Origin of the sequence: Pontibacter populi, from assembly GCF_019336435.1 — a bacterium.
Classification (GTDB): domain Bacteria; phylum Bacteroidota; class Bacteroidia; order Cytophagales; family Hymenobacteraceae; genus Pontibacter; species Pontibacter humidus.
The window spans coordinates 230,687-288,357 of record NZ_JAHWXQ010000002.1; the positions used below are offsets into that span (position 1 = coordinate 230,687).

At 44.6% G+C, this 57,671-nt stretch carries 50 protein-coding genes and 1 tRNA gene (2 of these 51 running past the window's edge); 25 read left to right on the forward strand and 26 right to left on the reverse strand.

The window, feature by feature from the left end; all coding sequences use genetic code 11:
• A protein-coding gene (locus KYK27_RS07600; protein WP_199109441.1) for an FAD-dependent oxidoreductase crosses the window boundary here: on the reverse strand, nucleotides 1-603 show its start. Its footprint begins 939 nt before the window's first position; the window shows 603 of its 1,542 coding nt (coding positions 1-603); its start codon is at nucleotides 601-603; its stop codon lies off the left edge, out of view.
• Between the two features lie 225 nt (nucleotides 604-828).
• On the opposite strand from KYK27_RS07600, the gene KYK27_RS07605 reads away from it, so the two are divergent.
• On the forward strand, nucleotides 829-1,185 hold the full coding sequence (locus KYK27_RS07605) for a tRNA-binding protein (RefSeq protein WP_199109442.1): 357 nt from the start codon (nucleotides 829-831) through the stop codon (nucleotides 1,183-1,185).
• On the opposite strand, the gene KYK27_RS07610 is transcribed toward KYK27_RS07605, so the two are convergent.
• The gene (locus KYK27_RS07610; RefSeq protein ID WP_317195900.1) at nucleotides 1,182-1,658 is read right to left on the reverse strand and encodes a DUF4296 domain-containing protein; all 477 of its coding nucleotides are present in this window, start codon (nucleotides 1,656-1,658) and stop codon (nucleotides 1,182-1,184) included. The genes KYK27_RS07605 and KYK27_RS07610 overlap by 4 nt on opposite strands.
• Before the next feature lie 59 nt (nucleotides 1,659-1,717).
• On the opposite strand from KYK27_RS07610, the gene KYK27_RS07615 reads away from it, so the two are divergent.
• The 6 genes from KYK27_RS07615 (at nucleotide 1,718) to KYK27_RS07640 (ending at nucleotide 6,321) form a co-directional block, all read left to right on the forward strand.
• Complete coding sequence (locus KYK27_RS07615; RefSeq protein WP_199109443.1) at nucleotides 1,718-2,599, forward strand: DUF58 domain-containing protein; 882 nt, start codon at nucleotides 1,718-1,720, stop codon at nucleotides 2,597-2,599.
• Nucleotides 2,592-3,539, forward strand: coding sequence for a hypothetical protein (locus KYK27_RS07620; protein WP_199109444.1), 948 nt, complete (start codon nucleotides 2,592-2,594; stop codon nucleotides 3,537-3,539). Before KYK27_RS07615 ends, KYK27_RS07620 begins: the two co-directional genes overlap by 8 nt.
• The gene (locus KYK27_RS07625; protein ID WP_199109445.1) at nucleotides 3,487-4,539 is read left to right on the forward strand and encodes a vWA domain-containing protein; all 1,053 of its coding nucleotides are present in this window, start codon (nucleotides 3,487-3,489) and stop codon (nucleotides 4,537-4,539) included. The genes KYK27_RS07620 and KYK27_RS07625 overlap by 53 nt, the downstream gene beginning before the upstream one ends.
• Nucleotides 4,540-4,761: 222 nt before the next feature.
• The gene (locus KYK27_RS07630; protein WP_199109446.1) at nucleotides 4,762-5,448 is read left to right on the forward strand and encodes a YggS family pyridoxal phosphate-dependent enzyme; all 687 of its coding nucleotides are present in this window, start codon (nucleotides 4,762-4,764) and stop codon (nucleotides 5,446-5,448) included.
• A gap of 21 nt (nucleotides 5,449-5,469) precedes the next feature.
• A complete protein-coding gene (locus KYK27_RS07635) occupies nucleotides 5,470-5,922 on the forward strand; it encodes a DUF2750 domain-containing protein (protein WP_199109447.1) in 453 nt (150 codons plus the stop codon).
• A gap of 21 nt (nucleotides 5,923-5,943) precedes the next feature.
• On the forward strand, nucleotides 5,944-6,321 hold the full coding sequence (locus tag KYK27_RS07640) for a DUF423 domain-containing protein (protein WP_199109448.1): 378 nt from the start codon (nucleotides 5,944-5,946) through the stop codon (nucleotides 6,319-6,321).
• Between the two features lie 112 nt (nucleotides 6,322-6,433).
• On the opposite strand, the gene KYK27_RS07645 is transcribed toward KYK27_RS07640, so the two are convergent.
• From KYK27_RS07645 to KYK27_RS07655, 3 genes are all read right to left on the reverse strand, one after another.
• Complete coding sequence (locus tag KYK27_RS07645) at nucleotides 6,434-6,877, reverse strand: DUF1573 domain-containing protein (RefSeq protein WP_162426153.1); 444 nt, start codon at nucleotides 6,875-6,877, stop codon at nucleotides 6,434-6,436.
• Nucleotides 6,878-6,960: 83 nt separating this feature from the next.
• Entirely contained in the window at nucleotides 6,961-8,367 is a 1,407-nt protein-coding gene (locus tag KYK27_RS07650; RefSeq protein ID WP_199109449.1) for an ATP-dependent RecD-like DNA helicase, read from the reverse strand.
• Between the two features lie 201 nt (nucleotides 8,368-8,568).
• Nucleotides 8,569-9,033, reverse strand: coding sequence for a PaaI family thioesterase (locus tag KYK27_RS07655; protein ID WP_199109450.1), 465 nt, complete (start codon nucleotides 9,031-9,033; stop codon nucleotides 8,569-8,571).
• A gap of 39 nt (nucleotides 9,034-9,072) precedes the next feature.
• Here KYK27_RS07655 and KYK27_RS07660 point away from each other — a divergent pair, with 39 nt between their 5' ends.
• The 3 genes from KYK27_RS07660 (at nucleotide 9,073) to coaD (ending at nucleotide 11,100) form a co-directional block, all read left to right on the forward strand.
• Nucleotides 9,073-9,558, forward strand: a complete 486-nt coding sequence (locus tag KYK27_RS07660) for an NUDIX domain-containing protein (RefSeq protein ID WP_199109451.1) — start codon at nucleotides 9,073-9,075, stop codon at nucleotides 9,556-9,558.
• Nucleotides 9,559-9,624: 66 nt separating this feature from the next.
• Nucleotides 9,625-10,512 carry a DUF3822 family protein gene (locus tag KYK27_RS07665; protein WP_199109452.1) on the forward strand — a complete coding sequence of 296 codons (888 nt, stop codon included), beginning with the start codon at nucleotides 9,625-9,627 and terminating at the stop codon, nucleotides 10,510-10,512.
• A 108-nt stretch (nucleotides 10,513-10,620) separates the two neighbouring features.
• A complete protein-coding gene (gene coaD / locus KYK27_RS07670; RefSeq protein WP_199109453.1) occupies nucleotides 10,621-11,100 on the forward strand; it encodes a pantetheine-phosphate adenylyltransferase in 480 nt (159 codons plus the stop codon).
• Here the strand turns inward: coaD and KYK27_RS07675 are convergent.
• Nucleotides 11,054-11,734: an NUDIX hydrolase gene (locus KYK27_RS07675; protein WP_199109454.1), complete on the reverse strand. Its 681-nt coding sequence runs from the start codon at nucleotides 11,732-11,734 to the stop codon at nucleotides 11,054-11,056. The genes coaD and KYK27_RS07675 overlap by 47 nt on opposite strands.
• Before the next feature lie 107 nt (nucleotides 11,735-11,841).
• Here KYK27_RS07675 and pyrE point away from each other — a divergent pair, with 107 nt between their 5' ends.
• Nucleotides 11,842-12,480 carry an orotate phosphoribosyltransferase gene (pyrE, locus tag KYK27_RS07680; RefSeq protein WP_199109455.1) on the forward strand — a complete coding sequence of 213 codons (639 nt, stop codon included), beginning with the start codon at nucleotides 11,842-11,844 and terminating at the stop codon, nucleotides 12,478-12,480.
• A 979-nt stretch (nucleotides 12,481-13,459) separates the two neighbouring features.
• Nucleotides 13,460-13,957 carry a metallophosphoesterase family protein gene (locus tag KYK27_RS07685; protein WP_199109456.1) on the forward strand — a complete coding sequence of 166 codons (498 nt, stop codon included), beginning with the start codon at nucleotides 13,460-13,462 and terminating at the stop codon, nucleotides 13,955-13,957.
• Nucleotides 13,958-14,065: 108 nt separating this feature from the next.
• On the opposite strand, the gene KYK27_RS07690 is transcribed toward KYK27_RS07685, so the two are convergent.
• Nucleotides 14,066-14,305, reverse strand: a complete 240-nt coding sequence (locus KYK27_RS07690) for a hypothetical protein (RefSeq protein WP_317195901.1) — start codon at nucleotides 14,303-14,305, stop codon at nucleotides 14,066-14,068.
• 37 nt (nucleotides 14,306-14,342) lie between these two features.
• On the opposite strand from KYK27_RS07690, the gene KYK27_RS07695 reads away from it, so the two are divergent.
• The 3 genes from KYK27_RS07695 to KYK27_RS07705 all read left to right on the forward strand — a co-directional run bounded on the left by KYK27_RS07695 (nucleotide 14,343) and on the right by KYK27_RS07705 (nucleotide 16,883).
• Nucleotides 14,343-15,365 (forward strand): threonine aldolase family protein, encoded by a 1,023-nt coding sequence (locus KYK27_RS07695; RefSeq protein ID WP_199109457.1) that lies wholly within the window; start codon nucleotides 14,343-14,345, stop codon nucleotides 15,363-15,365.
• Nucleotides 15,366-15,571: 206 nt separating this feature from the next.
• On the forward strand, nucleotides 15,572-16,204 hold the full coding sequence (locus KYK27_RS07700) for a DNA-3-methyladenine glycosylase family protein (RefSeq protein WP_199109458.1): 633 nt from the start codon (nucleotides 15,572-15,574) through the stop codon (nucleotides 16,202-16,204).
• Nucleotides 16,205-16,493: 289 nt separating this feature from the next.
• The gene (locus KYK27_RS07705; RefSeq protein ID WP_199109459.1) at nucleotides 16,494-16,883 is read left to right on the forward strand and encodes a DUF2255 family protein; all 390 of its coding nucleotides are present in this window, start codon (nucleotides 16,494-16,496) and stop codon (nucleotides 16,881-16,883) included.
• A gap of 47 nt (nucleotides 16,884-16,930) precedes the next feature.
• Here KYK27_RS07705 and KYK27_RS07710 read toward each other — a convergent pair whose 3' ends face one another.
• Together KYK27_RS07710 and KYK27_RS07715 are read right to left on the reverse strand one after the other, a co-directional pair.
• Nucleotides 16,931-17,842 carry a DUF58 domain-containing protein gene (locus KYK27_RS07710; protein ID WP_199109460.1) on the reverse strand — a complete coding sequence of 304 codons (912 nt, stop codon included), beginning with the start codon at nucleotides 17,840-17,842 and terminating at the stop codon, nucleotides 16,931-16,933.
• Nucleotides 17,843-17,852: 10 nt separating this feature from the next.
• On the reverse strand, nucleotides 17,853-18,263 hold the full coding sequence (locus KYK27_RS07715; protein ID WP_199109461.1) for a septal ring lytic transglycosylase RlpA family protein: 411 nt from the start codon (nucleotides 18,261-18,263) through the stop codon (nucleotides 17,853-17,855).
• Nucleotides 18,264-18,395: 132 nt separating this feature from the next.
• On the opposite strand from KYK27_RS07715, the gene KYK27_RS07720 reads away from it, so the two are divergent.
• Together KYK27_RS07720 and ychF are read left to right on the forward strand one after the other, a co-directional pair.
• Nucleotides 18,396-18,752, forward strand: coding sequence for a DUF3276 family protein (locus KYK27_RS07720; protein ID WP_199109462.1), 357 nt, complete (start codon nucleotides 18,396-18,398; stop codon nucleotides 18,750-18,752).
• A gap of 671 nt (nucleotides 18,753-19,423) precedes the next feature.
• The gene (gene ychF / locus KYK27_RS07725) at nucleotides 19,424-20,521 is read left to right on the forward strand and encodes a redox-regulated ATPase YchF (protein WP_199109463.1); all 1,098 of its coding nucleotides are present in this window, start codon (nucleotides 19,424-19,426) and stop codon (nucleotides 20,519-20,521) included.
• A gap of 477 nt (nucleotides 20,522-20,998) precedes the next feature.
• Here ychF and KYK27_RS07730 read toward each other — a convergent pair whose 3' ends face one another.
• From KYK27_RS07730 to KYK27_RS07755, 6 genes are all read right to left on the reverse strand, one after another.
• Nucleotides 20,999-21,628 carry a class I SAM-dependent methyltransferase gene (locus KYK27_RS07730; RefSeq protein WP_199109464.1) on the reverse strand — a complete coding sequence of 210 codons (630 nt, stop codon included), beginning with the start codon at nucleotides 21,626-21,628 and terminating at the stop codon, nucleotides 20,999-21,001.
• Nucleotides 21,629-21,720: 92 nt separating this feature from the next.
• Nucleotides 21,721-22,230 carry a hypothetical protein gene (locus tag KYK27_RS07735; protein ID WP_199109465.1) on the reverse strand — a complete coding sequence of 170 codons (510 nt, stop codon included), beginning with the start codon at nucleotides 22,228-22,230 and terminating at the stop codon, nucleotides 21,721-21,723.
• A 79-nt stretch (nucleotides 22,231-22,309) separates the two neighbouring features.
• Nucleotides 22,310-23,617, reverse strand: coding sequence for a DUF5103 domain-containing protein (locus KYK27_RS07740; RefSeq protein WP_199109466.1), 1,308 nt, complete (start codon nucleotides 23,615-23,617; stop codon nucleotides 22,310-22,312).
• A gap of 89 nt (nucleotides 23,618-23,706) precedes the next feature.
• Nucleotides 23,707-24,141 carry an OsmC family protein gene (locus tag KYK27_RS07745; protein WP_199109467.1) on the reverse strand — a complete coding sequence of 145 codons (435 nt, stop codon included), beginning with the start codon at nucleotides 24,139-24,141 and terminating at the stop codon, nucleotides 23,707-23,709.
• Between the two features lie 66 nt (nucleotides 24,142-24,207).
• Nucleotides 24,208-25,563 (reverse strand): sensor histidine kinase, encoded by a 1,356-nt coding sequence (locus KYK27_RS07750; RefSeq protein WP_199109468.1) that lies wholly within the window; start codon nucleotides 25,561-25,563, stop codon nucleotides 24,208-24,210.
• Nucleotides 25,553-26,938, reverse strand: coding sequence for a sigma-54-dependent transcriptional regulator (locus tag KYK27_RS07755; protein WP_199109469.1), 1,386 nt, complete (start codon nucleotides 26,936-26,938; stop codon nucleotides 25,553-25,555). Before KYK27_RS07755 ends, KYK27_RS07750 begins: the two co-directional genes overlap by 11 nt.
• A 263-nt stretch (nucleotides 26,939-27,201) precedes the next feature.
• Here KYK27_RS07755 and KYK27_RS07760 point away from each other — a divergent pair, with 263 nt between their 5' ends.
• Both KYK27_RS07760 and KYK27_RS07765 read left to right on the forward strand, forming a co-directional pair.
• On the forward strand, nucleotides 27,202-29,604 hold the full coding sequence (locus KYK27_RS07760; RefSeq protein WP_199109470.1) for an ABC transporter permease: 2,403 nt from the start codon (nucleotides 27,202-27,204) through the stop codon (nucleotides 29,602-29,604).
• Between the two features lie 147 nt (nucleotides 29,605-29,751).
• Nucleotides 29,752-29,823, forward strand: a tRNA-Glu gene (locus KYK27_RS07765).
• Here the strand turns inward: KYK27_RS07765 and KYK27_RS18575 are convergent.
• The 11 genes from KYK27_RS18575 to KYK27_RS07825 form a co-directional block, all read right to left on the reverse strand.
• Nucleotides 29,786-31,567, reverse strand: coding sequence for a recombinase family protein (locus tag KYK27_RS18575; protein ID WP_370583648.1), 1,782 nt, complete (start codon nucleotides 31,565-31,567; stop codon nucleotides 29,786-29,788). The genes KYK27_RS07765 and KYK27_RS18575 overlap by 38 nt on opposite strands.
• Before the next feature lie 11 nt (nucleotides 31,568-31,578).
• The gene (locus tag KYK27_RS07780) at nucleotides 31,579-31,989 is read right to left on the reverse strand and encodes a hypothetical protein (protein ID WP_199109472.1); all 411 of its coding nucleotides are present in this window, start codon (nucleotides 31,987-31,989) and stop codon (nucleotides 31,579-31,581) included.
• A gap of 128 nt (nucleotides 31,990-32,117) precedes the next feature.
• Nucleotides 32,118-33,059, reverse strand: a complete 942-nt coding sequence (locus KYK27_RS07785) for a hypothetical protein (protein ID WP_199109473.1) — start codon at nucleotides 33,057-33,059, stop codon at nucleotides 32,118-32,120.
• 1,810 nt (nucleotides 33,060-34,869) lie between these two features.
• Nucleotides 34,870-35,418, reverse strand: a complete 549-nt coding sequence (locus KYK27_RS07790) for a hypothetical protein (protein WP_199109474.1) — start codon at nucleotides 35,416-35,418, stop codon at nucleotides 34,870-34,872.
• 77 nt (nucleotides 35,419-35,495) lie between these two features.
• The gene (locus KYK27_RS07795) at nucleotides 35,496-36,929 is read right to left on the reverse strand and encodes a hypothetical protein (RefSeq protein WP_199109475.1); all 1,434 of its coding nucleotides are present in this window, start codon (nucleotides 36,927-36,929) and stop codon (nucleotides 35,496-35,498) included.
• A 49-nt stretch (nucleotides 36,930-36,978) separates the two neighbouring features.
• Nucleotides 36,979-39,843 carry a type I restriction endonuclease subunit R gene (locus KYK27_RS07800; RefSeq protein ID WP_199109476.1) on the reverse strand — a complete coding sequence of 955 codons (2,865 nt, stop codon included), beginning with the start codon at nucleotides 39,841-39,843 and terminating at the stop codon, nucleotides 36,979-36,981.
• Nucleotides 39,843-41,048 carry a PD-(D/E)XK nuclease family protein gene (locus KYK27_RS07805; RefSeq protein ID WP_199109477.1) on the reverse strand — a complete coding sequence of 402 codons (1,206 nt, stop codon included), beginning with the start codon at nucleotides 41,046-41,048 and terminating at the stop codon, nucleotides 39,843-39,845. The genes KYK27_RS07800 and KYK27_RS07805 overlap by 1 nt, the downstream gene beginning before the upstream one ends.
• A 10-nt stretch (nucleotides 41,049-41,058) precedes the next feature.
• Nucleotides 41,059-42,321, reverse strand: coding sequence for a restriction endonuclease subunit S (locus tag KYK27_RS07810; protein ID WP_199109478.1), 1,263 nt, complete (start codon nucleotides 42,319-42,321; stop codon nucleotides 41,059-41,061).
• A gap of 2 nt (nucleotides 42,322-42,323) precedes the next feature.
• Nucleotides 42,324-43,901, reverse strand: coding sequence for a type I restriction-modification system subunit M (locus tag KYK27_RS07815; protein ID WP_199109479.1), 1,578 nt, complete (start codon nucleotides 43,899-43,901; stop codon nucleotides 42,324-42,326).
• Between the two features lie 761 nt (nucleotides 43,902-44,662).
• On the reverse strand, nucleotides 44,663-46,126 hold the full coding sequence (locus KYK27_RS07820) for an FAD-binding protein (protein ID WP_199109480.1): 1,464 nt from the start codon (nucleotides 46,124-46,126) through the stop codon (nucleotides 44,663-44,665).
• 47 nt (nucleotides 46,127-46,173) lie between these two features.
• The gene (locus tag KYK27_RS07825) at nucleotides 46,174-47,931 is read right to left on the reverse strand and encodes a WYL domain-containing protein (protein WP_199109481.1); all 1,758 of its coding nucleotides are present in this window, start codon (nucleotides 47,929-47,931) and stop codon (nucleotides 46,174-46,176) included.
• A 96-nt stretch (nucleotides 47,932-48,027) separates the two neighbouring features.
• Here KYK27_RS07825 and KYK27_RS07830 point away from each other — a divergent pair, with 96 nt between their 5' ends.
• The 6 genes from KYK27_RS07830 to KYK27_RS07855 form a co-directional block, all read left to right on the forward strand.
• The gene (locus KYK27_RS07830; protein ID WP_199109482.1) at nucleotides 48,028-48,789 is read left to right on the forward strand and encodes a DNA polymerase beta superfamily protein; all 762 of its coding nucleotides are present in this window, start codon (nucleotides 48,028-48,030) and stop codon (nucleotides 48,787-48,789) included.
• Nucleotides 48,780-49,844: a DNA polymerase beta superfamily protein gene (locus tag KYK27_RS07835; RefSeq protein WP_199109483.1), complete on the forward strand. Its 1,065-nt coding sequence runs from the start codon at nucleotides 48,780-48,782 to the stop codon at nucleotides 49,842-49,844. The genes KYK27_RS07830 and KYK27_RS07835 overlap by 10 nt, the downstream gene beginning before the upstream one ends.
• 60 nt (nucleotides 49,845-49,904) lie before the next feature.
• Nucleotides 49,905-51,320, forward strand: a complete 1,416-nt coding sequence (locus KYK27_RS07840; protein WP_199109484.1) for an RtcB family protein — start codon at nucleotides 49,905-49,907, stop codon at nucleotides 51,318-51,320.
• 147 nt (nucleotides 51,321-51,467) lie between these two features.
• A complete protein-coding gene (locus tag KYK27_RS07845) occupies nucleotides 51,468-54,458 on the forward strand; it encodes a DEAD/DEAH box helicase (RefSeq protein WP_199109485.1) in 2,991 nt (996 codons plus the stop codon).
• A 97-nt stretch (nucleotides 54,459-54,555) separates the two neighbouring features.
• On the forward strand, nucleotides 54,556-56,073 hold the full coding sequence (locus KYK27_RS07850) for a TROVE domain-containing protein (RefSeq protein WP_199109486.1): 1,518 nt from the start codon (nucleotides 54,556-54,558) through the stop codon (nucleotides 56,071-56,073).
• A 748-nt stretch (nucleotides 56,074-56,821) separates the two neighbouring features.
• Nucleotides 56,822-57,671 carry the 5' portion of a 3' terminal RNA ribose 2'-O-methyltransferase Hen1 gene (locus KYK27_RS07855; RefSeq protein WP_199109487.1) on the forward strand. The gene runs 527 nt beyond the window's last position, so 850 of the gene's 1,377 nt are visible here — the first part of the coding sequence; it begins with the start codon at nucleotides 56,822-56,824; its stop codon lies off the right edge, out of view.

A 57,671-nucleotide genomic window follows, 5' to 3' on the forward strand; every position in this document is an offset into this window, starting at 1 on the left:
TATTCGTACATCTTTATCCAGCAGCACATTACTCAGGCTAGATAAGTATTTCAGTACGTGAAAACGGCCCTGGTTCGGGAAATGCAGGCATGGCAGAGCAGTAAGCGTGTCGACAGGGCAGGTTTTACGTAATACTACATCTCTCCAGCCAATCTGCTGAAGCGCTTCCAGTTCCTTTAGTAGTTGCTCTTCATCTTTCTGGTCGTTGGCAAACATGTAGCCGTCCAGCCGTTTAAAATCGCAGTCTATTTTCTCGTCTTTAATAATGGCTTCTATTTTATCGATGGCGGCCTTGTGGCTCTGCACGGCCAGGCGTGTGCCATCCACTCCAAACAAGCGGATCAGTTCCGGGAAACCATCGTCGAGAGCACTGGCCAGGTGAGCGGTGGTGCGGCTGGTTTCACCGCCACAGATCGTGTCTTTTGCTTCGAGCACTACAACATTTTTACCCTCTTTAGCGAGCAGGTATGCCGTTGTTAAACCGGCAATACCGGCACCAACTATACAAACATCACAGGTTATATTTTCTTGCAGCGGATGTGTGGCTGGCATGGTGATGCCGTCAATCCAAACAGATTTGCTTGCTCCGGATTCTTTCTTCATAGTTATATAGTGTGAGCGCGTGATTGTTGAGCAGCCGAACTGCCTGATTCTTACATTAGTAAAGTTGCATAGGAGTACGAAGTGCCGGTGCTTATGTTGCTTCTGGGGCTGCCAGGGTACATCAGCTGCGCTTTTCTTAACTACCAAAGCGCGTAACTATAGTTCAGCTTTCTGCTTTATAGTATATTTGAAAAATCAGAAACTATAACCAACCTGAACCTGAGCATGTACGCACCCGAAGAAGCAAAAGAAACTATAACCTGGCAGCAGTTTGAACAAACCGATATACGGGTAGGAACTATAGTGGAAGTGCATGAATTTCCGGAAGCGCGTAAGCCGGCCTATAAACTTACCGTTGACCTGGGCCCCTTAGGAATAAAAAAATCGAGCGCACAGATCACCAAACACTATTTACCCGAACAACTGATCGGGCAGCAGGTACTCTGTGTTGTAAACCTGGGCAAAAAACAGATTGGTAAATACTTATCGGAGGTGCTTGTAACCGGTTTTCAGGATGAGAACGGCGATATTGTATTGGCGCAGCCAGCCTCTAGGGTACCAAACGGAAGCAAGCTTATTTAATATAGTTGCTCGCCATTTTTCATTTCAGCTGATCTTCGGATAGTGTTCTTTAACTTTCCGGGTGTTTCATCTATTACTTCTTCCTGGTCCAGTTGCAACGAGTCTTTACCGCCGGCTCCTTTAGACTTCTTAGCGACATATTTCGCTTCCCGGGCTGTAAGGGTATCAAGTATTACCTCATATAACCTGTCCATTTCCTGCAGGTTAGAGGCATAATAATTGTAGGTTTTCTGGAAAGCCGGTTGTTCTACCCCATACTTATCCAGTATCTTTTTGTGCTCTCTGTTATACACCATTGTGGCCGTATCCGGGTAGTTTATGTTTGCCTCTATCAGGGCTTCCATGATATGCACATCGGCCAGTATCTGTACCATTTTACCTTCCGGTACCATGCCAGCGGGCTTTGCGGTGTCTTCCTGCTGCTGGCAACCCAGTAGTGCAAGGCAAAAAAGTATATAGAAAAGTCGTTTCACGGGTGTAAATTACGGGAATATGTCCTAATTTTAAAATCTCACACCAGGACAACAAGAGTATGAAAGAGCTTGTTCAAAAGCTACGAAAGTACGAGATCCGGATTAGAAAGGCAATCACTACCCAGATGCAAGGCGATTTCCACTCTGTGTTTAAAGGCTCAGGGCTGGAATTTGACGATGTGCGCGCGTACCAGTACGGCGACGATATACGTTCTATTGACTGGAATGTAAGTGCAAAAGGCCATGGTACCTTTGTAAAAACATACCGTGAGGAAAAAGAACAGTCGGTATTTTTGATGCTGGATGTGAGTGCTTCGCAAACGATAGGCACAGGCAAACAACAGAAGCTCGATGTTGGGAAAGAAATTTGCGGCGTACTGGCTATCTCGGCGGCCCGGCAGCAGAGCCAGATCGGCATTATCTGCATTTCAGATCATAAAGAGAAATATATAAAACCGGCCAAAGGCATTCAGCAGGCCTATACCATTATAAAAGCGCTGCACGAGCTGCAACCAAAATCTGCGAAAACTAACCTGGCCGCTGGCATAAAACTTACTCTGGATATTATCAAGCGTCGCAGCATTATCCTGCTTATCTCAGACTTTATAGATGTGAACTATGAGAAGGAACTACAGATGCTGGCCCGCCACCACGACCTTATAGTTATACATTTGGTGGATGTGCGGGAACGTAAGATGCCGGGTATGGGTATTGTGCCTGTGCTGGATAAAGAGACCGGCAAGACGGTTTGGCTGAACACATCGGGCGAGGAATTTCATAAAAAATATTTTGCGCAGTACAAAGAGAACCAGGAAAACGTGATTCGCATTTGTAACAAATACCAGGCAAATTACCTGGCCATACAAGCCAACGAAGATTACGTACCGCAGCTGGTAAACCTTTTCAGGCTCCGCAATAAAACCACTAAAAAAAGTGCGTAAGTTACTGTTAGTTATAGTTTCAGTTGTGTTACCTATGCTGGTATCTGGTCAGCAGGTACTGCGCCCCGTCGGCACTTTCAGTAACGACACCATTCGGATTGGTGCGCCACTGAAATTCACCCTGGTGCACAGGCATCCTGAAAACTTAGAGGTTATTTTGCCAGGCACCAACTATAACTTCTCCCCTTTTGAGCTGGTTCGCAAAGATTTTCACCCGACTGCTACTAAAAATGGCATCAGCACCGACAGTGCAGTGTATACACTGAGGACGTTTGATACCAGGCCACTACAGGCACTGACGTTGCCGGTGTTTGTGTTGCAGGGTAAAGATACCATTCGGGCAAACAGTGACAGCAGCCGGGTGGTGTTGCACCAAATGGTTGATAAAGTTATTGAACCGCTGCAGTTCAGAACTGAAACGGAGTTGGTTCCTGTTGAGGAGCGCTTTAACTGGCCCATTCTGTTGCTTTGGATCTCTTTTGTTACCCTTATTTCAAGCCTTATCTGGCTGATCTTCGGGCAAACTATAAAAACCAAGTACAAACTATACCGCCTGCGCAAGTACCATTTATACTTTACTTCGCGCTACAATGCACACATCGACCGTTTTGTAAAAACGGGTGTTTCGCAAAGCATGGAGAAGGCTGTATCGCTCTGGAAAAATTATCTAACCAAACTTGAACGCAGCGCCATCAACTCTTTTACAACAAAAGAGATTGTAGAATTTTATAACGACAACGAAGAAGTAAACACGGCTCTGCGCCATTGCGACAAAGCTATTTATGGCAACCTGATCACAGAAGCCGACGCAGAAACCAAGGAAGCTTTACTGATGCTGCGCCGGTTTGCCAAAAGCCGATACAAGGCCAACCGTGAGATCATAAAAAATGCTAGAAATAACAGACAACATGCTGGATTGGCTGAGCCTGAACTGGTTTAGCTGGGACACGCTCCGCTCTTACGACTGGGTTTTTCCGCTGGTGCTTTATGCACTGCCGCTGGTACCGCTGTTGTTCCTGCTCAAATGGCTGTTCACATTAAACTCGCGCAATAAGCTGAACGTGGCCATGTTCGATGGCAAACTACAGTGGCAGTGGACCAGCTTGCTGCGCTTTATCCCTGATATCCTGTTTATCCTTTTCATCATGCTGGTGCTGGTGGCGCTTGCCAGACCGCAGCGCATAAACGAACAAGTAGAGCAAACCGCAGAAGGCATTGATATTATTCTTGCCCTAGATGTATCGGGTTCTATGGAACTACAGGATATTAAGCCCAATCGGCTGGATGCCGCCAAAGAAGTAGCACTCGAGTTTATAAACGGCCGCGTACAGGACAGGATCGGGTTGGTAGTATTTGCCGGTGATGCCTACTCACTTTCACCGCTCACCACTGATTACCAGCTACTGAGCGAAAGCATAAACTCCATTGGCTTTAAGATGATCGAGAACGACGGAACTGCTATCGGAAGTGCCCTGGCTGTAGCTACAAACCGCATGCGCGACTCACAGGCAAAGAGTAAAGTAGTAATATTGATCAGTGATGGAGAAAACACGGCCGGCAGCCTGGACCCGCAAATGGCGGCACAACTGGCCAATAAATTCAACATAAAACTTTATAGTATCGGGATAGGTAAAGACGGACAGGTACCTTACACTGTGGATGATAACGGAAAAACACTTTTTGTAGAAACCAACCTCGACGAAAACAGCCTGCGCGATGTAGCTGAAATTGGAGGCGGCCGTTTTTTCAGAGCCGATAGTAAAGATGCCTTGCAACAGGTATTCAGGAGTATCAATGCCCTGGAGAAAACGGAAGTAAGCGAAAAGCGCTTCCGGGATACCAAAGATTATTACCAGATATACTTAAAATGGGCATTGCTCCTGCTGCTTACCTGGATGCTGCTGAAAAACACCTTTATTACCAACGTACTGGAAGACTGAGTTAAAGTTTGGGAGTTAGAGAGTTGAGGAGTTTAAGAGTTAGAAAGTTTAGAAGTTGTGGATGCGTAATAGCTTTCTGGTTTTAGCCCCCTTTTCTGTCATCCTGAAAGGATCTTGGTTGAAAGGGAATTTAACAGTAACTATAAACTATAGTTGATTGATGTTCTGGATTTAGAAATCAACAATTAAACCATCAACAAGCCAACAATTCAAAACAAAACTATGAGCCATATTGCAGATAACATACGGTATTTTGATGAGCAGCTTAAGAACACGCCGGCACGTCTGGTAGCTGTGACCAAAACTCATTCCGTTGAAACTATAAAAGAAGCCTACGATGCCGGCCACCGCATTTTTGGTGAGAATAAAGTGCAGGAGCTCGTAGATAAATACGCGCTATTGCCCCACGACATTGAATGGCACCTGATCGGGCATCTGCAAACCAACAAAGTAAAGTACATCTCCGATTTTATTGATACCATACAGTCCGTTGATAGCCTGAAACTGCTGGCTGAGATTAACAAGCGGGCAGAGCAGCGCAACCGTACCACCCCTATTAACTGTATGCTGCAGCTCTCCATTGCCGACGAAGAAACCAAGTTTGGCATGACCTACGACGAAGCCGTGGCGTTGCTGCAATCAGATGATTACCGGAATATGCACTATATTCGTATTACCGGGGTTATGGGCATCGCTACAAATACGGACGATCAGGATAAGTTAAGAAACGAGTTCCGGCAGCTTCGCTCCTACTTTGAACAGCTAAAAGAAACCTTCTTCTTCGCTAACCCTGACTTTAAAGACATATCAATGGGCATGACTTCAGACTGGCAACTGGCTCTGGAAGAAGGAAGCACCATGATACGCGTAGGAAGTGGTATCTTTGGCTCACGCAACTATAATAAATAAGAAACTCTAACACACAACATAATGCAAGATCAAAACGCAAACCAGGAAGCCAATTATCGCAAATTCATACAGCAGGTAGCTGATACCGAGCAGGTATGGGGTTTATCGGAAGGTGATATCTGGGCTACATCCAGCTCGAATGAGTTTGAAGACACCGAAGTTATCCTTTTCTGGTCGGATGCGGAAGCAGCCAAAGCCTGTGCTGCCGACGAATGGGCAAACTATAAAGCAGAAGCGTTGCCTGTATCTGAATTTCTGGAGAACTGGTGTGTAGGCATGTACGATGATGAACTTCTTGTAGGAGCAAACTGGACTGCTGATATGCAAGGCAAGGAAGTTGATCCGCTGGTGATTGCCCTGGACGTAGTACAGGAGTTAAAAAGCCGTGAGAAAGAAATAAAGCTGGAGCAATACGATAGCTTAAGCGAGTTTGAAGAGCAGGTAATAGATGCCCTTGAAGGCGACGAAGAATAAGTTATAGTTCAGATTACAGACATGACACAAAAAACTATACTCCTTATTGCCAGCGCATTTGGAGCCTTAACTGTAATGATTGGAGCCTTTGGCGCACATGCGTTGGGCCCTATGTTACAAGCCACTAACCGCACCGATACATTTGAAACAGCAGTGAAATACCAGATGTACCACACACTGGCACTTTTAGCTGTTGGTCTCTTGTTATTTAAGGTTGAAAGTCCGGCTTTACAGGTGGCTGCCTGGTGCTTCTTTATTGGTATACTCATTTTTTCCGGCTCGCTCTATACCCTATGCCTGACCGGGATAACCTGGCTTGGTGCTATTACACCTATTGGTGGCACAGCACTTATAGTTGGCTGGGGAGCGTTATTCTATGCCATCCTGAAGTCTTTGTAAGCGAAAGCGGCAAGCAGTCAGATTTGAAACTATAGTTTCTAAATACGGGAACTATAAAACAACAAAAGCCCACCTTTTCAGGTGGGCTTTTGTATTAGAGAAAGAAGGAGTCTTAGTTTTTGGCGCTGCCAGTCTGCTTCTCTTTGATGTTTGTTACGATGTACACGCTGGTAGGCTCGCCTACGTTAGAATGTACTGTAATCGCTTTTTTCTGGTTGCCCAGTTTACCGGCACTGTTAAATTTAGCAACTACAGTTCCTGATTTACCTGGCAGGATCGGCTCTTTTGTCCAGGTTGGCGTAGTGCAACCACAGGTTACATCGATACGATCGATTACTAACGGCTGAGTACCTGTGTTTTTAAACTTGAAAGTATGCTCTACCACATCGCCCTGCGTAATGTCGCCGAAGTTATATTCCGCTTCTTCGAACGTGATAACAGGACCCGCTTTGGCCTGTGCCTGCGGTGCAGTAGGTTGTTTTTTAGGCTGCTGTTGAGCCACAGCGCCACCTGCAGTTATAGCTGCAATTGCGAACGATAGGAGAATTTTTTTCATGATGATATAAAGGATTATTTGGCTTCGTACGGGGTACGGTCATTATTTGTTTTTACAACGAAGCAATATAGCTTTTTAGTTCGTTAAGTGGCTAATAATTGTGCGTTAAAATTGAGCAGGTATAGTTCTTCTGATGAACGGGTTAACGCCGTGTACAGCCAACGGGCAAATTCCTGATTTACCATATCATCCTTCAGGTAGCCCTGCTCCACAAACACCGCCTGCCACTGTCCACCCTGCGCTTTATGGCAGGTTAGCGCGTAAGCAAACTTTACCTGCAAGGCATTCAAATAAGGGTTCTTCTTCAGCTCTTTAGAGCGTTCGCGCTTATTCGGGATATCCATGTAATCCTGCAAAACGGCGTCATACAGCATTTTATTCTGGTCTGTTGGTAATGCCGGAGAATCGCTGTGCAGGGTATCCAACATGATCTTCGTTTCCAGTTCTTCTGCATCCGGGTAATCTACAAAACGCACGCGCACATCTGCAAACCGGAAACCATACAGGTCTTCATACTTTATGATCTTGGTAACTTCCACAAAGTCGCCGTTCGCCATAAAGCCAATTTCCGAATCCTTAGGAAGCCAGAAGTAGTTGTTCCGCACGATCATCAGGTAATCTCCTACGCCTATTTCATCTTCTGAGAAAAAGATGCTGCGACGGATATGCTGGTTATACATGTTGGCCACTTTATTGGAGCGGCAAATAACAATGGCATTCTCTACACCAAACTTATCATAAGCGTAACGCAGACCGTCTTCCAGCTTTTCGCCGGTCATTTTAAAAATGTCTTTCCAGCCTTTGGTAAATAACTTTATGTCGGGTTGCTCAAGGCCCAGTTGTGAGCGCAATTGGGTAGCATTCATTAATATACCCGAAGCTTCAGCCTGGCGCATTACCTGTTTCAATTCAATCTGCTGTACCTGGCACCGGAAATTATGCTTCATGTATTCTGCGTCCAGCGAGGGGCTAAGTGCTTGGCCAACCGGCGGCAGCTGGGCGGTGTCACCAATCAGGAGCAGTTTGTTGTTCTTTTTATCAAACACATAGTTCATCAGGTCCTGCAGTAAGCCATTTTCGCCAAAGCCACTTTCATCTGAGATCATCGAAGCCTCGTCAACTATAAACACCGTGTTCTCCAGCTTGTTAGGCATGCGTGTAAAAGCAAGCCCTTCGGAGTATGGATTGGCAGTCTGGCGGTAGATCTTTTTATGGATGGTAAATGCCTGTTTGCCACTATAGGTGCTCATTACTTTGGCAGCCCGCCCGGTCGGGGCAAGCAGCACATACTTGTAACCGAACTTGTTCAGGATCTTCACCAGCGATGTAACTACCGTGGTTTTACCTGTACCGGCATACCCTTTCAGCAGGAAAACCTGCCGCTCTTCTGACTTGGAAAGTATAAACTCATCCAGTTTGGCAAACAGCTTCGCCTGATCCTCGGTGGGCTCAAACGGAAAATTCTGACGCAGTACTTCTACCGGACGCATTTTATATAATTATGAATTACGAATTATTAATTATGAATGACCCAGCTCCACTTCCGCTGGCGCGATTTTGCAACTCAACTGGGCCAGAGGCCCAACTATAGTTCGGCACGAGAGATGACGCTCGCGCCATAGTTAGACAATTTACAACAACGAACACTACAGCTATAGTTTAACTTTCTAACCTTTTAACTTCCCAACTTTCTAACTTTTACGCTCTCTAAGTTTAAGGTCTTCCGGAGTTATAGTTGCCATGCTGGTAGTGGCCTTTGCGATCAATAGCGGCTCGGCTTCATCTTTTACCACATATACTTCGGCTTCGCAGAAATTGAGCTTGCGCCCCTGCTTTATCACGTAGCCTTTTGCCAGCAATTTATCACCCACTCCGGGATGAAAATAAGACACTTTGATTTCGGCGGTAACTACATGATGATCTTTGGGTACGAGGCTAACAGCAGCGAATCCGGCAACTATATCGGCAAGTGTGGCAATAACACCACCGTGCGTAAAACCTTTGTGCTGTTTGTGGCGCTGCTCCAGTTTTAGCTCACCTTCTATTCTTCCTGCTTCTATTTTCGTAACTTCGAAGCCCATCAGTTTCATGAACTCCTGGCGTTCCAGCTTTTCGCGGATGTCGGCTTCGAAATCGGGGTTAAACGTTTGAATCATATTTACAAAAATACCACCAATACCACGCCTAAACAAACTATGTCAGTTTTAAACCCAAATGCTGCTGCCTATGCCGATAAAGTTCGCGTGCGGGTGTGCGGTATCTGCATACAGGATGATAAAATGCTGTTGGTTCGCCACCAGTCAACTATAAAGAACAAAGCTTTCTGGGCGCCGCCGGGTGGTGGGTTGCAGTTTGGCGAAAGCATTGCCGATTGCCTGAAACGTGAAGTGCAGGAAGAAACCGGCCTGGAAGTGGAAGTGATCCGTTTCCTGTTTGTGAATGAATTTCTGCAGCCGCCTCTGCAAGCCGTAGAGCTGTTTTTTGAAGTAAAACCTGTTGGTGGAACTATAACTAAAGGCATTGACCCGGAAGCTGCGCCTGATAGGCAGCTGATAGAGGAAGTAACCTGGAAAACAAAGCACGAAGTGCGGGAAATACCCTTGCCTGATAAACACAGCATTCTGCACCACTTATACTCTTTCAACGACCTGATGAGTCTGCCCCATCATTTCGTGAAGTAGAAATGCTATATTTTTTTTATACTTGCATAGCGCTATAAACAGGCACTCACTCACCAGTATTATACTTTGAACACGACCAGCACCAACTTCCGGCTATCGAACAAAATTCAGGACGAAGCATTTGCGCTTTCTGCTGCCAGCAACTGTAATTTATACTTATCTGTCTCCCAGAAAAGTATACGATTAGCCGTGGCTGATGTGGAGCGCAATAAATTTGTGGTACTGGAAGATTACGAGCTGATCACAGTTTTCACGCCGGCACAGGTAGCTGAACAGTTACAACTGATTGCCCAAGAAAACCCATTATTGCAGGAACAGAACTGGAAAACGATACGTGTAGCTGTAAGCAACCAGCATTTTACACTTGTACCCGAAACACTTTTCGACCCGGCGCACCAACAGGATTACCTGCGCCTGCACAGCAACCTGAATCCGCAACTGGACGATGTGCTCTCCTACCACCACAGCAGCCTGGAGGCAGTTAACATATTTGCTGTAGAGCGCGTGCTTCGTGCTACTATACAGGAGATTTTCCCGGAGCGCGAAATTCAGTTCGTACACCAGACAAGCTCGCTTATCAAAAGTATACTGCACCAAACCGGCCGAAGTGCTGCACGTAGCATGTCTGTGTTTGTAGAGCGAAGTTTTGTAACGATACTGGTAGTAGATGCCCACGGACTTCAGTTCTGCAACATTTTCCAGTACCATAGCCCCGAAGATTTTATTTATTACATCATCTTTGTGATGCAGGAACAGAAAATGAACCCGGAGCAGGAAACCATTACCGTATGGGGCGACATTACGCACGATGCTACGCTGTTCACAATCATGCAGAAGTATATCCGCCAGGTTAAATTCGGAAAGAAACCACAAGACATCGGCTACTCCTACAAATTCGACGACCTGTTCGAGCACCGTTACTTCGAGCTCTATAGTTTACATCTTTGTGAATAGGGACACTCTAGTATTGTCATTTCGACGTAAGGAGAAATCTGAATCTACTTTAGGTAGTAAACTATAAATCTTTTAAAGAGTAAATCCACTAAATCACATCTCAACCACATGAAACGCATCGCTTTATTCCCCGGTTCTTTTGATCCATTCACAAACGGACACCTGGATGTGGTGATGCGCGGTACACGGTTGTTTGATGAGATCATCATAGCCATCGGGAATAACAGCAGCAAGCAGCGTTATATACCCGTTGAGCACATGGTGGAGATTATTGAAGGCTTGTTTAAAGATGAACCCAAAGTATCAGTAGCGGCTTTCAAAGGACTAACAGCAGAATATGCCCGCGAAGTTGGTGCACAGTTTCTACTGCGCGGTTTACGCAATACCACTGACTTTGAGTACGAAAACACCATTGCGCAGGCAAATCGCCACGTAAACACCGACCTGGAAACAGTTTTCCTGATCACGTCGCCACCTCTGGCCGCGATCAGTTCCTCTATTATCCGCGAAATTCACCGGTTTGGCGGCGATGTAGCCGATTTTATACCTTTCCCGACTTCAGCGATTGCAGGTAGTGGCGCACAATAAAGGCAATTGACGTATAGGCTTTTGGTAACACTTCAAGCGCTTCTTCCGGAGTCATCCAGCGTACTTCTTCAATAAACTCCTCGGCTTGCGGCTTCATCAGGCTGTCATCCGAGCAGCTCATCACGTACCACGATGTTTTCTTGAGTATTTTCTTGCCCTTAAAAGCATATGAATGCCAGGTTTTAGGCAGCTTTTCAAGCAATTCGACGGATATATTGCACTCTTCTTCTACTTCGCGTAGAGCGCCTTCCTTAGCACCTTCTTTCTTATTGAGCTTTCCTTTTGGCAGATCCCAAACACCCAACCGGTAGATCATCAGTAGCTTTCCATCTTTTATAACCAATCCGCCGGCAGCTTTTACTATTTTAAACTGATCCTTCAGGTGCTCGATCAGGCGTTTCTTTTTATTGGTAACAAGTGTTAGCGAATTCAGTTTTTTAAGCTTTTTCACCTCCATCAGGCGCACCAGGCGGTCTATCAGTATCAGGTCGGCATCTTTAATCAGTACGTCCCCTACCAGGTCTTTTGATGTAAAATGGTCATCGGCATCCAGTACCAGGTCGTAATGGTGCCTGTATACTTTTTCGTTCGACCTTTTAAGTATAAGCGGAATATCGTTAATGAAAACGTTCATGCGGTAGGTGCTCTTAATTCGTGTGAAAGTTACACAAATGAATAAATAAATCAATTTAAAGAAACTACAGGGCCATAAAAAGGCAAATATTTCTGTAATTTCGGCTCATGGATACTACGACGACAGCACACCAGGTTGCTTCTTTCCTGCTGGAAACAGAAGCCGTTAAGTTAAGCCCAGAAAAGCCCTTTAAGTGGAGCTCTGGCTGGAACTCGCCCATCTACTGCGACAACCGTGTTACCCTTTCTTTTCCGCATATACGCAGCTTTATCAAACAACAGCTAGCGGAACAGATCAAAAATAACTTCCCGGAAGCAGAAGCCATTGCCGGCGTAGCCACTGCAGGTATAGCACAGGGCGCTCTGGTAGCCGACCTTTTAGAGATGCCTTTCCTGTATGTACGCCCTGAGCCTAAGAAACATGGCATGGGCAACCAGATAGAAGGCAAACTGATTCCGGGCCAAAAAGTGGTGCTAGTAGAGGACCTGATCTCGACAGGTGGCAGCTCTTTAAAATCTGCAGAAGCTGTGCGTGCCGCTGGCGGCGAAGTGGTTGGTATGGTGGCCATCTTTACCTACGGTTTTGCCCTGGCTGATGAGAACTTCCGAGAAGCTGGCATCACGTTACATTGCCTGAGCAACTATAGCGCTTTAACGGAAGCGGCCGTAGCCAATGGTTACATCCAGGAATCAGCGATGGAAGCGCTGGCTGAATGGCGTAAATCTCCTGAAACGTGGGGGAATTAAAGATTAATGAATAATTAGTAATGAATAAGGAAGGAGATGGAGTTTAGGTTCTGTCTCCTTTTTGTTTTGTCTGAAGTGGGGTTTACAGGATTAAAGGATTTTCAGGATTGGGCTTTTATAGTTACTGCTTCTCCGCTGGCGCGGGTTTGTAACCCGTGTCTAACTATGGTGTTGAGTCTCCTGACTCAACTGACCCGACAGGGACAGGTAAAAGTAGTGGTCCTGGCTATAGTCTTATAGTTGGCGAGATCCAACCACCCCCAGCCCCTCCTTTTCTAAGGCGGGGAGCTTTTCACTACTATACTTTCCGTTCTGGTTTTATAGTTCACGTCCTAACCCACCCCTACCCCTCCCAAGAGGGGAATTTCGGCTATTGCTATAGTCAGTGCTTATCGTTTTATAGTTGAAGTCTTAACACCCCTGTAGTCCCCTCAAGGGGATAATTCTGATAGTGCTTTAGTTTAAGTTGTGGTTTTATAGTTACAGTTTTACCCCTTCCCCACCTTCCCCTAAAAACAGGGGAAGGAGTTTAGCTATAGTTTTAAATCAAGTGAGGGCAGGTTTACCTGTCCCTTTAGAATTACCACCACGATCAATCTCGAAGCGAGAAGTTCAAACTATAAACGCTGGTAACTATGGGAAAGATCACAGTCTTTGGGTTGAGCGCCTTTGATTTATTGCGGTGCCGTGAGGCAGCCCGAGCAGAGCGAGGGTAGCAAGAAAGCAGCAGCGCGATGCCCGAAGACGGGGCCTCCCGGCCGTGAGGGCACCAAAGCTAACTATAACACTGTAGGTACCTAGAGCTCCCAAGAGTAGAAGCAGCTATGAAAGAAAGGGCTTGGTTCAAGTAGTAGGGCAGTCAACTATAAGCTGAGATAGATTTCTCGTTAACACTCAAAATGACATAAGAGAAACCACAAACTTGCACTATACTTTCCCAAAATCATCCGTAAACCCTAACTTCACAAAAAGTATAATCATGAAAATAGGCCTTCTCTCCGATACCCACTCTTACCTCGACGATCAGATAATCCGGCTACTTACGGGCTGTGATGAGATATGGCATGCAGGTGACTTTGGAAGTATAGAAGTATCAGACAGGCTGAACGAGATTGCGCCGTTGCGGGGCGTGTATGGCAATATTGATGATGCTATTATAAGACAAGTACACCCGAAGGTAAATCGGTTTATAGTGGAAGGACTGGATGTGATGATGACGCATATAGGTGGTTATCCGGGAAAGTATCACCCTGATGTCAGGAACGAGATTAAAGCAAATCCGCCGCAACTATACATTACTGGCCACTCGCATATATTGAAAGTAATGCCGGACAAAAGCCTGAACAACTTACTTCACCTTAATCCAGGCGCGGCTGGCAAACATGGCTTCCATACAATGCGCACTATGATGCGTTTTGATGTGAACAACGGCAAAGTGGAGAATCTGCAGGTGATAGAGCTTGGCAAAAGAGCATAAAAAAAAGCGTGCCTGCGGTGCAAGCACACTTTGAAGTCTTTCGTAAACCCGCCACCCGAAGCTTTCACAGCGTTGGCAGGCAGATGGTTTTACTTTGCCGTAAAAAGACTACTCAGCAGAAGCTTCTTCTTTCTTATTTTTTGGAGCTTCACCGAACTGAGCACGTAGCTCGTCCATGTCAACATTCTTGATAACTGGTGTTAACAACAGCTGCTTAATTCTGGCAACCTTGTTGTTTGCTCTTGCCTTATTTTTACGGTCTTTTCTTTTAAGTCTAGTAACTCCCATCGTTGCAAAATTTAAATTTGAAGGGCAAAAGTAAGTTATTATTTTTACAAAGTAAAGCATTTACTACATCAAATTCAGTATTACCTATACAAACCTTATGATAGAGATAACAGATCTTCGTTCCGATACCGTTACAAAACCGACTCCCGAAATGCTGCAGGCCATGTTTGCTGCCCAGGTTGGCGACGACGTGTACGAGGAAGACCCAACTATAAATGCCCTGGAAGCCAAAGCTGCTGCCCTATTTGGCATGGAAGCCGGCTTATTCTGCCCTTCAGGCACCATGACCAACCAGATCGCTATAAAAGTGCACACCGGTCCGCTAACCGAGGTAATCTGTGACACGACGGCGCACATTTACCAGTACGAAGGTGGTGGTATTGCCTCAAACTCCTATGCATCAGTAGCGCTGGTGAACGGTGAACGTGGCAAAATGACACCTGAACAGGTTGAAGGAAACATACGGCCCGATAACCTGCATCACCCGATCACGAAGCTGGTTGCCCTGGAGAACACCTGTAACAAAGGTGGTGGATCTTACTACACTATAAAAGAGATTGCGGCCATCTCGGAAGTTTGCAAGCGCAACAACCTGGCCCTTCACCTGGATGGCGCACGTGTATTTAATGCCCTGGTAGCCTCCGGTGAAGATTCAAAAGACTACGGTTTGTACTTCGACAGCATTTCGGTTTGTCTGAGTAAAGGCTTGGGGGCTCCCGTTGGTTCTGTTTTACTGGGCAGTAAAGCTTTTATTAAGCAAAGTCGCCGTGTGCGCAAAGTGTTTGGCGGGGGCATGCGCCAAGCGGGTTACCTGGCAGCAGCGTGTATCTACGCACTGGATAACAACATTGACCGCCTGAAGGAAGACCACCGCAAAGCCAAACAAATGGAAGAAGTGCTGTTGCAGATGAACTATGTAGAAAGCGTGTTACCTGTAGAAACCAACATTGTCATCTTTAAGCTTAACCAGAAGTACAATGATGCTGCTTTTATAAATACATTGGCTGAGCAGAATATCCGCGCTTCCGCTTTCGGCCCTCAGATGATCCGCTTTGTGACGCACCTGGATGTGACCGATGAAATGCAGGAGCATACCCTGAAAGTGCTGAAGACGCTGTAAAATCAAACTACCCCTACCCCTCAGAGCTGCGCTCGCTACCTTCGAAATCTCTTCTCGGTAGTCCAAGGAGGGGAGCCTGACATTACTTCTCTTAACTTTCTTATGTCATCTCGAACAAAGAGAGAAATCTATTTCGATTACAAAAGCTTCTTAGATAGATCTCTCCTTTCGTCGAGATAACATTTTCTTTTCCTAACTATAAAACTATGAATCATCCCACCCCTGCCTATCCTTCTTCAGTGGTAATGGCTATCCTTAGTAAAGACCTGGTACTGGCAACTATCATAGAACAAGGCCGGCCCCTCGCATCTTCAAAATCTGAAGACTTATACTTTAAATTGCTAAGTGCTATTGTTTCGCAGCAGCTTTCAACCAAGGCAGCAGCCACTATATTCAAGCGTTTCACAGAGTTTTTCCCGGAAAATTACCCACACCCCGAGCTTGTACTTGCTGCCACCGATGAAATGCTGCGTAGTGTAGGTTTGTCTTTCCAAAAGATTGGCTATGTACGTAATGTGGCGGCTTTTGCTGCGGAAGGGAAGTTAGAACATGCCACCATAGACGCTCTCGAAGATGAATCGCTGATAATGCACCTGACCCAGATAAAGGGCGTAGGCCGCTGGACCGTTGAAATGCTGCTGATGTTTGCTCTGGAGCGCCCGGATGTTTTTCCGGTAGATGATCTGGGAATACAGAATGCCATGAAGCGACACTATAGTCTGGAAGAAACCGGTAAACCATTGCGCCAGCGCATGCAACAGATAGCTGAGAACTGGCGACCTTACCGCACTATCGCCAGCAAGTACCTGTGGCAATCGCTGAACAATATGCCGAAGTAAGTTGAGCGCATTAAAACTATAGTTTGAAATCAATCCGTTGATAGCAGAGTTGGAATTGATACTGAAAAATGCCGACACTTATTTGAGTAAACCTGAAGCTGAGGATAATAAGCTACATTTTATTAGACCAAAATAGAAAAACTACAGGCAACATGGTATTACTAAAAGCAGGGCTAACGAAATACTATGTGCCGAATAAACAAATGGCAAACTCAATAAGTTTTTTAACTTCAAGAATATTAAAACCCTACCTTCAGCAATACCTGAACCGTTACCAATATATTAACCCATGAACATACAAACCAACAGTTTCCCTACAGATTTCTATCAACATCTGGATAACCATACACTTACCGGCATTAAGGCAGGAAAAGACAGAACAACTTTTCTGAATATCTGGATGGTAAACGTGGACGGGCGGATTTTTGCCAGAAGCTGGGGAAAAAGCAACCGGAGCTGGTTTACAACTTTACTTGACGAAAAAACAGGGCAAATTAAGTACGGGGATAAAGTACTGAACATTAGAGCGAAACCCTGCAAAGATGCCTTAATGAACACAAAAATTGACCATGCGTACAGGACACGTTATACAACACCTGAAAACCTGTCTTATGCCATTGGCATAACACAACCGGAGTATGCTGACTATACGATGGAATTTCAGCTCGATCAGCTATAGCTTAACTATAGATTGGCGCTTGACCAGTAACGCGAAAACTGTTTTAGTTAACGCACCTTCGCCCGTTTTACCAGGTAACTATACAATACCTTATCGAATGGCTCACTGATATCAACGGGTACGAAATCAATTTTATACTGGCCGCACTTTAGCGCAAGTTCGCGTTTATAGTTCTCTACAGCAGCTTTATAGTTGTCGCGCACCTGCGATGGCTGCAACTTCAACTCCTGCCCAGTCTCCACATCAACAAAAATGTAAGGCCGCTCGGCAAAGTCAAACTCATCTTCGGTTTTGCGGTCCATCACATGGAAGATCAGGACTTCATGTTTCTGGTGCTTCAGATGCTGTAGCGCAGAAAAGGTTGTATCCATATCTTCGTTGCGGCCCAGCATATCACTGAAAATAATTACCAGCGAACGTTTCGGAATCTGCTGTGCGATCTGGTGAATGACTCCCGGAACTTCGGTGCCGGAACGTGCAGGCGTGGCATCTAATTGCTGTTGCAGAAGCAGTAAAAGTGTGTGCAAATGTGATGCTGTGGAGCGAACCGGTGTCTGCAACTGGATGGTATCGGCGAAAGTAACCAAGCCTACCGCATCGCGCTGTTTGCGCAAAAGTGTGGCAATGGCTGCTGCACAAAGTATACTGAATTTTATCTTTCCGTGCGCATCAACTGGGTAGTACATCGACGGCGAAACATCCAGCAATAGATGGCAGCGCAGGTTGGTTTCTTCTTCGTAGCGCTTTACAAAAAGCTTATCGGTGCGGGCAAAAACTTTCCAGTCGATATGGCGGGTGCTTTCCCCGCTGTTGTAGAGACGATGTTCCGAAAACTCGACTGAAAAACCGTGATAAGGAGATTGATGCAGCCCGGTAATAAAGCCTTCCACCAACTGCTTTGCCAGAAACTCCATGTTCTCGAACTTCTGAACATCGGCAAGAGTGATGGGCTGCTTCATGGGCTACATGCTATTTTGAGTTGTCGGTTTTAGCTTCTGAAACGACAAAGGGAACGGCTTGTTGCTTTTCTTCCGGAATTACTTCTTTTATAGTTACTACACCAACCCCGGCACGAATCATATCAATTTCTCTGGCCGCGGCTCTGGAGAGATCAATAATGCGGCTACCTTTCGGCATGCGGTCATTAATCTTAACTATAACAGATTTACCGTTTGCCTGGTTTGTGACTTCTACCAAAGTATTAAAAGGAAGCGAAGAATGTGCGGCAGTCAACTGCGTTTTGTCGTAGCGTTCGCCGCTGGCGGTGCGCTGCCCCTGCATACGGTCGGCGTAGTAAGAAGCCTTACCGTTAGCTATATAGGTTGTGTTACCCGATGAAAAAGAGAGAAGGAATACTAGTAAAAGTGAACATAAATTCATGATTTACTATTTTGGTCCGGGGCCAAATATAAGACAAAAATTTAACTTCAATTTTAAATTCAAATATTTTTATATATCAGAACAATATGTTACTTTTAGGTTCATTAAGTTGAACGTAACGTCTTATAAACGGTGGAAGAGAACAACGAAAAAGCAGAAATTTATTCCCAAAGAGTAAGAGCCGGGAAGAGAACGTATTTCTTTGATGTGAAATCAACTCGCTCAAACGACTTCTATGTGACCATCACAGAGAGCAAAAGAAAGTTCAAAGATGAGACTTTCTCCTACGAGAAACACAAGATCTTCCTTTATAAAGAAGACTTTGTGAAATTTATGGAAGCCCTGCAGGGAACAATTGAACACGTTAAATCTGAGCTGCTTACCGAGGAAGCGCTTGCTGCTCTGGAGGCATCTGAAACGATAGAATCAACGGAGCCTGTAGCAGTAACTGCTGACGCAACTTTTGACGAAGAACTGAAGTGGGAGTAACCCTCTCTACTGCTTTATAACATACTGAAAGAGCCTGTAGTTAACGCTACAGGCTCTTTTGTTTTTAATATGAATCAGGATTTACAGGATTAATGGATTTTCAGGATGGGGATTTGATATAGGTGAGGTCATAATTCTATAGTTGCTCTTTTTCGCTGGCACGGGTTTGCAACCCGTGTCTTAGAATGGTGTTGAGTTTGTAATTCAACTGGCCCGGCAGGGACAGGCAAAAGTAGGTGTGCTGCCTATAGTTCTATAGTTGGGCGTAGTCCCCCCTTTATCCCCTCCTTGTCTAAGGCGGGGAGCTTTCTGCCGCTACTTCTCCATATGTCATCCTGAAAGGATCTTGGTAGATGGTAAGTAATACCTTTGCTATGGATTATTTTATAGTTTTATAGTTGCGGTTTTAACCCAACCCTGCCCCTCCCGAGAGGGGAATTTCGGCTATAGTTATTGTTTGAGTTGCAGTTCTATAGCTACCGTTTTAACACCCCTATATTTCCTCCAAGGAGAATTCTGCTTTTACCTATTTCTAAACTATAGTTCTATCGTTACAATTATACCCCTTCCCAACCTTACCCTGAAAACAGGGGAAGGAGCTTTAATATCAACTATAAATCAATCCACAAAAAATCGTATCTTTGCAGCCTGAAATTAAGAACTAAAGATACATGGGATTAAGATGCGGCATCGTGGGCTTGCCAAACGTAGGTAAGTCAACTTTATTTAACGCTATTTCTAACGCCAAGGCAGAATCTGCCAACTACCCTTTCTGTACCATTGAGCCAAACGTGGGCGTAATTACTGTGCCAGATGAGCGTCTGCAGATACTGGAGGAATTAGTGCACCCGGAGCGTGTGTTACCAACTGTAATTGAGTTTGTAGACATCGCCGGATTGGTAAAAGGAGCTAGCAAAGGCGAAGGTCTGGGTAACAAATTCCTGGCAAACATACGTGAAGTAGATGCGATTATACACGTAGTGCGCTGCTTCGAAGACCCGAACATTGTGCACGTTGCAGGTAAAGTAGACCCGATCTCAGACAAAGAAATTATAGATACAGAGCTTCAGTTGAAAGACCTGGAATCTGTTGACAAGAAATTGCTGAAAGTACAGCGCTCTGCAAAAGCTGGTGATGCCAAAGCAAAGAAAGAGTATGCCAGCTTAGAGAAATATAAGACCCACCTGGAGGCTGGTCTGAACGCCAGAAGCCTTGATGTAACTGAGGAAGATAAAGAAGCTGTAGAAGACCTGAATCTACTTACAGCCAAACCGGTGATCTATGCCGCTAACGTAGACGAGGAATCTGTAAACACAGGTAACCAGTTCTCAAAAGCGCTGGAAGAGCACGTGAAAGCTGAAAATGCTGAAGTTGTTCTGATCTCAGCTTCTATTGAAGCGCAGATCGCAGAGCTTACTGACGAAGAAGAAAAGGAAATGTTCCTGGCAGAATATAACCTGAAAGAGTCTGGGTTAAGCAAGCTGATAAAAGCATCTTATAGTTTACTGAACCTGATCACTTACTTTACAGCAGGTGTGAAAGAGGTACGCGCCTGGACAATTGGTAAAGGCTGGAAAGCGCCTGCAGCGGCTGGTGTAATTCACACTGATTTTGAGAAAGGCTTTATCCGCGCCGAGGTTATCAAACTGAAAGATTACCAGGAGTATAAATCAGAAGCCAAGATTAAAGAAGCTGGTAAAATGGCTGTAGAAGGTAAAGAATACGTGGTACAGGACGGCGATATTATGCACTTCCGTTTCAACGTGTAAATTATACTTTTGAGAGATAGAAAAGGGCAGCTTTATAGGTGCCCTTTTTTGTTTGTCTGAACCAGGTTTTTTTAGGGTGTGACTTTTACTATAGTTTAAGCTTCAGTATTTTTGCTAGCGCGGGTTTGCAACCCGTGTCTAACTATGTTGTTGAGTTTGTAACTCAACTGGCCCGATAGGGACAAGCATAGTAGTAGCGTTGACTATTTCCTATAGTTGACGTAATTCAACCACCCCTAACCCCTCGTTGTCTAAGGCTGGGAGCTTTAATAGCTACTTCTTCACCTGTCATCCTGAAAGGATCTTGGTAGAAGTGAGATAAGACCTTTGCTATAGTCATCTTATAGTTTTATAGTTTCCGTAATAACACCCCTGTAATCCCCTCAAGGGGACAATTGCGCCATTACCTATTTCTAATCTATAGTTCTATAGTTACAGCCAGCATGCAGACTAATCGAACTTGTTCTGTAACAATAACTATACTTTCTGCAAAAGCACAGTTAAAATTCTGGGAGGCTGCGAGCGATCGTTATTGTCGAAGAATTCGTTGATATCTGCAACTATAAAACCGTGTTGTTTGGCGGCTTGTGTGAAATCTGAAATATGGTGGGTGTAACATTCCAGCACCTGGCGGCCTTCATCTGAATCGAAGCGGGCTTTGGAACCGGTATATTGCTTAAATGGGTGCAGCTCGCCAATGTAAACATAACCACCTGTAGATAAAACATCTGCAACCTGCTCAAAAATATGGTCCAGGTGCTCAATATGCTCCAGTACAAGACTGAAAGTTACCAGATCATATTTTCCATCAACAAACGACCAGCTCCGTGTTATATAAGCTTGTTTAAACTCCACCTTCTCAGAAGTAATTTTCTCTTTTGCTTTAGCCAGCATCTCTTCCGAAAAATCCACAGCGGTAACTTGGGTAGCATTTTCCTGGAGCCAGACGGTATTCTTACCAGTTCCGCAGCCAATTTCCAGAACCCGCTCAAAATCTATAGTTGCAAGTGTTTCCCGAATTGCCTGTGCTTCCAGATCACGGGTGCGGTTTTGGTTAGTATCGTATTGTGCTGCCCAACTGTTGTAGGCTTTTTTAATGTTGGACATTGGAATACTTTATTTTACATAACGTGCTTGTGCAGCTGATGGCGAAGCGTAGCTGAGCATAAAAGCTGCACCTTGTTGGTGTTTGTTTTTCTTTAGTCCGCCTGGTGTATCCAAACGTACTTGCCTTCTTTCCAGGCTACTGTAGCGCCACCTTCTTCTTCCGTTCCTATATAAAAGGCTGGGTAGTCAAGCTTAACGTCGCGGCTTCCGTCAATGTCACCTTCTTCCATAAAAGTAACTTCGTTGGTCATGCTGTCTGTAACAAGGTTCCAATTCTTTACCCAATCGAAGTCATCACCACCATTTCCGAAATCATTTCCAGCACCTATGATATATTCTTCGTTAGTGTTTCCGTGCTTTATTCTGATGCCTTTTTTGTTATTGATGATTATTGCAATGGCTGTATCTATATGACCGTCACCGTTGAAATCAGCTGTTAGGTATTGTGGATTTAGCCAGTTTGCTTCTTTATCTGGAGCTTTTAATTCTGAACTGTCTACAGCTACAATTTTCTCTGCAGTTTCTGTTTCTAACTTACTTTCCTGCTGTTCACAGGAAATAAGACCAGCCAAGGCAATAAAGTAGAGGCTCTTTTTTATCATTTCTATAAATTCAAATACACACCAACTATAGTATAGCAGTAAACATACGCTTATCTGAATTATGTATGTAGTATAACTCCTACCTCCTCCTGTTAAACAAGATCTCTTCATACCCGATCAGTAAATCGGCGCGTGAGCCTGGTGGGCGGTAATAGATCAGGATGTCGTAGGAGTTTTCTGTCTGGAAGTGACTGCCTTCGTAGTAACTATAATCTATCGTTTGGTTTTGCTGTAGTACATATTGATAGTTGTAGTATCCCTGTTTTAGTAGTAACCTGCCGTTGTAAACCTGCTTTTCAGCGTTGTAGCGCATGCGGGCATCGGAGGAAATTTTCCAGTCGGTTAGCGCACCCAGAATATAAACCTGCCCTGTTTGCTCTTCAGACGCTTTCAGTTCAAAATCAACCCAAGTATAGTCGCTGTTCACGTCGCCGTTGCCGTACTCGCGGTTATTAAAAAGCATCTTGCCATTAATGTCCGGTTCCTGGCTGTACACTTCTCCGGAGCGGTTCTTATCTATCTGCAGAAACACTTCTATCGGGTTTGCTTCTGCGTTTACACTGCTTACGCGTATGCCATTGTAGCGCACACTGCGGGTATCAAATGGCCGGTACTCAGCCAGGCCCAGAAAATTATCTTTCGGCTCGAAGAACACATATTCCAGGCGTTTCAGGTGGTCGCGCACAAAGGTTGGTGAAGGAATGAACTTGGCATTGTCCCAGCGATGGTTCTGGCGCAGCACAGCCTTTACTTCCATAGCCGGGTTTATAAGTTCATAGTCCTGGTAAAATACATTGAATTCAACCGGCTGCCTTGTCTGCCTGCCTGATGGCCCGGCCGGTAAACCTAATTTTGAGGTTACTGCAGTAAGGTTCTCATACACCATCATGCGGCGGGTAAGTAGCAAGTTTCCACCTTCTTCCCTTACCTCCAGCACATAATTACCACTCATTTTCACGCGCGGCACCCGGAAACGGTAATGCACATATGGCACGCGCGTATTTACCGAATTCTGCACATCCGTTATAAAGAACTCATTAAAGTCGTTGAGGTATTGGGTCTCGGTAAGGTTAGAGGGTGTCCAGTTATAGTTGCAATGAATAAGTTTTGCTACCAAACGCTGCGGCCCTGCTTTCAGCCTGTCGAATTCCAGCAAGATCGGCCTTCCCTGCTGCAACGATGTTACTGCCGGTTCCAACACTTCGTCGGGTACACCGGTTGCCTGGTAAAACTGTACCGACTTTATAGTTTCGTTGTAAATATAATCTTCGTACCGGATCGGGGTCTGCTGGTTAGAAGTACCACTTTGCCCCTGCTCCTCTATAGGTACGCAGCCAGTTAACAGTGAAAATACGAGTGAAAGAACAAATACAAATCTTCTGGACATAGGCTGAAAAGCAACTATAGTTTTGAGTATAGCCGCCCTGGTTACACGTTACGAATATACCGAAATCAGGAAGAGTAGCAAACTATAGCTTAGCCGTTCACCAGTTCCGTCTGTATTACAATTCCGGCCTGCAGTGTTTTTTGTACCGGGCATTTAGAAGAGATAATTTCCAACCGGAGGCGTTGTTCCTGGGTAAGATCCCCAACCAGTTTCAGTTTCTTTGTTATCTGGGATATTTTGGCTGATTTATCATCGCATTGTTCACAGTCGGCAGCATATACACGTTCATGACTAAGGACCACTTCTGCGCGCTGCAGAGGCCATTGTTTGCGTTGCGCGTACATGTGCAAGGTAATAACAGTGCAGGCTCCCAGTGCGCTCATAATATAGTCGTACGGCGTAGGTCCGGTATCAATTCCTTCAGCAATTCCGCTTTCATCGATCGAAAACTGCTGGTCTCCCATCTGGATATTGGCAACAAGCCCATTGGGCTGCTCGGCGCTTATAGTTACTGTTCTGCTCATACTGTATAGTTGCTTACTACACCTATACGCACCCGGCTGTACTTATGGTCAGGCTATAGTTTGAACTCAGAAACTTAAAGTGAAAGCTGTACCCTCGCCAAGTTTAGAATCCACAGATATATTGCCCTGATGCAGACGCATAATCTGTCGGGAAAGACTAAGCCCGATACCAGAACCGGTTTTTTTGGTAGTATAGAACGGGATAAAGATCTTTTGCATGGCTTCTTCTGTCAGGCCCTGCCCATTATCGCAAACCATGATCCGGGCACGGCTACGGTCGTCGAGGGTGGCCTGTAATTTTATAGTTGCATCTGATTTTTCGTGCAGCGCCTCAACAGCATTTTTCACCAGGTTTATCAGCACTTGCTCCACCATGCCGCGGTCAGCAGAGAGCAAAATATCTTCGGATGGTACTTCTACTTTTAACTGTACCTGTTGTCTGGATAGTTGTTCCCGCATCAGCATCTTTATTTCGTGCAGGAGCTCTCCTACTTTAAATACTGTTTTTTGCGGAACAGAAATGGTGGTCAGGTTGCGGAAGTCGTTCACAAAACGGATCAAACTATCAGAACGGCGACTTATAGTTTGCAGGCATTTCCCTACATCGTCCAGCTCTTCGCGCAGTATGGTTATCTCATCGGCTTCGGTATCAGTGTAACTGCTGATCTCTTCGGATGCACTTGCCGAAAGCGAAGCAATTGGCGTTACGGAGTTCATGATCTCATGTGTGAGTACTTTAATCAGGTTGTGCCATGCTTCCATCTCCTTCTCTTCCAACTCACGCTGAATGTTCTGGATAGATGCCAACCTTATCCGGTCGCCGAGCAGCGAAAGCTCCATTACATGCACTGTCAGGTTTGCCTGTTCTCCACCCTTCCGGATCGGGACCAGCACCTTGTCGCCATGTTCAAGTTGCTGCAGGCCAAGAGCGAGTTCCGGACTAACCTTTTCAAACTCGCTTATGTTGTTAGCCTGTGTTAAATGTACCAGCTTTTTGGCAGCATTATTCAGCATCATAATGTCTCCGTTAGGTTTGTAGGTTATGATGCCGATACCGATGTGTTGCACTATAACTTCGAAGTAATGAAGATGGGCTTCTTTCTCGGCTCGAACTACCCGGAACTTCTGCATCACATCGTTTAACCCATGAGCAAGCTGGCTTTGTACTTTTCCTTCGCCGGTCACATGAAATTGCTCTGTAAAATCGTCGTATTTTATAGAGTTCAGGAAACGTAAAAATTGCCTATTTGTGCGTTCGTGATAATAAATAAGAAGTAAGATCTGAGCAACTATAAAAGTGAGCAGCCCGATAAAAGTCCCTCTGTACTCCTGGTCAACCCCAACTATAGCCAGGGCGTAAATTGAAGCTGTAAGCAACAGAATACGCAGCAGCAGCTGAAGCCTGTAGTTCTTAAAGCTCATACTTCTCCAGTCTTCGGTACAATGCCCCGCGCGACAGGCCTAATTCTTTTGCAGCCTTTGAGACATTACCGTCATGTTTCTCCAGCGCTCGCTGCACAGCTTCCCGTTCCAGATCGTCCAGGCGGCGGGCATCGTTTGAGGGTAAAGCTATAGTTGCTGGAGTTTCTGATTCAGCTAAAAAGAAGAAATCATCGGCCTGCAGCTCCCGGTTATCACTCATAATAGAGGCACGCTCCAGTACATGCTGTAACTCGCGCACATTACCCGGCCAACTATAGAGGCGAAGTCTGGCGAGGCCGCTATCGGAAAGTCGTTTTAAAGGCTGTTTGTACTTGCGTGCATAGACCCCTAAGAAATGCTCTGAAAAAACAGGAATATCATCAAGCCGGTTGCGTAACGGTGGCAGGTTAAGCTCCACTGTATTGATGCGATAAAGCAAATCCTGCCGGAATTCATTTCGTGCCACCATCTCTTTTAATGGCATGTTGGTAGCACAGATCAGGCGTACATTAACGGGGGTTGGCTTGTTGGTCCCAACTCTAATCACTTCGCGGCGCTGCAGCACGGTCAGTAATTTTGCCTGCATGGCAAGCGATAAATTCCCGATCTCATCCAGGAACAACGTACCGCCATTGGCGGCTTCTATCCTACCAACCCTGTCCTCTTTTGCATCGGTAAAAGCGCCTTTTTTGTGCCCGAATAATTCACTCTCGAACAGGGATTCTGTAACAGCGCCCATATCCACGGTAACAAATACTTTATCGGCGCGGGAAGAGCGCTGGTGTATCGTTCGGGCAATCACTTCCTTGCCGGTTCCGTTTTCGCCTAGCAGTAAAATATCAGCATCTGTTTTAGCTACTTTATCAATAATAGAAAAAAGTTGCTGCATGGGCTGGCTGGTACCGGTAATGATATCTGAAGTTGAGTTGAGCTCCGCTGTAAGAGTCCGGTTCATTTCTTTAAGCTGAGATACTTCTTTATAGGAGCTCCGTAGTTTTGAGGCTGCCGAAAGCGTAGCAATCAATTTTTCGTTTTGCCAGGGTTTGAGCACGAAGTCGGTTGCGCCTTCTTTTACTGCCCGCACAGCCATTTCCACATCGCCAAACGCGGTGATCATCACCACTACCGCCGACGGATCATATTTCAGGATTTCCTGTAGCCAGTAAAAACCTTCCTGCCCGCTGGTAATGTCCTGGCTATAGTTCATATCGAGTAGGATGATGTCGAACTCATAGTTGGTAAGCAGAAATGGAATTTTCTTCGGATTCTTCTCCATCACCACTTCTTTGGCATGTTTGCGCAGCAGCATTTTAGCAGAGAAAAGCACATCCTCGTTATCGTCAATTACCAGTATGCGTCCCAGGTTATTTTCCATGGCAGGTGGGTTATAGTTTATACTTTACAGTAAAATATTGTGCCAAGCTAATACAAGCGTAATTTATGGGAAATTAACCGGAAAAAGTAGTACCTGCTGTCCATTGCCGGACAAATAGTGTCCACGCCCGGACAGTATTTTATCTTCTAAGTTTGCTGGATGCGCAGGAATCGGGATTTATAGATTTGGCACAGCACTTGGCCTATAGGTTACAACCGATTTTACATTACGGACTTTTGATATAACTCCACATTCCTAAAACTATGTTTAAGATCTATTTTCTTACAGCTATACGGTCACTGGTCCGTAACAAAAGTTACAGCATCCTGAACATTGCCGGCCTGGCACTTGGAATTACCTGTAGCATCCTGCTTTTTCTGGTTATCCAGTACCAGCTCAGTTACGATGGGTTTCACACAAAAGCTGACAGAATATACCGTCTGGTTGTCTCCTTTCCGGAAACGAATTTTAATACGCCTGCTTCTCATTTCCCCTTAGCTGCAAACATGCGCAGCAACAGCAACTTAGGATTTGAAGAAGTAACTCAGATTAAAGGGGATGTAGGCGCACAAATAAACATTCCGGCGAAAGGTACAGCTACCGGTAAAAAATTTCTGGTTGAAGAAAACATTGGGTTCATTGAGCCAAGCTTCTTCAATGTATTTAATTTTAATACAGGTGCTGTTGATGTGAAGTCCCAGTTTTCGGAGCCTAACGTGGTGATACTAACCCAAACGCTTGCTGACAAGTTTTTCCCCGGCGAAAATGTAGTTGGAAAAGTGATCAGGTATAACAACCAGTACAACCTGAAAGTGGTCTCTGTAATGCCTGATATGCCTGGTAACACAGAGTTTCCGTTTGTGATGCTGGTATCTTATGAAACTATAAGAAAGACACTGCCCACGGATTGGGGTAATTTATCAAGTGATCATCAGACATTTGTAGTTTTACCTGAAAAATTACCTGTTGCTGCAGCAGAAACGAACGTTAACCAGTTTGTCAGAAAGCATGCGCAGTCAGAGATTCCGGAAAAGGGTATTTTGTACTCTTTACAACCTTTAGAAGACATTCATTATAACCCGAACTTTTATGGAGCTTTCGCTCAGACTCCTATTACGAAAGAACTGATCTGGGCCATGGCTATAGTTGGCATTGTGTTGCTTCTAACCGCCTGTATAAACTTTATAAACCTTGCAACAGCACAAGCCATCAGACGCGCCAAAGAAGTTGGTGTACGCAAAGTAATGGGCAGCAGCCGCACACAATTGGTTGTGCAGTTTTTATGCGAAACCCTTTTAATAGTACTTTGTGCTACTTTTCTGTCAGTTATTCTCACGGAGCTGGCTTTACCCTACCTAAATACCCTACTCGACCTGCAGATAACTTTCAGTTTGTTTGATGATAAAGTACTGCTACTTTTCCTGCTAGTTCAAACGATACTGGTCACGCTTTTTGCCGGATTTTACCCTGCCTTTGTTTTATCGAGTTTCCAACCCATTACTGCATTGCGCAGCCGCATGAGTGTACAACGTTTTGGCGGCATATCCTTGCGCCAGGTGTTAGTGGTTATGCAATTCACCATTTGCCAGGTGCTCATCATTTGTACCCTCTTGGTAAATGAGCAAATGAACTTCTTCCGCAACAAATCCTTAGGCTTTAACAAGGAAGCAGTAATCACCGTTTTTTTACCTCAAAGCACAGGAGATAAAATTCAGCCGCTGCGCCAGGAGTTATTAAGTAATCCCGCCATCAGGGAAATTAGCTTTGCCTCCGATGCTCCTTCCTCTGGCAACATCAGCTACGGTAACTTCTTCTATAATCATGCTGCAAAAGATGCCGATTTTCAGACACACAAAAAGTTTGTAGACCCTTACTACTTTAGTTTGTTTGATATGAAGTTTCTGGCAGGCAAAGCGTATCCGAATGGCGACTCAATACATTACATGGTGATCAATGACACAATGCGTCGCAAGCTCGGCCTCAAAACACCGGAAGATGCCATCGGTAAACACCTATCATTAGGTGACAGAAGATTTGCCGGATCTATAGTTGGTGTGGTAGCTGATTTTCATCAGGCATCACTGGCATCGCCCATTGAGCCGATCATTATGACAAAAAACCCGGAAGCTTATAGTGTAATCTCTGCGAAAATTGACATGACCCAACAGAAAGAAGCGCTGCAGCACCTGGAAAAAGTTTGGGAGAAGGTCTACCCGGACGACGTATTTAATTATAAATACCTGGATGAATCTATAGCAGAGTTTTATGAGGATGAGGCCAGGCAAAATACTCTCTTCAAAGTATTTTCTCTGATTGCAATTTTTATTGGCTGCTTGGGTTTATATGGGCTGGTCGCGTTTATGGCTGCACAGCGCACTAAAGAAGTAGGGATCCGAAAAGTGTTGGGTGCCTCCGTATTCAACATCACCGTACTGTTCTCCAAAGAATTTATTAAACTCGTTTTAATTGCCTTCGTGATCGCTGTTCCGATAGCCTACTATTTAATGAACTTATGGTTGCAGGACTTTACGTACCGGATTTCACTTGGGTACAGTGCATTTTTACTGGCAGGTGTGGCTACATTAACTATAGCACTACTCACGATGAGTACACAAGCAATAAAAGCAGCACTTACGAACCCTGTTATCTCGTTAAAGAGTGAATAGTTTTGAGTTTTGCTGCTCAACCATGAAGGAGTAGCAAAAATTTCTACCTGAGATACAACTAGATAGCCTTGTGCTTTAAAAAATTAGTGAGGCAAGTATTGCAGTTTAGTTTCAGTCCCCTATATTTGCACCACAATTCATTAGCACGGTCCGTTCGTCTAGGGGTTAGGACTTCAGATTTTCATTCTGGCAACAGGGGTTCGATTCCCCTACGGACTACTGAAAGGGAAAAGTGATTATTTTGATCGCTTTTCCCTTTTTCTTTTTCCACTAAAAACTGCTGCACGAGGCTGGAAAGGGCGAAAAATCCATTTACCCGTTGGGTTCGATAACCCTCCATTTCACGGTCAAAATACACACCTTCGGGAAACATCATCGCTTGCAGTTGTTTACGTCCTTGCACAGTTGCTTTACTCCATGATTGTGAGACAGTTACCGCTTTTTCCAAGCCCATTTTAATGAACTCTTTTGGGTTCGATAAGCCTGAGGCGCACTTTTCCAGATTCTGCTCGATTTCCAGCAGCTCGGCTTTCAGTTCCGAGCTGAACTTTACGAAGAGGTCTTTCTCTATTTCCCCAAAAGCGTAGCGCCGCTCTAGCATGTCCAGTTTCTTTTTCAACTCGGTATGCTGCATAGTCAATCGCTTCTCTTCGCTGCGACTTTCTTGGGTTAACTTACGATAAGTCTCTTCCATGATCTCAGCAAGCTTCGCTAAATACCTGGGATCGACTTCTAATTCTGATAAAAAGCCTTCGTACAGGTTGTGCATCTTATTAGCATTACGATTGAGTTTACAGCCTAGGGTATTGCACTTGTAGTAATGGATCTGCTTTTTCTTCATCTCGTAACCCGTAAGCGGCTTACGGCAGCTACCACACTTGATGTGATGGCGTAGGGGCAGTTCTTCGTCTTCTTTCACCTGGGTGTAGCCATGGGCATTCTGGGCCTGCAAGCCATTTACCTTTAAAAATAGCTGGCGCGTGATTAAAGGCTCGTGCTGGCCTTCTACCACTTCGCCGTCTTCCAGTAAGCCATGCGAGATCAAACCGCAGTAGAAGGGGTTTTTAAAGAGTTTGGTGATGGTTTGGTTATATAATACCAAGCCTTGTGTTTTCAAGCGCTTAATAATGTCGGTATTACTTAACCCCTGTTCAGCTTTCAGCTGAAAAGCCAGGCGAATAAGTTTACCGGTCTTGTTAGGCTTTAAAACCACGTCTTTACCCACAATTACTTTATCATAGCCCATCGGTACCTTTCCTACCCACAAACCACGTCTAACGCGCGCCTCCATGCCCGTCATACACTTTTCTCTTCTTTGGTCATTATCAAACTGCGAGAAGAGAAATTGGATACCCTGCTGTAACTTACCAGCTGCGGTCTGGGTATCCACTGGCTGGGTGACAGCTACTACCGAGATACCCATGCGCCCTAATTCATCCACGATACCAATGGCCGAAGAGCCGGTACGAGAAAAGCGATCGTGCGAGTAGACAATGATGTGGCCTACCCGGAGCTTACTTTTCTTTACAAACTCCAGCATTTTCTGAAACTCCTTGCGCTCGTCAGATTTCGCGCTTTCATAGGTGCCACCGAATTTGCCTACCACCTGGTAGCCGTGGCGCTCGGCATAAGCCGTACAGCGCTCTAACTGGGTGGATAAGCTTTGGTTTGTCTCGGCCTGCTCTTTGGTGGATACGCGTGTGTAAATGATAGCTACCTTGCCCCGTGGCGTGGCTTTCTTGCTGCCCTTCTGCAGTGGCCGTGCATAGATGCTTAGGTCATTCCCTTTCCCTGCAGTAGCCCGAAGCGCTGAAGGCTTTTTAACTGATGTCATCTTGTTAACAACAGCCTTGGTTTTAGCTTTAGCTTTTGAAGTTGTTGACTTAGCTGATTTAGGTGATTTCTTGGCTTTCGGTGCAGCCTTAGCTACTTCAAGCACGGCTGCGGTGGTTTGCTTTTTCATGTTCTGTCGGGTTAACGGGAAAGGGATTCTGTTACTTTTTTGTTACTCTTGCCTTTCGGCTTTTGCACTTTAGCTGACTTAACTCCTAATTCAGCTACATCATCTATAGTTGCTATCAGCTGTTCAGCTAAGTGCTGGTTGAAAACCCAGGCCGAAAAGCGCAGTATAAAATCTATTTGTTCTTCGGCTTCGTCTTCAGTTAAATCTTCCAGCCCCGGTGTTTGCCTAAGCTCGCGTACATGGCGCTCTATTGTTTCTACTTCTTCTGAGAGCTGTTTATAGTAGCTATCATAGCCACTTTGCAGTTCCTCTTCAGGTTGTGCGGTTGCAGCAAGGGTATTGATGCTGCTAGATCCTTCTACATTTTGTTTACTCTTTGGTCTTTGGTTTTTCTGTTGTTGGTTTTTAGTTAAGGTTTTCACTTTTGTATTTGCCAGTGCCACAAGTCCGGGGCAACCGGTACCAGGGCGGGCTATACTTTAGAGTGCGGGTCAACCGCTACCCTTGGCTCCTGCCTGATCAGTGCCAGGCAAGAGTAAGCGAATAGGTATTAAATTCTACGACGGTGTTCTTTGGTAAACTTAAGCTTCGAACCACCCCGGTTTTCGAGCTCCACGGATTGATAATTCTTCAATGCCAGTGTTTCGATCAGTTGCTTTGACATGCGTTCATCCAGCAGGCCATCTGATGTTGTGCGCAGCGTGATCTGACGCTTTTCATCAAAGGTGATGGTGACCTGCCGAAAGGTTTTGTTGCGAATGGCTCGCACGACCTGCAATTCTTCTTCTGAGAGCAACGATAAACGCGGAATATAATCGGTTTTGTCTTCGTCCAAAATAAAAGCAGCCAGGTGCTGGGTAATGGACAGAAACACATGTGTTCTACCCAGCAGCACTTGCGCTTCAGGACCCATGCCCTGCATCTCGTCCAGCCACGGTGCCAGATCGCCCGAAGGGAAGATCAGGATGCCCGCTTCCTGCTTTCGATACAATGCCGAATACACCAGCGTTTCAAGCAGCGAAAACTGTATGTCATAGTTTGCTTGTGCTGCCTGTGTCTGCCCGCTTAGGTATTCTTCTATCCAGGCATCTGCTAGCTTCGGGGGCATCGTTTTAATCAACTCTTCCCGGAGCTTTGCAATCAGTTCTGGTGTCAGGGCTTCTGCTGGAAACTCCTGCACACCGAACAGGTATTCGCGTACCGCTTTTACCCGTGCCAGCGGCAAACCCAGCTCCCGTAGTTCTTTGGCCATCTTTAGCCACAGGTACTCCAGAAACGAAAGCTTGGTCCAGGCCTGCTCTTCCGTTTTTGGGGCCAGCCCGGCTTTCTTCCAGTCCACGTAAAGCTTGGGCGCTATACCGGTTTGCTTTAAGGAAAAGATCGGCTCGCGAAGCTTTTCATACAACTCAGGTAGTTGCTCCATTTCCTGCAGGTCCAGCTGCAAAGCGAAATCTTCTGTACTGGTTTCTGGCTGTGGTGTCTCCTCTCTCATGGGCAGTTAAATACTATATTTTACCCAAAGGTAATATTTAGATTTAACTATACAACAACTTTGTAATATTTGTTTTATTTCAGGATAAAATATTTTTATGAACTAGTCTATGAGCCAGAAACAGCGACGTTAGTAGTCATAAAAGAAAGTACTAAAAAACTGAAAACGGATCTCGCGTGTGCGCATACACGCGCACATGATGCGCAGGCGGGCGCGATTATAGAAGTGTTAATGCTAGTTGCGGAGGTAGAAAACAAGGCCGGAAAAGCAGTATTTATGGTACCCATCCACCAATTCCGTAACTTAACTTCAAACACATGCTTTGCGAACAATTTTACGGAAAGCTAAGTTGCGTGCGCACAAGTAGTTACACACACTTTTTAGTATACTGAAAACAGGAAATTCAAAGGCCGGAGTATGGGGTTTTTACGTGCGTAAATACGCCGGAAACGATAGTTTTCAGATCTAAATGACGGAATCTCCAAAATCACCTTCCGCAACAAGCTTACGGAAAAGTTGTTAGATCAAGAAACTATAGCAAGCTTAAATAACGGCGTATCAATTAGTTATAACAATATTTTGAACCCAGAAAATAGACAAAAATAGCGTGTTCCGGTGTTCCGTACTTCCAGGCTCAAAAATGAACTATACAACCTTCGTCCTGCAGCGCAAAATTTCACTGTCTATTCTCATGGTAAAATACTACAAATACCATGTGCTTACCCATTAAATAAGTGCGACGGAATAAAGTACGGTAAAAAGCGGTAAATCCGTACGCGGAAAACACTTTGTAGCCCTACCGAAACAACATGTTTTGTGATCTATAAAAACTCCGCCAAATCATTTAATTTCCGGCAGTTAAACTATAGGCTGGATCACGTTTCGTTACGGAACATTTTTCCGTAGCCGGAAAGCCTGTTACAGAAAGTTACACGCATTTCCGGCCACTCTTTTTGTTCTGCACTTCTTATATTTTTTAGATTACTTTGCTACGGTAAAAGTGGCTATTTCCGTAAGCGGACTATAGCTATTTTTACCGCAAGTTTCCAAGCCAGTGAATCAAGGCCTGAAATCACAAATTTCCGCAGTACGGAGTAGACTGTTTCCACGGTTTCCGGCACAAATTTTCAGATTTATATACTCCTGTTTTAATCCAACTATAGCACTCATTTTTAAGGTCTGATATCGGATTCTTTACCCTTTTTACAAAATAACCTAAAACACTACATCACTCAGTTGCATTTTCACAAGCCAGCATCAACTTTAAACTGTACTACAACCTCGGCTCCTATCCTACTGCTAAATGTCTCTATAAGCACAGCATTTTGGCTGTACCTTACCTGTTAATTGACATACGCTGCAGTAGGTTCAAATGACCGTTAACATGCTAAGCAGTTCAAACTCATTCTATTTGTTTGTCCAAGCAAAACGCACCTTTGTACTTTGTAACTTCACGGATTACAATAGATTTATGTGATACCAAAATAACAGCCTTATGGTGGCAACTACTTCGCTACCAGAATGGGAAACAGTTTTGACAGTAAGTATTATAATAGGGTTAGTGGTGGCCACGTTATACTCGGAAATGCCTTCAGTCGCATTCAGTGCCTACTTTACGACACTTAACAGATCCAGTTAATAATGGCTAGAATTGCAGATTTTTCATATTTCCCAGAGTAAGAACTGTGATAACGCGTATAAAGTGTTGAACCAAATATCGTTTATTGATGTCAATATCAACTCTTATCCAGAAAAGACTGCAGGTATAAAAAAGAACTCGAGTTAACCCCGTGTTTAAGTAAACTAGGTCTTATAATGGCTTTCTTATACTTCGGACATTCAACATTAACTCATCACCTTTTTTTGTTAGCTTCCAGTATTGATCATCTTCTAAAAATTTCCTTTTTTCATTAGCCTCATTTATTAAACCAAGCGCTCGCATCTGTATGAGAATTGTATGGAAAGATTCCTTAAGGATACAGAAGTTTGTAAATCCTTCTTTCTTCCCATACTCCCTTTCATAGGCTTTAGTAATTAAAAAATTTAAAGGCTCAATCAACGACTTTTCCTTTTCACCATTAGCTAAAGTAGGCGCAATGGCGCCAAAAATCTCATTCCAAGTTAATTGGAATTGATAGTAATTTCCGGTAAAGGTCCCGAATTTATCTGAATAAAGAGAAGTGTAGCTTACTGAATATTCTATATTAAATATATCATTGCCTTGGGCTAAATGATTTACAGTACTAGCAATTGACAGTGAAGGATTTTTTAAGTAGGTGCGCCCTTCCGTTCCTCGATGTTTACCCTCCAATAATCGTGTGGAAGTCTTACTCTCAGATACTGTTTTCTTTCGAGCCATGATAATTCAACTTTAATCAGATATACTACTCATACTTTAGTATCATTAATCTATGTGATTGGTGATACTGACTGAGATTACTTCACTAATTTAGTTTTAGAAACCTCAGTAATTCCGAAGTACTTAAGTATAACGGTTCCTACAAACATTGGTAAACGCTTGTAAGAATTTATTTGGTGTAGTAATTCTATGTTCTCACTTACTGGTCTACCATGAAAAATGGAGTCTCTTAAAGACTTTATTTGAACAAAGTCAAGCTCAAAATCTTCTACCTGAATATTTATAAAGTTAAAGAAGCTCTGGAACTGATTTGTCATCGAGAAGACTTTGATAGGAGTAAGTTTAAATGGGACATCTTTTATAAACTGTTCTTGATGCTCTTCATCAATTATTTCAGCAACCTTCATTAATTGTTCTTTAATGAAGTTATCTGCCTTTTTTTTGCTGGTTGTGAAAGTGTATTCCTCCTTTACTCTATTCAAATTAGGCGGGTCACCTGCTCTTTCTTGTTCTATATGTTTACTCAATATGTATTGATTTCTAATTTGCTCTAAGATGTTGTACAAGATCATAAATCTTGATTCTCCTTTTGTTTCTAAAGCATAATTAAAGCGCTCAATGATAAGTAACACAAATTCCAAATTCTCTAACAGGTGTGGTATATCTACCTGAAGGATAAGATTGAGTGGATCCTGAAAGAATACCCACCTGAAAAGTCCGTGTTCATTTGAAACTGCTTTGTCCTCTACATCTTTAACTTCAATATGCAATTTGTCATCTGTATAAATCCTTGACAATGAATAGGTGATGTTCTGGTGGGAATAAAATGAGTATAAAGCACAGATTAAAAGAATATGGTTTTTAATTTCTGCTGCAGTTAGCTCAGAATACTGTACGGAAAATTTTGGTTCCTTTTTTATGCTAACTACTGATTCGGTGCTATTAGATGCATAGAAATAATGTTCAGGTTTAAAATGTATTCCATTAAAAGAGATAAATTCTTTGACTTTATGCAGTGGCTTCCACTTATAGGCACTTGTGTTCCAGGGAAAGTTCGAGTGATAACGATAGTTATTCTCAATTAATTGGAAAGCCTGCTGATTGAGAAAAAAAACACTATTGTCCTGTTCTGAATTGTTATAAATGAACCTTACACCTTTTAGATGGATAGTAAAATATTTAAAGCCTTTCCTGTACAGGGACGTGCCACTAGTAATTCCCTTATAACCATATTCTAGGAATGAGATATTTTCTAAATTATCTGGCTGAAGAATGTCCATTATCTCAAACTTTGAGAGCATTAAGTTTTCATTTTCTCCCTCCCATCTCATTACCTTATGATCCAAGTACTCTTTACCGTCATAAAATATCTTCAGACTTACTGCATTGCTGTTGTTTTCGTCAACCAGAATTTCGGCATTATAGATACCAGAAAAAGTACCAACATTTGGTGAATAAATATCTAGTTCAGGTATGTTAATTCTTAATTTAAAAAGTATACTATCCTTCATCAAATTTAAAAGTGTGTAAGCTAACTAGTACATATACGTTTTTATAACTCTACAACCTCGCTCCCATCCCACTAATAAACGTCTCCACAAACCCAAGCATTTTAGCGGTTATGCGCTCGGCGATTGGCTTGCGCTCCAGCAGCTTTGGCTTGGCGGGCAGCATGTCCAGTACTTCATCTCTTAAAGGGGCACGTTCCGTGAACAGGTAATTACCCAGCACGGCTTGCAGCTTTACCGGATCCAGCTGTTCTTCTTTGCTCATCTTCTCGAAGGCGGCCATTTGCTCCCTAGCCCAGAAGTTTTCAAACTGTTCCGGAATATCGTCTATATCTTCAATGTGCGGCAGGTTTTCTTCAATGAACTTGCGGATCAACTCGCGTTTGCTGCGCAGGGTGGCTTCGCCGGTCAGCGTGTCCAGGATGGCTTTTTTCTGGCGCTCTTTGTCTTCATCGCTGGCGCTGTTGAGCTTGGCCAGTAGTTTCAGGATATAGGCCACGTTGATCTCGTCACGGTGGATCAGCTCCAGCTCGAAATCAACATCATCCAGTATCGATTCCTTTTCTTTAGCAGTGCCTGTTTTTACTTTATCGTACAGGTCTAAGTACTTGCTTTTGTAGTCTTCAAAGCTTTGCTCTGTCATAGCCAGCTGGTCGAAGCTGAAATCGGCGAAGGTGGTAAGCACGTTCTTCAGGCGCATCAACTCCCGGAACGCCTTTACAAACTCCAGCTCTTCTTCCTCGCTTGGTAGGCTATCTACACTACCTACAGTTGGCGCAATCTTCAATAACTCGCCAAAGGCGATGTTGAATTTAGCTACATAGTCTTCGTAAGGCTCTACCAGGATAATTTCTTTGGCATCCTTATTCGAGAAAAGGGCTATGGCATCGTCTGTGGCTTGTTTCAGGTTGCGGAACACCACAATGTTTCCCTGCGACTTCTGCTCGGTGTAGAGCCTGTTGGTGCGGCTGTAGGCTTGAATCAGGCCGTGGTATTTCAGGTTCTTATCTACATACAGCGTACTGAGCGGCGGTGAGTCAAAACCGGTCAGGTACATGTTCACGACCAGCAGGATGTCTATTTCTTTGTTCTTTACCCGCTTCGAGATGTCGTTGTAGTAGTTGTAAAACGACTGGCTGTCTTTGGTGGAGAACTTTGTGTTGAACAAGGTGTTATAGTCCACTATGAACGCATCCAGTTTCTCGCGGGTGTGGCTGTTGGCCGTGTATGCTATAGTTGGTTCTGCGGCGATGGCTATCTCTTCGTCTTCCAGCATGTAATCGCCGGTGGCGCCCTTGTCTTCTTCGTTGGCGGTGTAACTGAAGATGGTAGCAATCTTCAAGTTGTGTTTGCCTTCGGCTTTGCGCTGCTGGAACAGCTCATAATAGCGGATCAGTACATCAACGCTGCTCACACAGAACATGCCCGTAAACTCTTTGCCATGCGTTTTACGCGGGTGGTGCTCTATGATGTAGTCCACGATCTTTTCCAGGCGCTGTGGGGCTTCCAACAGCTCTTTGGTGTCGATGTCTTCTACTTCTATGTCAATCTCGGTATTGCTGCCTTCCTTCTCCCTGTACCTGCCCACATACTCAACAGAAAATTTAAGCACGTTCTCGTCTTTGATGGCATCCGTGATCAGGTATTTGTGCAGGCACTCGTCGAACAGGTCACGGGTGGTGCGCTTGCCTAGGTCGTTTTTAATCACGTTCTCGGCAAAGATAGGTGTGCCGGTGAAGCCGAATAGTTGGGCTTTGGTAAAAAAGCTTTTGATGCGGTTGTGCGTTTCGCCGAACTGGCTGCGATGGCACTCATCAAAAATAAACACTACGCGCTCCTCCCGTAGCTTTTCCAGTTTGCCGGAGAAACGGGCGCTGCCGATGGCGTTGTTCAGTTTCTGTATGGTGGTAACGATGAGTTTGGTGTCGCCGGAAAGCTGACTGACCAGGGCGCGGGTATCGTCGGTGCCGTCTATGCTGCCTGCCGAAAAGCTGTTGAACTCTTTGGTGGTCTGGTAATCCAGGTCCTTGCGGTCTACAACGAATACTACTTTGTGCACCTTGGGCAGTTGCATAAGCAACTGGCTGGCCTTAAAAGACGTGAGCGTTTTGCCTGAGCCGGTGGTGTGCCAGATGTAGCCGTTCTTATCCGAGTTTTTTACCTTATCAATAATAGCTTCGGTGGCGTAAAATTGGTAAGGCCGCAGCACCATCAGGATCTTGTGCGTCTCGCTGAGCACAATGTATTTGGTCACCATTTTAGCCAGGTGGCAGGGCTCCAGAAACGCTTTGGTAAAGGCCTCTATCTGGGTGATGAGCTTGTTATTTGGATCGGCCCAGTAGAAGGTTTGCTTAAACGACTGGCGGCGGTTGTTAGCGTAATACTTGGTGTTCACGCCGTTGCTGATCACAAACAGCTGCACGTACTGGAACAAGCCATGCGATGCCCCAAAGGTATGGCGGTGGTAGCGGTTGACCTGGTTAAAGGCTTCCTTCAGCTCCAGGCCGCGGCGCTTCAGCTCTATCTGCACCAGCGGCAAACCGTTTACGAGCAGCGTTACGTCGTAGCGGTTTTTGTAGGTGCCATCTATCGTTACCTGCTGGGTTACCTGGAACAGGTTCTGGCACCAGTGCTCCTGCTGCAAAAACTCCAGGTACACGCTCGTGCCATCGTCCTTGGTGAGCTGCATTTTATCCCGGAGCACCTTGGCACGGTCGAACACATTGCCTTTGTTCAGGTGGTTGAGCACGCGCTCGAACTCCTTCTCCGTTAGCGATACCTGGTTGTGCTTTTCCAGCTGGGTTTTCAGGTTGGCCAGCAGGGCCTGCTCGTCTTTTATCGTGACGTAACTATAGCCCAGCCCCTGCAGCTGCTTTACCAAGTTGTCTTCGAGTACCTGCTCCGGTTGTGTTCCCACTATCTTATACTTATTAAGAAGTCTTTAACTTTTTCAGTTTCTTTTATAAGATATTGTTCTACTTCTTCTACAATATGATTTTCAAACTTATCTCTGAAGGAGTTATCGGAATTAAGCTTTTGCAGCAAATCACCGTGCTTTAGGTTTGCTTCATAATGTTCGTATTCATTCAAAACATAAGCATTGTACCACCGATGCTTATAAAATTTATTGTTCCTTGTGTATTCGTTCTCACCATCAAGCAAGTTAATTGTACCGATGAACAAAGCTCCTCCAAAATGCCCTTGCCCATTGCCACTAAAAGATTCCAAACCAAAAAATATAGGTTCTTCTTCCATACCCTTGATTTTAATCCATATCTGGGAGTAAAACTTTTCGGCAGGGTGACCTGAAACTATGGTATGGTGATCTCCTAAACGTTCTTTTAACTTTTTAAGAACACTTTGTCTTAATCTCTCTTTGATGGCTGTACTAACTCTTATAAAATTAGCTGCTACGTATTCAGATTCTTTGAAATACTTAATCATTAAATCCGTAAGCTCCTGCTGATCTTTCCCTTGCATAGTGGCAGTAATATTTTGTATTAAAAGTTTGTATTGCTTAATTGACTCTCTCAAAATTGGTACTTCGGCGGCTTCTTTAATGCATAGGTCTAGCCACTCTATGATATGCTTTCGGTAAGAAATCAAGAAGAAATCTTTACCGGCTTCTAAACCTCCTCTGCTACCTGCAGATGGCTCGGCTCCATTTAAGGTTAGATAATAAACCTTATTTCTTTCTTTGTTATGATTACAGTAGCGCTCTATTTGTGCATGTTGGTCACCTGCATCAATTTTATTCTCTATTGAAATGCTATTGCCAGCTTCATCCCAGATATAAATATCAATTCTGCCGCCTGTTTTGGATTTGTTATCTTTGAGACCAACATGATGCTCAGGTTTTACTTTAACTTTTTTGGTTTCTAGATTGTCAGTTTCAATAACCTGCAAAAACAATTTTAAAAAGGCATCTTCTTTATAGTGCGAGCCTTTGGGATTCAACAGTTCGGCTAGGAACGCAGAATGAGTACTGTTCTCGCGGCGCTCCATTTTAAGTATAGAAAACACATTAAACGTTTCCCCACGCTGTTTCTTTAACTCACGTTGGTGTGCAAGTATGCGTTTAGTGCTGTTTAGTAAATAACTGAGTTTGTCTTCGCTTATCATTTATTTTTCATTACACAAACAGCTGCTGCAGCAAGCCTTTCTTGAATTGCTGCGCCTGTTCCAGTTGTTTAGAAGTATAGTTTAGTTTATTGTCTACTGCTGTTAAAAACTCAGTAATCTTCTTCTGCTCTTCTTTGCATGGTTGTGGTATCGGAAGCTTAAGAAAGTCTTCATTCGTTATACTCATCCTGTCGTGACGAGCGCCATAGTTGGCTATACTTTTCATGTATTTATGCCATGCTGTAGTTTCAAAGAAGAATTCCAAAAACTCAAGATTACGATTTTCAAACCTGAAAACTGTATACAAAGGCGACATAACTCCTTTAACCAGTTTATTTCGTTTTATTGGGCCAACCGGAGCTGTAGCTGAGATACGTGGATTGTAAATAAAATCATCAACATCCACTACATAATAACCTTCCAGATTTTCTTGGTTCGCTATGTCTTTATCAAAGTATTCTTGCTGACTAACTATACCTTGTGTAGCTGAGTTGGTAAGTACAAAATTGACATCATTCGATTTATTCTTCTGAGTAACTCTTTTAGCTACCTCAACCAATTTCTTATCTTCCCACTCCGGAAAGTCACTACCGTTATCGTCCTTGAAGCGGATCTGCTGGGAGAAGATTTGCTGCATCGCCCCTTTTTTATACTTCTCCAACAGCTCCTTCTTCTTGCTCAACTGCTGGATTTTATCTGTTACCGACGACAAAAAGTCTGATATTATTTTTTGTTCATCAAGTGAAGGAATTTGTACTGATATACCTTCTATCTTTTGGGGTGAAGTATGACGTACTTTTGTTCCAGCAGCTGTTCTTGAAAATTCAGTTCTTAAGTACTCCGTTGCCATATAGTAAGCTAAAAACTTACGTTCAACATCTTGATTAACCTGAAATAAACCAAGCCGCTGATTATGTAAGAATAAGCCAGACTTCGGAACAATGAGAGCACTCCCAATCAATCCAACAGCTTGCTCTGTCATTACAGTTAGTAAATCGCCTTCCTCTAAAATATAATCTTTGGGAAAATCGTCGCTTACATAGTACTTCTCTTTTTCACCTTGATACCTAAATCCACCTTCTGGATTAAAATTACCCGGGGTTAAAACTATGTATGGTCCATTATCACTAAAATATTCTCCTTTGAAAGCAAATCCATGCTTTACCTTACATAATTCACCAATTTTTTTTGACTGCCACTCCCCTTCAAACTCCGGAAAGCGAAGCGCAGGCACGCTCTTCACGGCTGCTGTTATTTCTGCTGTTGCTTCCATAGTTAAAACGGTTTGGCTATTCCCAGTTCGTCGCAAAAGGCAGCTATAGTTTGGTCGGTGCTTTGCATCTCGTCTTCCAGCTGGGCCAGGCCGGCGGCTACTTCGTTCAGGTCTATTGTTTCCTCTTCTTCAAAGGTGTCCACGTAGCGCGGAATGTTCAGGTTGTAGTCGTTTTCTGCTATCTCCTGCAGGCTGGCCACATAGCTATACTTCGGTTCAGGTTTGCGCGCTCGGTAGGTCGTGATGATCTTCTCAATATCGGAGACGCGCAGGTAGCATTGCGTTTTGGCTTTCTCGTAGTGCTGGCTGGCATCAATAAACAGGATGTTATCGGCCTGCTCGCGCCATTTCTTAAACACCAAAATACAGGTTGGTATGCTGGTGCCATAAAAGATGTTGGCCGGCAACCCGATCACGGCATCCAGGTAGTTGCGGTCCTCTATCAGGTACTTGCGGATGTGCCCTTCGGCTGCTCCCCTGAACAGCACGCCATGCGGCAGTACCACGGCCATAGTTCCATTTTTGGCCAGGTGGTGCACCATGTGCTGCACAAAAGCAAAGTCGGCTTTAGAGCCCGGGGCCAGCTTGCCGTACTGGCTAAAGCGGTCGTCGGACATATGCAATGGGCTAGCGCTCCATTGCGCCGAGAACGGCGGGTTGGCAACTATAGCCTCAAAGCGGTGCTCCAGGTGCTGCGGGTGCTCCAGCGTGTCTTCCTGCCGTATGTCAAACTTCTGGAAGTGAACATCGTGCAGGATCATGTTCATGCGGGCCAAGTTATAGGTGGTGCGGTTCAGCTCCTGCCCGTAAAAGTCAGACACCTCGTCTACTTCCTTGGCAACGCGCAACAACAAAGAGCCCGAGCCGCAGGTAGGGTCATACACCGATTTGAGCTTGGTTTTGCCGGTGGTCACCAGCTTGGCCAGCACTTTCGATACCTCCTGCGGGGTATAAAACTCACCGGCTTTCTTGCCCGCACCACTTGCAAACTGCCCGATCAGGTACTCGTAGGCATCGCCCAGCACATCGGCTTCGGTGTCTTCCAGCTTAAAATCGATCTTGTCTAAGTGGCCCAGCACTTTAGCGATCAGGTCATTCTTGGCAGCCTCAGTGCGGCCCAATTTGGTAGATGTTAGGTCCAGGTCCTCGAAGAGCTTGTTAAAGTCGTCTTCGCTCTCGGTGCCCATCGTGCTCTGCTCAATGTGCTTGAGCACCTGTGTTAGCTCATCCAGTATAAAGTTGCTCGCGCCCTCCTCTTTGCTGTTGGCGTTGCCTTTACGTGCCAGCTCTTTAAACAGCTCCGTCGGCTTCAAAAAATAGCCTAAATGAAGAAGTGCATCTTCTTTAATGGCCTCAAGCATTTCTTGACCATCATCGGTGCTTTCACTTATATCGGTATACTTTATGTCGTCTTCTGCCAGTATTTTATTAGCATGTAACTCCATCTTCTCAGACAGATACTTGAAAAAGATAAAGCCTAAAATGTAGTCCCGGAACTCATCAGCATCCATTTTGCCGCGCAATGTATTAGCAATATTCCAGAGTTGTTGTTCTATTTGTCTTTTGTAGTTTTCAGACATGGGTAAGCTAAAAATGTATTTGTAAGGCAGGGTTGGCCTTTTAATCAAAAGTAGTAAATTAAACTATAGCATATTCAGGAAAATATATGTTTCTCAGCTTCTGTTCGGTTTCAGATTTTGAGTTGTAAAATAATACCTACAGAATGAAATAACTATGTTGCTATATTACCCTGCCATAAGTATTACATTGACTGCCCCATATCATCGAGTATATTTTTGAGCGTATACTGTAATTGTTAAGCTCACTATTCTGTGCACTTAAACATCTGTTATTTTATATCTGAACTATTTCAAGAAAGGGGCTACTCCTGCTCTAATCTCTTCGATTAATTCAGGGTCCATGAACTGGTAATCATCTGGTATGTCTAAAACTATCACTTTGCCGCTAATAATATCAATGCCGAACTTTTCCTGAATTCTCTGTCGGTGCCGCTTCTCCATAACAAAAATCAAGTCTGCCCACTCTAAAGTCTTAGCAGTTAGCCTAACTCTGGCTGATGGCTCTGTGCCAGCTGAACGAACATGTAATCCTGGCTCATCTTTATAGATAGTCTCTGCCGTGGGGCTTCTCCATTGGTTTCGACTACAAACAAATAATATATTCACTTTGGGAATCAATTATCATGGGTGCTGGCATCTGTTTATACTGCTAACTATAAATGACGCCCACTAAGAAAGTAAAAGCAATAATAAGACGGTTGCTAATGAGGTATTTTAAGAAAATATACACACATTATCGCTATCTATTACTGTTAGCAGCTTTATTTATAGTGCTCGTAGAATTTGTTACTGAAAATTTCCTTCGGGTCATATTTCGTTTTCAACTCAAAGAATGTATCAGCTTGCGGATACGCCATTCGCATTGTTTCCCTATCGATATGCAGGCGGTACGGAAGATAAAATGTTCCTCCATTTCTGATGGCTACATCAACTAGCTGATTCGTCAACACCCGCATTGCTTCTTCCTGTGATTTGGTCTTTTTTTGGTTGAAGAGGAAAACAAAACCAAATACACTTTCTCTTGCATAGTTCAGGTAACTGTCCTCATCCTTTTGCACCCCACGGATGGTAATGTTAAGCAAGTCAAGCTCTGATTTTTGTAGCACCGTTTTGATCTCTTCTATAAACCGGTTAAAATTCCTTTCCGGTATAAAGTACTCTTGCAACAGGTCAGTTGAACTAGTATCCTTGTTCTCAATCATGGAAACGTGATCATTTAATAGCTCATTTCGGGAGTACACATTGTTTTTTGTTACTTTATTCATTCCGGTTTCTAAGTCCCAGCGCAACCGCTTTCCATATTCACTGTCTACACTGCTTCGAAACACCAAGCGCTTGTTTTCATCATTATTCTGCTGCTGAACAGGCAAAGGTGCTTCGCTGACTTTCTCGAAGAAGTTAAGTGTTGCTTCTTCTAGAAAAAGCTTATCTGAGATGCGCAAGCGACCGAATACCAAGTCTACTTTCGGATTGCTGGAAACAAAATTTTTATAGTGCGCCACATAGTTTTCAGGGCTGAGACGGACATACTTGAATTGCAGCGCTGTGTTTTCAACTACCCTCAGCTTAACATCTAGAATGATACCAAAAAGTCCATATCCTCCAATTACTAACTTGAAGAGTTCTGGATTTTCGGTCCGACTACATTGTAAGATATTGCCGTTGTAATCCATCAAGCTAAAGGAAAGGACACTGGATGATACGGGCGGCAAATCTTTCTGCCATCCGTGCCCATTAACACTGATAGAACCACCTACAGAAAAGGAACTAAAGGCCTGCATAACAGCAATTGATTTACCGTGCTTATCTAAATACCTGATCGCCTCTTCCCACAGCGCTCCAGATCCAATGGTTAAGATATTACTAATTGTATCCAGCTCCATGTGCTTGTAGGGAAGCATATTGATTAAAATGCCACCAGGATAAATGGTATGCCCACCCATACTATGTTGTGCACCCGCTATGGAAACCTTTAGATCATTTTCCTGAGCATACCTTAAGATGCTTCGGAGCTTATACTCTATGTTTGCTTTGCTATTTTCTACCTGAATGATAGTATCTACCTGTGTCAAATTAAGCTGACTGGCATCATTGGTGTAACCAACAGGAGTGTTATTGCTTACAACTGTTTCTTTCCACTTTGTTCCAAGAACATGTAGGAATGGAATGGATATAAATAACAAAGCAAGTAGGATTCCTAAGATCCAAAGGTATTTTTTCTTCATCTAGTTAATAGGGATAAGGTAGGCTTAGTCTAAGATTCAGCTAGTGTTTACTGTGCTAAATTATGCAGCACGTCTTCCCGTTCTAGCCACTCCAGCCCATCAGGTAACTCTTTGCTATTAAACTCCAGATGAATTACACGTCGGTGCTTTTCGTTGAGTGTTTTCGAAGAGGCATGCAGAGTCAACGGTTTTAACAAGTGCACGCCACCTTTTAGCACTTTGCAGCTCTTGCTTTCAGCTGATTCTCTCAGTTCAGCAACCTCAGCATCTGAAAGGATACTAAAATGTGTTCTAGGTATTACTTTTAGGGCCCCGTTTTCTTCGTCTGTATTATCCAGATGTATGCGTAAGGTAAAAGCACTCTGCAGGTATTCTAGCGGTGGCCTTACACTTACTAGTCCAGCCTTATTGGTCCAACTACTAAAACCATCTACTTCTTTTTTTTCGACTACATTGATCGGAACATCCTGGTGCCAGGTCACGTACCAATTCGACTTTGGCGGCTTGTCAAAGTAAATGGCTTTGGTCAGGAAGTAGCCTTCCCCAAAACCTTCCCGGATGATCTTGCACAGGTTCTCGTTAAAAATATGCTGCTTTAAGGTAGGGATCTCCTTGAGTAAACTTCTGATGGCAAACAGATCATCCGTTTTGCGAAAGCGTTCTTCGTTCTCTGTTGCCCTGGTGATCGTAGAAAGCATCTTCCCTACTTCTTTGCTCGTGTAGATGTTTTCCAGCACAGCGTAGCCCCTACGCTGTACTTTGGTTATGCTGTGACTAAGTTCTGTCAGGTTTAGCTCCTTTTCATACTGCTCTGCGGCATTGCACATTTTCTCATGAATCCTGCGCTTAAGCTTGTGAGGCTTTAGCACCTTCACGCAATCCCCAAAGCCTAATATCTCCCGTTCGAGCTCAAAGTTAAGTTGTACCTGCAGCCGCACAATAATGCCGTTACTGGTCCGCTCCATCAGTTGCTGGGAATGGTGCAGGGGTTTGGTAAGTACATAAGGGGCATTTTCCCGGTTAAAGTAGAGCTCTACTTCTTCAGGTTCTTCATACGGGTTTACCGATACGCCCAGGACATGCTTAAAATAGTCTGCCAAGTTCAAGGTAGTATTCTCCAGGTAAGGCTCATGAGACTCCCCCACCTCCAGGATACGATCTAATGCCAGCACCAACACTGGTTGGCTATTTTTCTTAATCCCTAATACAAACCAACGATTGCGATACTCTTTTAGCAGGTAAGGATGAAACGTGAAGGTTTGCGCCTCCCTAGCTTTAAAAGATTGATACGACAGCTGCACTGGGCGCTTTTTAATGATTGCCTGGTAAAGTGCATCGATGTGTTCCAGCCCTTTTAAGTGATCGTTCTTTTCCAAATCGATCACCGGTGCCTGCTTGGTCTTGGCCGTATGGATGCGGTCCTCCAAGCGCTGCACCATCCCATTGAGTTCATGGAAGTGCGTGAAGCCTTTGAACTGCCTTAAAATGTCTGCTACTTCGGTCAGTTTGCCTAGGTCCTGCTCTGTAAGGGGAATGTTGGTGATAGAATACTCCGGGTCCTCGTAGGCATAGTACTTCTTATCAATGACAATGATCGGCGCGTTATAGCCCAGCTTATCGGAGCGCATCATCTGCAAATCCATCTGCACCGTACGCCGGCTCACCCCCTTGTCAATACCTTCGTACTCGTACAGGGCATCTGAGCAGGCATCGATCAAGTCCTCGAGCGTCCATTTTCTATACTTGTTGCGCAGGCAGTTATCGAGCGTGCGGTAACGGATCAGGGCGTTGCGGTTTACAGGCATTGGCTAAAATATTTTATGAAATATAGAAAATAAAATCTGCTGCGCAAAAACACTGCGCAGTGCCCTTCTACCTTTGGTGTATTAACAACAAAGGCTATGCAAGAACAGATACTACAAAAGCTAAGAGAGATTGAGGCACAATACAAAGTACAAATCCTACTTGCCTCAGAAACAGGCAGCCGGGCCTGGGGTTTTCCTTCGCCTGACAGCGACTACGATGTGCGCTTTATTTACCGCCACACCCGTGACTGGTACCTGAGCATAGACGAGCAGCGCGACACCATTGAGTACTTAAGTGGAGATCTGGACCTGGTGGGCTGGGACATCCGCAAGTGCCTGCGCCTTTTGCGTAAATCTAACATTGCCATGTTCGAGCGCCTGTCTTCACCTATCGTGTACCTGGAGCAGACGGATCTCAGGAAACAATTGCAGAAACTCGCTTCTAATTATTTCTCCTGTCGTGCCGGGCTGCACCACTACGCCAGCATGGCCGGCAACTACTACAAGGCATGTGAAGCTGCTGATATGGTAAAGCTAAAGAGCTACTTCTACCTCTTGCGCACTACCCTGTGTAGTCTCTGGATTGTGGAAAAGCAAAGCATACCGCCGTTGGCTTTCCAGAAGTTACTGCCTTTAGTAGAGAACCAAACATTAAGAACTAAGATAGAAGAATTGTTAATCCTTAAGGCACAGGTAGATGAAACATACCTGCACCCAAAGGAACTGGAACTAGAGCAATACCTGAAACGAATGCTTGATTACTGCGACACAAGGGCAATTGAATTTGAAAAACATCAAGGCGAAACAGCGCCATTAAACCAACTATTTAGTGAAACGATAGCAAAGCCATGGCATTAACGATAGATGATCTAAAGGCAAAGAACCTGTTGCTGCTGGAGTGCATCAGCGGCAGCAGGGCCTATGGCCTGAGCACCCCTACGTCTGATACTGACATTCGCGGTGTATTTGTGCTTCCGGAGGAAGACTACTTTGGACTCAATTATGTAGAGCAAATCAGCAACGAGAGCAACGACGTGGTGTACTATGAGTTGAAGCGTTTCGTGGAGTTGCTATCTAAAAATAACCCGAATATGCTCGAGTTGTTGGCTATGCCCGATGATTGTATTCGCTTTAAGCATCCGCTCTTCGACCGGTTCAAAACTGAAGCTTTTCTCTCAAAGCTTTGCAGGACCACCTTTGCTGGGTATGCGCTTGCGCAGGTAAAGAAGGCACGGGGACTAAAGAAAAAGATCGTGAATCCAGTAGAGCCGGAACGACGCTCGGTGCTGGACTTTTGCTACGTGGCGCAGGGACAAGGCTCAGTGCCGGTACAAGAGTTTCTGGCTCAACATAACTTGCGCCAGGAAGCGTGCGGGCTGACCAACATCCCGCACATGCCCGATCTATATGCACTATTCCATGAGCCGAATGCCAAGCTCAAAGGTATTGTACAAAGCGAGAAGGCAAACGATGTGTCGCTGAGTTCTATACCCAAAGGGTTGCAGCCACTAGCGGTAATGAGCTTTAACAAGAATGCCTACTCTACCTACTGTAAAGAATACAAGGAGTACTGGGAATGGGTGGAAAAGCGCAACCAGACCCGATACGAGAATACGCTATCGCACGGTAAGAACTACGATGCCAAAAATCTGATGCACACCTTCCGCCTGCTTGATATGGCTGAAGAAATTGCTACGCAAAAGCAGATCATTGTGCGCCGGCCTAATCGGGAGTTCCTGTTACAAATCAAGGTCGGTGCATTTGAGTATGCCGAATTACTAGCAATAGCTGAAGAACGCATTGCCAAGATGGATGAACTGTATTGGACATCTGATCTGCCGGAAGAGCCAGACTTAGAGAAGTTAAATGAGCTGATGGTAGAGGTACGAAAAAAATTTTACAACAAAAATTAACTGCGCAAAAAGACTGCGCAATAGGCTAATTCCTTTGTATCAACACAACGAAACAAGACAATGAACACATTTACACTAACAGGAAAAGACTTATTGGAAATAGGCTATAAACCAGGCAAAGCCCTCGGTACGGCTTTGTCTATTATGGAAACAGCATATCCGGATTTATCAAAAGAAGAGCAGCTAACGAAACTAGCTACTATACTTGCCTCACCTGCTGATTACCAGCAGGACGAGCTATGGGCGCCAGTTGCTGAAGCCCTGGTACCACCAAAGCAGGAAGAGCTGATTTCGCTATTGCCTGAAGCGAAGGAATATGTGATTTATGGGGCAGAAGGCATTGAAGTCGGTGCTATCAACCAGATGGATACAGCCATGCGCCTGCCTGTTTCTGTTGGGGGAGCCCTGATGCCGGATGCGCACCAAGGCTATGGACTACCGATCGGTGGCGTGCTGGCTACAAAAGGTGCTGTAATTCCCTATGCAGTAGGGGTAGACATTGGGTGCCGTATGAGCATGAGCCTGTATGCCATTGATTCAGGTATTCTGACTACGCAGTCGGATCAGCTAAAGCGCATATTGCTTGACAATACTAGGTTCGGTACGGCTACCTTTAAAAACCCGAAAGATCATGCCATCATGGAGCGTCCTGAGTTCGCTGCCATACCTATTGTAAGGAGCCTGAAAGACCGGGCCTATAGCCAGCTTGGATCTTCGGGAGGCGGTAATCACTTTGTAGAATTTGGGGTGGTAGAACTCCATAATGCGGAAAATGAGTTCGGACTGCCAGCAGGACAATACCTGTCGGCTCTCTCCCACTCCGGCTCCCGTGGTTTGGGTGCCAACATTGCAGGCCACTATACTAAGCTGGCGATGCAAAATTGTCGACTGCCTCAGGAGGCACGACACCTGGCATGGCTGGACCTTAAAACAGCCGAAGGGCAAGAGTACTGGCTGGCGATGAACCTGGCAGGTGATTATGCTTCAGCCTGTCATCACCAGATACATGAGCGCTTGGCTATAGCCTTGGGTGAGCAGCCACTGGCGGTAGTGGAGAACCACCACAACTTCGCCTGGAAGGAAAAAGATGCGCCAGGAAACGAGGTGATCGTGCACCGGAAGGGCGCTACACCGGCAGGTCAAGGGGTGCTGGGGATTATACCTGGCTCTATGGCTACACCAGGTTTCATTGTGCGTGGTAAAGGTGAGGCAAACTCCCTGAACTCGGCTTCGCACGGAGCAGGCAGAGTCATGTCCAGAACTAAAGCCAAGCAAACGCTTTCGCTGCCACAGGTGCAGCAGTTCTTGCAAGAAGCAGGTGTGGAAGTGATCGGGTCAGGACTGGACGAAGCGCCTATGGTTTACAAGGACATCCGCCAGGTGATGAACTCGCAGCAGGATCTTGTGGATGTAGTGGGAACCTTCACTCCAAAGATCGTCCGGATGTGTGGAGATGAGAAGTATATGAAGTATTAGTGTAATAAGATAATGCTTTAGATATACTTTATCTCTACCTATAACACACTATCCACTTGAAAGTATAGCTAATATATATAATAAAACTTATATTTAGATACAGAGTTATGAGATAAATTTTTAAACGAACTTTAAATATTATTACCATTGGCGCTAACAACTGAAGAGATTATAGCTACCTGGAATGGAGCACTTCAAATTAAAGGAGAAGAATATGACAAAAATGGAAACGTCGTTAGTGCAGGACTTAGAACACCACAGATTGGCGCTTATTATAGTGCTTTAGCACATTGGACTATATCTAAGCGTCATGCAATAATTGTTATGCCAACTGGTACAGGTAAAACTGATACAATGGTAACATTAATGGTCGGTAACTTAATGGACAAGTTACTAATTATTGTTCCTTCAAAAGCACTACGTGAACAAATAGGTGAGAGAATAAGTAAATTTGGAGTTCTTTCAGAACTAGGCTGTATTTCTGAATCAGCCACTCCACCTAGAATTGGTTATCTTAAAAAAGGTTTGAAGACACTTTCTGATATAGAGGAGTTCTTCACCAAGTTTAATGTTATTATAGCAACAGCTTCAATATTTAGGAACTTTCCCAATGGTCATTTAATTAAAGTAGCTTCATTATGTAGCCACCTTTTTCTTGATGAAGCCCATCACTCACAAGCTCCCAAAACATGGATGAAAATCCAAAAGGCTTTTCAGAATAAGCCAGCTCTTCTTTTTACAGCTACACCATACCGTAATGACGAACTGAAATTAGATGGAGTAGAAATTTATAACTACCCACTGTCAAAAGCACAAAGAGAAGGATATTTTACGGAGATCGAGCAACACCCAATTTATGAAGATAACCTAAAACTGGCAGATGAAGCCATTGCGAAAAAAGCAGTTGAGTTATTAGAAAAAGATCATAAAACATTTCCAAAGCACTTGCTGATGGCACGAGCAAATTCTATTGCAAGAGCTGAAGAGATATTTACAATATATCACAAATTTTATCCTCAGTATAATCCCGTACTTGTACATTCTAATCTTCCAGAAAAGAAGAGAAAGGAGCTTCAATTACAGTTTGAAAATGGCGAGTCTAAAATTGCTGTTTGCGTTGACATGTTCGGCGAGGGTTATGATTTGCCAGAGATAAAAATAGGCGCATTTCATGACATGAGGCGAAATATCACTACAGCCCTTCAACTTATTGGTAGATTTACAAGAACAAAAAAAGGTCTAGGTAAGGCTAAATTTGTTTTTAATGCAGCTGAAGAGCAAGCAGCTAAGGAAATACAAAAATTACTTGGTGAAGATGCGAATTGGAACATATTAATTCCTAATTTGACTGAAGGTAAAAGCAGAAAAGAACAAGAGCTGAGTACTTTTGTTAAGTCTTTTAATCTTCCAACTAAACTACCTGTTCAAAATTTAAGACCTGCTCTAAGTCTAGTTGTGTATAAGTCAGCTCAAGACTTTTGGACTCCAGAGAAATTCAGAGAACACTTCAATTCTAAAAATTTATTTCATATAAACGATTTAAGTAACAAGAAAAACACTCTCATTATTGTTACTGCAGAAAAAATACAGCTAGACTGGATGAAGAGCCAAGAGTATTTTAATATTGAACACCATCTATATGTTGTTCATTGGCTGAAAAAGGAAAAACTGTTGCTGATTCATAGTTCCAAAACAAATGGCAATTATTATAAAGGTTTAGCGAAAGCCTTAATTGGTAACGACTGCAGATTGGTTAACGGCGAAAATGTGTATAGAGCCTTACAAGGTATAGAGCGGCTTAAATTCCATGGCGTGGGTCTTCAGGAGCCTCATGGAACAAGCGTATCTTATGTTCAAAGAGCTGGTAAAAATGTTGTATTAGGTACATCTGCTTCTGATTTATTAAATCGCTCCAAAAGACTACTTCAAGGCTCTGGTTATAAAAATGGTGATCAGACAAACTTTGGAGTATCAAGTAAAGGTAGGATTTGGTCTCTACAGAGGGAGAATATTGTTGACTTGATTTCTTGGGGTAATGAAATAGCTTTAAAAATTACTGATAGCTCGATAGATACCAGTAGCTTTATAAATCATGTAGCTTTTCCTCAACTCATTGAGAAAAGACCGCAAGTTAGACCATTCTTTATTGAGTGGAACTCATCTCTTTACTCAACAACATACCTTAAATTCTCAATATCAACCCTTAGCGACAAGTTCTACTATATACCAAACCTTGACCTTCAACTCCACAACCCTTCATCAAATGGTAATCTGAGTTTTAAAATAGCTACCAATGACTTCGTATCTCATTATGAACTTAGAATTAACAAGGGGCAGCAGTTTGAAATAGAACATGTAGGCGGACCTTCCCTTTATTTTCATGATCCCAGTAGAAAATCTTTAACAGAGTGGTTAACTGAAAACCCTCCTACAATATATTTTATTGATGGGTCATATCTTTTTGATGGAAATAGCTATGTGAAGCTTGGTCAAAAATTAAGACAATTCGATTTTGATAAGATTCGAACTATTGATTGGAAGACAAATGGTGTTAATATCAGGCGAGAATCAAAGGGGTTTGAAAATCCTGAAAAAACATCAATTCAGTTCTTTTTAATAGAAAATCTTAAACAGAAGGACTCTAATTATGATTTAATTTTTAATGATGATGATAAAGAGGAAACTGCAGACATAGTTACAGCCAAAATTAATGATCAAACAAACCAAATCTTTATTGAGTTGTACCATTGCAAGTATTCATCAGAAGATAATGAAGGCTGCAGAGTTGGCGATCTGTATGAAGTATTGGGACAAGCTCAAAAAAATATAAGGTGGCTCGACGACAGTTACTCGTTCTTCCAAAGATTAATTAGTAGAGAAAACTCCCTTATTAATAAAAACTCTAAGCTCACAAGGATTGAAAAAGGTGATTTGGCACTGCTTAGGTCGTTATCAAATAAAGCAAGAAGAGATTACCAAATCCTTATAAAAGTATTTGCTGTACAGCCTGGAATGTCTAAATCTAAATTTCTTAAGAGGTCCGAAGATAGTAATGAAGTAGAAAGATTATTTGCTGTGACTGAAGATTACATAAAAGCTACGAAACAAGGCGACTTTTTTGTTATATGCAGTTCCTAAGAAATAAAAATTTCAGATAAATCAATATTTTTTTACTCTACGCAAAAAGACTGCGCACTAGCCCCTGAACTTTGGTCTATCATTAAAGGAAAAGGCCATGAAGTTCAACATTCTCACTTCCAAAAAGCACCAGACCACGAACCACGAAGGAGCGCTGGCCTGGAAAATAGGTCCAGCCGCCGAGCTGTATGCAGCTGTTGTAACAGCCTCGCTGAGCGACAAATTCTACGAGAACGGAAACCAGCGCCTGGAACGTATCCGGGAGCTGATCGCGCAGAACGACCCGGTATTTGTGGCGAAGCTGGCCATGTATGCCCGCACGCAAATGCACCTGCGCAGTGTGCCGTTGGTGTTGCTGGTGGAACTGGCGAAAGTGCACTCCGGCGATGACCTGGTGAGCCGCACTGTGGCCGGTGTGGTACAGCGTGCCGATGAGATCACAGAGCTGCTGGCCTACTACAGCCTGAGCAACGGTCGCACCGGCACTAAGAAGCTGGGCCGCCTCTCCAAGCAACTGCAGAAAGGACTGGCCCTAGCCTTCAATCGATTTGATGAGTACCAGTTCGCCAAGTATAATCGGGCCACAGAGGTAAAGCTGCGCGATGCGCTGTTCCTGGTGCACCCGAAGTCTAAAGACGAAACGCAGCGGGCGCTCTTCGATAAGATTGCCACCGATACACTGGCTATACCTTATACCTGGGAGACCAAACTGTCGGAGCTGGGGCAGCAGGCTTTTGAAAACGCAGAAGCCAAAGCGGCAGCGGTACGAGCCAAGTGGGAGGAGCTGATCGATAGCGGCAGGCTAGGCTACATGGCTCTGCTACGCAACCTGCGTAACATCCTGCAGGCAGAGGTGTCAGCTGTGCACATGCAACGCGTATGTGCCATACTCTCTGATGCACGCGCTGTGCAGAAGGCAAAGCAGATGCCGTTCCGCTACCAGTCCGCTTACCGGGAATTGCTGCAGCTAAAGTCCGGCTATACTGCCATGGTGCTTGATGCGCTGGAGCAAGCCGTGCAGGTGAGCGTACAGAACATGCAGGGCTTCGATGAGACAGTTCGTGTGGTGGTTGCCTGTGATGTGTCAGGCTCCATGCAACGCCCGATCTCCGCCAGAAGTAAAGTGCTGAACTACGACATCGGTTTGATGCTGGGTATGCTCCTGCAGCACCGCTGCCATAACGTGGTAACAGGAATGTTCGGCGACAGCTGGAAGGTAATCAACCTACCACAACGCCAGGTGCTATCCAATGTGCAGGAGTTCTACCGCCGCGAAGGCGAAGTAGGTTATTCGACCAACGGGTACCTGGTGATCCGTGACCTGATCAAGCGCCGGGTGCAGGCCGATAAAGTGATGCTATTCACCGATTGCCAGCTTTGGGACAATACCTGCTATAACCAGAGCATAAGTGAGGAATGGAAGAAGTACAAACCTATTGCACCCAATGCCAGACTCTACCTTTTCGACCTTGCAGGCTACGGCAACTCACCACTCAACCTGGTGCGGGACGATGTATTTTTGATCGCTGGCTGGAGCGATAAAGTGTTTGATGTACTGGAAGCTATCGAGAACGGTAGTACAGCCTTAACAGCTATTGAGGCGATGGAATTATAAAACAAGTACAGGAGGTGCCGTAAGTGCGTGATACTTCGTGGTGTAGTCCTTTGGGACGAGCAGGTTCGAGCCCTGCACGCTGCCTGCAGCGTAAGCACGTGCTGCCTTTCGCCCTCCTGTTTCTTTAAAAAATTTGAGCGGTGCCGTAGGTCGGAGTTACTTCGATTTGGGTTCGGATGCTGCAGGTTCGACTCCTGCTTTACGCTTCCTACTCGGGAGCGGAAATGGTGTAAATGGCAACACGTCAAAAAAGCACTCCGGCTGCCTGTCGCCCGCTCATTATTAAATTTGAAAGTTGTGCCGTAGATACGGGTTACTTCGTGTGTCGCAGGTTCGATTCCTGCCAGCGCCTTGAGGTGCTGTAGCTCAGCTGGTAGAGCAACGCCTTGTAAAAGGTTTAAGTCCCTTATCGCCTGTCGCCCACTTTTATTAGTAAGGTATAGAGTGCCGTTAAATGGAGATACTTCGCCTGTCACGCAAAACCAGCTCCATTTGCTCATCGCCTCTAGACTAACTGGAACAGGTGCCGTAGGCAAGCGTTACTTCGACTTTTAACCGGCTGGTCGCGGGTTCGACTCCCGCCACTCCTTGGAGTGTAGCTCAGTGGTAGAGCAGCATGTCGCTAGCCGTTTGTCGCCCTGCTCCTTTTTATTACCCTGTAGATGCCTGTGGCTAATATGCCATGGGTGTCTCGGGTAAAAAGCTTATATTGAATTTTGTGCATGTTTGAAGAAGAAACACAAACCACATGATATTAGAAATTACTACCACGCACCAACCTGCCACGGACCTGGGGTACCTGCTGCACAAGCATCCGGACAAGGTGCAGTCGGTAGAACTGGCAGCGGGAAAAGCCCATATCTTTTATACCGAAGCGACAGCTGAACGCTGCACCGCCTGTCTGATGCTCGACATCAATCCGGTGGACCTGGTACGGGTGCGAAAAGGAAATTATGCCCTGCAGGACCAGTACGTAAACGACAGGCCCTACACCACTAACTCCTTTTTGAGCACTGCCATTGCCAAAGCATTTGGCTCTGCCCTCAACGGCCGCTGCAACCCAAGGCCGGAGCTGCCGGAAACGTCGATGCCCTTTTCCTGTAAGCTCACTTCATTACGTGTGGATGCAGAATTGGAGACCGTAGAACGACTGTTTCTGCCGCTGGGCTATGCACTGGAAATAGAAACCATCCCCTTAGACCCCGCTTTTCCTGGTTGGGGGCTGAGTAAGTATACTAATTTAACTTTGAGTAAAACCTGCACCTTGCAGGAGTTACTTTCGCACCTGTACGTGCTGATCCCGGTGCTCGACAACAGCCGCCATAGCTGGGTGGCCCAGCACGACATTGAGATCCTGATGCAGAAAGGACAGGGCTGGCTCGAACAACATCCGGAGCGCGACTGGATCACCAGACGCTTCCTGCGCAACATCCGCACCATTACAAGCGAAGCCATCCTGCGTTTGGCCGGTGAAGATGCCTTACCGCCTGAAGAAGACGAATCGCCGCTGCAAGAAAGCCTGCACCAGCAGCGCCTGAACCGGGCTTTCGAACGGCTACGTGAAAGTGGTGCCACAAAGGTACTGGACCTGGGCTGTG

What these genes read in the sequence shown, in the direction of transcription:
- KYK27_RS07605 (WP_199109442.1), top strand. Translation starts at nt 829, where the DNA reads ATGTACGCACCCGAAGAAGCAAAAGAAACTATAACCTGGCAGCAGTTT.
- KYK27_RS07615 (WP_199109443.1), top strand. Translation starts at nt 1,718, where the DNA reads ATGAAAGAGCTTGTTCAAAAGCTACGAAAGTACGAGATCCGGATTAGA.
- KYK27_RS07625 (WP_199109445.1), top strand. Translation starts at nt 3,487, where the DNA reads ATGCTAGAAATAACAGACAACATGCTGGATTGGCTGAGCCTGAACTGG.
- KYK27_RS07630 (WP_199109446.1), top strand. Translation starts at nt 4,762, where the DNA reads ATGAGCCATATTGCAGATAACATACGGTATTTTGATGAGCAGCTTAAG.
- KYK27_RS07635 (WP_199109447.1), top strand. Translation starts at nt 5,470, where the DNA reads ATGCAAGATCAAAACGCAAACCAGGAAGCCAATTATCGCAAATTCATA.
- KYK27_RS07640 (WP_199109448.1), top strand. Translation starts at nt 5,944, where the DNA reads ATGACACAAAAAACTATACTCCTTATTGCCAGCGCATTTGGAGCCTTA.
- KYK27_RS07645 (WP_162426153.1), bottom strand. Translation starts at nt 6,877, where the DNA reads ATGAAAAAAATTCTCCTATCGTTCGCAATTGCAGCTATAACTGCAGGT.
- KYK27_RS07650 (WP_199109449.1), bottom strand. Translation starts at nt 8,367, where the DNA reads ATGCGTCCGGTAGAAGTACTGCGTCAGAATTTTCCGTTTGAGCCCACC.
- KYK27_RS07655 (WP_199109450.1), bottom strand. Translation starts at nt 9,033, where the DNA reads ATGATTCAAACGTTTAACCCCGATTTCGAAGCCGACATCCGCGAAAAG.
- KYK27_RS07660 (WP_199109451.1), top strand. Translation starts at nt 9,073, where the DNA reads ATGTCAGTTTTAAACCCAAATGCTGCTGCCTATGCCGATAAAGTTCGC.
- coaD (WP_199109453.1), top strand. Translation starts at nt 10,621, where the DNA reads ATGAAACGCATCGCTTTATTCCCCGGTTCTTTTGATCCATTCACAAAC.
- KYK27_RS07675 (WP_199109454.1), bottom strand. Translation starts at nt 11,734, where the DNA reads ATGAACGTTTTCATTAACGATATTCCGCTTATACTTAAAAGGTCGAAC.
- pyrE (WP_199109455.1), top strand. Translation starts at nt 11,842, where the DNA reads ATGGATACTACGACGACAGCACACCAGGTTGCTTCTTTCCTGCTGGAA.
- KYK27_RS07685 (WP_199109456.1), top strand. Translation starts at nt 13,460, where the DNA reads ATGAAAATAGGCCTTCTCTCCGATACCCACTCTTACCTCGACGATCAG.
- KYK27_RS07690 (WP_317195901.1), bottom strand. Translation starts at nt 14,305, where the DNA reads ATGCTTTACTTTGTAAAAATAATAACTTACTTTTGCCCTTCAAATTTA.
- KYK27_RS07695 (WP_199109457.1), top strand. Translation starts at nt 14,343, where the DNA reads ATGATAGAGATAACAGATCTTCGTTCCGATACCGTTACAAAACCGACT.
- KYK27_RS07700 (WP_199109458.1), top strand. Translation starts at nt 15,572, where the DNA reads ATGAATCATCCCACCCCTGCCTATCCTTCTTCAGTGGTAATGGCTATC.
- KYK27_RS07705 (WP_199109459.1), top strand. Translation starts at nt 16,494, where the DNA reads ATGAACATACAAACCAACAGTTTCCCTACAGATTTCTATCAACATCTG.
- KYK27_RS07710 (WP_199109460.1), bottom strand. Translation starts at nt 17,842, where the DNA reads ATGAAGCAGCCCATCACTCTTGCCGATGTTCAGAAGTTCGAGAACATG.
- KYK27_RS07715 (WP_199109461.1), bottom strand. Translation starts at nt 18,263, where the DNA reads ATGAATTTATGTTCACTTTTACTAGTATTCCTTCTCTCTTTTTCATCG.
- ychF (WP_199109463.1), top strand. Translation starts at nt 19,424, where the DNA reads ATGGGATTAAGATGCGGCATCGTGGGCTTGCCAAACGTAGGTAAGTCA.
- KYK27_RS07730 (WP_199109464.1), bottom strand. Translation starts at nt 21,628, where the DNA reads ATGTCCAACATTAAAAAAGCCTACAACAGTTGGGCAGCACAATACGAT.
- KYK27_RS07735 (WP_199109465.1), bottom strand. Translation starts at nt 22,230, where the DNA reads ATGATAAAAAAGAGCCTCTACTTTATTGCCTTGGCTGGTCTTATTTCC.
- KYK27_RS07740 (WP_199109466.1), bottom strand. Translation starts at nt 23,617, where the DNA reads ATGTCCAGAAGATTTGTATTTGTTCTTTCACTCGTATTTTCACTGTTA.
- KYK27_RS07745 (WP_199109467.1), bottom strand. Translation starts at nt 24,141, where the DNA reads ATGAGCAGAACAGTAACTATAAGCGCCGAGCAGCCCAATGGGCTTGTT.
- KYK27_RS07750 (WP_199109468.1), bottom strand. Translation starts at nt 25,563, where the DNA reads ATGAGCTTTAAGAACTACAGGCTTCAGCTGCTGCTGCGTATTCTGTTG.
- KYK27_RS07755 (WP_199109469.1), bottom strand. Translation starts at nt 26,938, where the DNA reads ATGGAAAATAACCTGGGACGCATACTGGTAATTGACGATAACGAGGAT.
- KYK27_RS07760 (WP_199109470.1), top strand. Translation starts at nt 27,202, where the DNA reads ATGTTTAAGATCTATTTTCTTACAGCTATACGGTCACTGGTCCGTAAC.
- KYK27_RS18575 (WP_370583648.1), bottom strand. Translation starts at nt 31,567, where the DNA reads ATGAAAAAGCAAACCACCGCAGCCGTGCTTGAAGTAGCTAAGGCTGCA.
- KYK27_RS07785 (WP_199109473.1), bottom strand. Translation starts at nt 33,059, where the DNA reads ATGAGAGAGGAGACACCACAGCCAGAAACCAGTACAGAAGATTTCGCT.
- KYK27_RS07790 (WP_199109474.1), bottom strand. Translation starts at nt 35,418, where the DNA reads ATGGCTCGAAAGAAAACAGTATCTGAGAGTAAGACTTCCACACGATTA.
- KYK27_RS07795 (WP_199109475.1), bottom strand. Translation starts at nt 36,929, where the DNA reads ATGAAGGATAGTATACTTTTTAAATTAAGAATTAACATACCTGAACTA.
- KYK27_RS07805 (WP_199109477.1), bottom strand. Translation starts at nt 41,048, where the DNA reads ATGATAAGCGAAGACAAACTCAGTTATTTACTAAACAGCACTAAACGC.
- KYK27_RS07810 (WP_199109478.1), bottom strand. Translation starts at nt 42,321, where the DNA reads ATGGAAGCAACAGCAGAAATAACAGCAGCCGTGAAGAGCGTGCCTGCG.
- KYK27_RS07815 (WP_199109479.1), bottom strand. Translation starts at nt 43,901, where the DNA reads ATGTCTGAAAACTACAAAAGACAAATAGAACAACAACTCTGGAATATT.
- KYK27_RS07820 (WP_199109480.1), bottom strand. Translation starts at nt 46,126, where the DNA reads ATGAAGAAAAAATACCTTTGGATCTTAGGAATCCTACTTGCTTTGTTA.
- KYK27_RS07825 (WP_199109481.1), bottom strand. Translation starts at nt 47,931, where the DNA reads ATGCCTGTAAACCGCAACGCCCTGATCCGTTACCGCACGCTCGATAAC.
- KYK27_RS07830 (WP_199109482.1), top strand. Translation starts at nt 48,028, where the DNA reads ATGCAAGAACAGATACTACAAAAGCTAAGAGAGATTGAGGCACAATAC.
- KYK27_RS07835 (WP_199109483.1), top strand. Translation starts at nt 48,780, where the DNA reads ATGGCATTAACGATAGATGATCTAAAGGCAAAGAACCTGTTGCTGCTG.
- KYK27_RS07840 (WP_199109484.1), top strand. Translation starts at nt 49,905, where the DNA reads ATGAACACATTTACACTAACAGGAAAAGACTTATTGGAAATAGGCTAT.
- KYK27_RS07850 (WP_199109486.1), top strand. Translation starts at nt 54,556, where the DNA reads ATGAAGTTCAACATTCTCACTTCCAAAAAGCACCAGACCACGAACCAC.